Origin of the sequence: Yersinia enterocolitica (assembly GCA_002082245.2) — a bacterium.
Taxonomy (GTDB): domain Bacteria; phylum Pseudomonadota; class Gammaproteobacteria; order Enterobacterales; family Enterobacteriaceae; genus Yersinia; species Yersinia enterocolitica_E.
Genome location: NBTC02000002.1, coordinates 4094505 through 4152175, shown reverse-complemented (window position 1 = coordinate 4152175; position 57671 = coordinate 4094505). Strand labels below are relative to the sequence as shown.

The following is a 57671-nucleotide window of genomic DNA, read 5'->3' as shown; positions in this document are numbered from 1 at the left end:
ACAACACGCAATGTCTACCATGCACGCCATGTTTGTCTGGGGATCGGCAAACGTATCAAGTTGCCGGAATGTGTCGGCGAGCAAAACGATCGCTGTTTCCATGCCAGTGAAATGGCACTGCGCAATCCCGATCTGGCTGGTAAACGTGTCACCATCGTCGGTGGTGGTCAGAGTGGAGCTGACCTGTTCCTCAACATCTTCCGCGCAGAGTGGGGCCAACCGAAACAGTTAGATTGGATTTCACGCCGGAATAATTACAACGCACTGGATGAAGCCGCTTTTGCCAATGAGTACTTCACCCCGGAATACGTTGACGGTTTCTATACTCTGAACGACAACGCCAAGCAACATATGCTGGCTGAACAGAAGATGACGTCTGACGGCATTACCAGTGAGTCGCTACTGGCTATTTACCGTGCTATGTACCATCAGTTTGAGGTGTTACGTGAAAAGCCTTGGGCGCGCCTGCTCCCTAGCCGCTCACTGACAGCGATGCATCCGCAAGGTAACGGTTACCAATTAGTCACCCATCACCATCTCGATCAGGGCAAAGAAACCTTTGACAGCGACGTGACTATCTTCGCGACCGGTTATCAACAGGAACGTCCGGCATTCCTTAAACCACTGGCCAGCCGCCTGATGACCACTGCCGATTATCAATACCGCGTGGCTCCCGACTTCACCCTCGATTGGCGCGGCCCACACGATAACTGCTTATTTGCAGTCAACGCCGGTATGCATAGCCACGGCATTGCAGAACCGCAGCTCAGCCTGATGGCTTGGCGATCGGCGCGTATTCTCAACCGGGTTTTAGGTCGTGAACAGTTCGATTTAACATCCACCCCGGCGGTGATCCAATGGCGCAGCCAGCCGCCGGCCGTTATTCCCCGCACAGATCCCCTCGTCCTTGAAACCGCAGGGGGGTTAGCTGCACGTGCGCGCGCAAATCACTTACTTGAGTAAGCTCATCGGGATGTGTTTGCAGGCTGCCTACCTGCAACTCCAATGAGTTTGGGTTTAAAACAATCGTTAAACCAACTTTAATTTTTAACATAACCTCCAATATGGGAAAAAGAGAATAACAATGAAACGCAGACACCTCTGGGTATTAAATCCGTGCCTGTTAGCTATGCTCGCGCCCGCAGCATGGGCAGAAGATCAAATGGTGGTTTCTGCCAGCCGCTCACACCGCAGCGTGGCCGAAATGGCACAAACCACCTGGGTGATTGAAGGTCAGGAACTCGAACAACAAGTTCAAGCTGGCAAGGAAATCAAAGATATTTTGGCGCAATTGATTCCTGGCATGGATGTTAGCAGTCAGGGCCGGACCAACTACGGCATGAATATGCGTGGCCGCTCAATGATGGTGATGATCGATGGCGTGCGCCTGAACTCTTCACGCAGCGACAGCCGTCAGCTTGACTCCATAGATCCGTTTAATATTGGGCATATAGAAGTTATCTCCGGTGCCACTTCGCTTTACGGTGGGGGTAGCACTGGTGGCTTGATCAATATTGTGACCAAAAAAGGTCAGGCAGAAAAACAGGTCGAACTACAAGTTGGCGGCAAAACCGGTTTTAACAGCCATAACGATCACGATGAGAATATCGGGGCTGCGGTGAGCGGCGGGAATGAGCAAGCATTCGGTCGTTTTTCTGTTTCCTATCAACGTTATGGCGGCTGGTATGACGGTAAAGGCGATGAGGTGTTGATCGATAATACCCAGACCGGCCTGCAATATTCCGGTCGCCTTGATGTGATGGGCACAGGTACCTTCAACATTGATGACCATCAGCAATTGCAGTTAACCACCCAGTATTTCAACAGCGAATCCGATGGCAAACACGGATTATATCTGGGGGAAAACTTCTCGGCAGTGACGGGTACCGGCCAGGCATCTAACAGCGGCAATCTGAACTCAGATCGTATTCCGGGCACTGAGCGCCATCTCATCAACCTGCAATACTCCAATACCGACTTCTGGGGTCAGGATTTGGTGGCACAGGTGTTTTACCGTGATGAATCATTGACCTTTTATCCGTTCCCAACCCTGAACAAAACAGGTACTGCGGTAACCAGTATTGGTGCATCACAGCAGAAAACCGACTTTTACGGCGGTAAACTGACGCTAAACAGTAAACCCATCGACAGCCTCACGCTGACTTATGGTGTCGACGCGGAGCATGAAAGCTTCAACGCCAACCAGCAGTTCTTCAATCTGGCACTGGCACAGCAGTCTGGCGGGATGACCTTACAAAATGCCTACAATGTTGGCCGTTACCCAAGTTACACCACCACCAATCTCGCGCCGTTCCTGCAAACCAGCTATGACATCAACCCCATCTTTACCCTGAGTGGTGGCGTGCGTTATCAATACACCGAGAACAAGGTCGATGATTTCGTCGGCTATGCGCAACAACAAGCTATTGCTAACGGCAGCGCGACCTCCGCAGATGCAGTGCCAGGCGGGAAAACGGATTACAACAACGTCCTGTTCAATGCCGGTTTGCTGGCGCATCTGGCACAAAACCAGCAGACGTGGTTCAACTTCTCTCAAGGGTTTGAGATCCCCGATCTGGCGAAATATTACGGCTCCGGGACCTATCAGTTGGTCAACGGCCACTACCAACTGCAAAAAAGCGTCAACGTAAATGACTCCAAGCTGGAGGGTATTAAGGTTAATGCTTATGAATTGGGCTGGCGCTATACGGGTGATAACCTGCGCACTCAAATCGCCGGTTACTACTCACTGTCTGACCAAACTATTGCCATCAACAAAACAGACATGACCATCAGTGTGTTGCCGGACAAACGCCGGATCTACGGGGTTGAAGGCGCAGCGGATTATTTCTTCGAAGACAGCGAATGGAGTACCGGAGCAACATTTAACCTGATTAAATCTGAGACCAAAACTGACGGCAAGTGGCAGAAACTCACTGTTGATACCGCCAGTCCGTCAAAAGCCACCGCTTATGTTGGTTGGGCTCCGGGTGATTGGAACCTGCGGGTACAATCCCAGCAGACCTTCGATGTGTCAGACAGTAAAGGCCGTAAACTTGATGGTTATAACACGATTGATTTCCTGAGCAGCTACACCTTGCCAGTGGGTAAAATCAGCTTCAGCATCGAAAACCTGCTGGATAAAGAGTACACCACCGTTTGGGGCCAGCGCGCACCAATTCTGTATAGCCCCACCTACGGAGCACCTGATCTCTATACCTATAAAGGACGTGGCCGTACCTTTGGTGTGAACTACTCTGTGTTGTTCTAATCACGGGATAAAAACGGGCGTAAATATATAGTTACGCCCGTTTTTCACCTTAACGATAATAGACCGCGATATGCTGATCTTGTACTTTTTCGATACGGATTTTTATATCGAAAATCTCTTCAAGAATATCGGGCTGCATAATCTCTGCGGGTGCCCCTCGATAAATAACCTCACCATTCTTCATCGCAATAATGTGGTCAGAATACGCAGAAGCAAAATTGATATCGTGGATAACGAGAATAATGGTTTTGTGCAATTCATCTGCGGCACGCCGCAATTGTTTCATCATCGCAACGCAATGTTTCATATCTAAATTATTTAATGGCTCATCCAGCAGGATATATTTTGTATCCTGACAAAGCACCATTGCTACATAGGCGCGTTGCCGTTGCCCCCCCGAAAGCTCATCAAGATAGCGATCCTTCAGCGGCACCAGATTAAGAAACTCCATCGCAGCATCAATATACTGACGGTCATTTTCGTTGAGCCGCCCTTTTGAATAGGGATAGCGCCCGAAGCCAACCAAATCTGCTACAGTCAGGCGGCTGGTGAAGTGATTTTCCTGACGTAAGACTGACAAAATAGTCGCCAGTTTATCGCCAGAGGTTTTCGCCACATCCAAGCCATTAAACAGCACACTACCAATATCAGGCGCCAGCAATCGGCTCATAATCGACAATAACGTAGATTTGCCAGCACCGTTTGGTCCAATGATTGAAGTAACACCACCAGAAGGAATGCTCTCATTTATATTATTGAGAACCGCTGTATCCTGGTATTTTTTATTAATGTCATTAATTTCAATCATACCGGAGCCTTTTTTATTAAAAGATAAATAAACAGCGCACCACCGACAAACTCAATAACCACCGATAATGTCCCAGACATATTCAGTAAGCGCTCCAAAATCAATTGCCCACCAACCAATGTAATGGTTCCCAGCAGAAAAACACCGGGTAGCAAATATTGATGGCGGAATGAACCAACAATTGGATAAGCCAAATTAGCGATAAGCAAACCTAAAAATGTCAGCGGCCCCACCAGTGCTGTAGAGATGGCGACCAACAGCGAGACCAGCAGCAAAATAGTGGTTATCTTTTTCTGATAGGCAACGCCGAGATTAATTGCGGTATTTCGACCAAGGGCGATAATATCGAGACAATGGCGCATGCGCCAAACAATAAGGCCCACAATTACAACTATCCCCGTAGAAACGGCAATAATCTCTGCTGGCGCTCGGGTAAAGGTGGCAAACACCCTCCCCTGCAATATGGCAAACTCCCCCGGCGAAAGAAGACGTTGCATCAGGCTCGATAGACTGCGGAACAACGTGCCACAAACCAAGCCAACCAGCAGCACCTTATGCAGATTGATCCCCACACCGGTCAGTAACCAACGGTAAAGAAACACCGAGAACAATAACAGCAGTGCCGACTCACAGAGAAATTTCCCCGTAATACCTAGCACTCTGAAACCATTGGCATCAACAAAAAACACCAACATGGTCTGGATGAGAATAAACAGTGCTTCTAATCCCATCACTGATGGCGTCAAAATACGGTTATTGGTTACTGTTTGGAATAAGACAGTAGCAACTCCCGCAGCAAAGGCCACCAACAGCATGGTGGCTAGAATAAGACCGCGATGCACCAGAATATACTGGATGTTGCTTCCCAGATTAATTGTCATGAAGATGACAATCGCAGCGACTGCAATAATGCTCAACAGTAACAACCGCTTTGCCGGTATGCTTAATGCCCGATTTGCGCCCTGAAGCCAATTCCCTTTTGATGAATACTCATTAACCTGCATGGCGTTTTGTCCTAACAATTAATAATAGGAAAACCAGTGCACCAATCGCGCCCAGAATAACGCTGGCAGGGATTTCAAATGGGTAGCTAATTAATCGACCAATAATATCGCATAACACGACCAGACCACCGCCACAAAGACTCACCCAAGGTATGGTTCGGCGCAGGTTATCTCCCATCGCCATACTGACAATATTGGGTACAATCAAACCGAGAAAAGGAAGCACGCCAATCACGACCACAACCACGCCGCTGATGATGGCTATAATAGACATTCCCGTCAGCATAACGCGTTGATAATTTAGCCCAACATTGACCGAGAAATCCCGCCCCATGCCTGCCACGGTAAAACGATCAGCGATTAGGCAGGCAATCAGCGTTAAGGCTCCCACTATCCACAACAACTCATAGCGACCCTGCAAGACACCCGAGAAATCACCAGACTCCCAACTGCCCAACGATTGCAGGAGATCAAACTCCATCGCCACAAAGGTTGTTACTGCACTAAATACCGCCCCCAGCATAATGCCGGTCAGCGGCACCATCAGCGCTGATTTCATCCGCATTCGCGCCAACAACATCATAAAAAGTGCCGTCCCCCCCATCGCGAATACCGTAGCCACCAACATTTTCACCATCACCGGAGCTGATGGACTGAAAACCATGACCAACAATAAACCAAGGCTGGCGGACTGGGTCGTACCCGCAATAGAAGGTTCGACAAAACGGTTCTGCGTCAGCATCTGCATGATGAGGCCAGCAACACTCATGGCGCTGCCAGCAAGGACTAATGCCAACGTTCGTGGCACCCGGCTAAGTATAAAGATGTCGCGCATATCGGGATCCGACCAGACATCGGCAAAAGTGACATGGCCGGCACCGATAAACAGGCTACAGATCATCAGGCCCAGTAAAATAACCAGGCCAACTAGAAAGCTAAGATTCTTCATCAGTGAGAATTACTGCGCTGGCGCTGATTTATCCAACACAGCACTGACCTTATCCATCAGTTTTGTATAACTCTGTACGCCACCGGCAATATAGAGCGAGGAAGAGTCGAGATAGATAACCTGATCATTCTGCCATGCTTTGGTTTTATGGATCAGTGGGTTATCAAGAATCTGTTGTGCCGATTGGCCTTCAGTACGCCCAATGGCATTGTCTCTATCCAGTACAAACAACCACTCAGGATTAGCATTGAGAATGAATTCAGAGGTCACTACATTCCCATGACTACCCGTTTGTTCGAAAGTGGCCGCAGGGGTGAAACCTAACTCATCAAACACAAAACCGAAACGGGAACCCGGCGTGTAGGCCGACATTTTCCCGCCGCTGACCATCACTACCATGGCTGATCCGGCATTAGCTGATTTTTGCTTTATCTCGTTTATCTGAGATGAGAATTTGCCCAGCAGTGCCTTCGCTTCTTCTTCTTTACCAAAGATAGAGGCCAGTTGCTCAGTACGCTGAGTCAGACTCTGGGTAAAGTGCTTGGTATCGACATCAAGTGCGATAGTCGGTGCGATAGCGCTAAGTTTGTCATAAGCATCATGAGCACGGCCACCGGCAATGATCAGGTCAGGTTTAGCCTGACTTAACGCCTCGTAATCGGGTTCGAATAATGTGCCAGCATTCAGGTATTCAGTGCCGCTGTATTTGGATAAAAATGCGGGTAGATGAGTACTGGTTTGCGGGACACCTGCCACCTTAATGTTCAGGGCATCGGCAGTATCGAGCACGGATGGGTTCAGTATGATGACTTTTTGCGGGTTTAGTGGAACCTGAGTAGTTCCTTGCGCATGTTCAATACTGATTTTGGCTGATTCTTCTGGCGCGGCAGATGAATCATCACACCCTGTCATCGCAACAGTTGCGGCCAGTAATGACGAAAATAAAGCTAGACGTAATTGCATTTTCTCTCCTGAAAAGTGGGGATGTAAATATCCTTGAGTGCTAACGCTAATGATTTGCATTACTAATGTCGGAATGATACCCATCTATGCATACGATGAACAGGTTCCGTCATCAAGCTTCTGATAAATTGACAGGATTAATAGATCGCTTAGATACATTTGGCAGAATTAATACACAGAAGAAAAAATCGTAAGATATTGTATTTACTTAATATAGTTACCAAATTAAATATGTTTATCATGACCTGATTATATTATGGAGAAATTATGAATTTTCTACGCCAATGCCACCAGTTCTCTTGCCCAAGGTAGATAGAGCTGCTCATCCGCCTATTCTTATCAGCACTAAAAATGGGCGAATGTCAGGCTTATAGGTCTATATTCAACGCGCAACAGCCTCTATTATCGATACGTAACTGCCGGTATTTATGATGCAGTTTAGTTTCAGATCGGCTCCGGCGAGTATCACTTTCAGCTCAGCTTCGGGGCGTTCTCTCCCACCGTCAAAGCTCCCCATCAAGAGCAGATCCATATTTTTCCCGAAGTGAGGGATATTACCTTCAGGAATAATGGTATCCATAATGAGGACTTTTCCATTAGGAAGCATGGCCTTACGACAATTATGGAGTATTAGTGTTGTCTTTTCATCCGGCCAGTCATGAGTGATATATTTTAATAAGTAAAAATCTGCCGGAGGACATGATTCGAAGAAACTGCCAGGCTGGAGCCTCCATCTTGAGTCATCCCCCAGTTCACCAAGACGATGTCTTTCCAGCACCGGAGCTTGATCGAACAAAATACCGTGCAGTGTCGTATTAGCCTGTAATACTTTTAGCAGCAATCCGCCTAACCCTCCCGCAATATCAACAACGGTGGCATGGTCTGGGAAATGATAGCTACGTACCAGAGCCAGGTTTTCCACCGCCGACATCCCGGTGTGAAAATCATATTCAGGAGAGCGAGTCTGTGGTTGCGACCAGTATTCGAAAAACGACACACCATACAGTTGTTTAAAAGCAGAGTGGCCGCAAACGCTTTCAACGATATTCCCCTGCGGGCCCCAAAATGTCTCATCGGTTAACATCAGTACAGCAGAACGAAGCGAATGCGAGGTCGCTGCACACAAAAACTTAGCCGCTGCCCGCAGTGATGAGTTGAAAAAGATGGAAAAGCTGACAGAGGTAATCATTATAGATTAAAATTTTTTCTCTATTTATCGCGTAAAAACTAATGTTCACATGCGATTATCTGGCAGATTGAGTCATCTCACCCAATAATAATCTCTGTAGGAATATGATGGCAAAGATTGTTATGGTGATGTTTATAAATGGTTATCTTATGTTTCGCTTAGTATACTTATTGGCATGTTATTCATAATTCTGGTGTGAGCAATATGTCGACTTATGCTGTGCGTAGTGTCATTTGGGTTGGGATATACCTTTTTTTTATTCTGGCCCCTCTGTTGGCATTATTAACCGGTACATTACCCCCAGCTCGAGATTTCTGGACGGAGTTTTCGATTGCCCTTGGTTATGCCGGATTGGCAATAATGGGGCTACAATTTGGTCTGACTGCCCGTTTTCGTTATGTCACCGAACCTTGGGGTGAGGATATTATCTATCACTTCCACCGCCGAATCTCTTTGATTGCAGTCGGGCTGGTTATCGCACATCCCTTAATCCTGTTTGTTGTTCGTCCAGAGTTATTGGCACTACTAAACTCCTTCGACGCGCCGTGGCGAGCCCGTTTTGCCGCCCTATCAACCTATGCATTAATTGCTTTGGTTATTACCGCATTGTGGCGAGTTCAACTAAAAATACGCTATGAAATCTGGCATTTATCTCACATTATTCTGGCCGTAGTGGCGGTTGTTGCCGGGGTCATGCATATGGTCGGCTGGGGGTTTTACCTCGACGACCCATTAAAAAGAGCACTTTGGGTTGGCCTGATTCTATTTTGGTTTGGTTTGCTACTGTATGTGCGGATAGTCAAACCGCTGTTTATATTGCGACGCCCCTATCGCGTGGTAGCAGTACGGCAGGAACGGGGTGATACCGCCACCTTAGTAATGATGCCCGATGGCCATGACGGTTTTCGTTTCACTCCCGGACAGTTCGGTTGGTTAACCATTTGGGGTAGCCCGTTTAACATTACCGCCCATCCGTTCTCTTTTTCATCCAGCGCACAGGTGAGTGACGGGCGCGTGGAAATGTCGATCCGCAATCTGGGGGATTTTACCTCTAACATACCTAAAGTCCCCATCGGGCAACGGGTCTATTTGGATGGTCCCTATGGAGCATTCACATTAGGAAATCCGGCAGACATGCATGTTCTGGTCGCCGGTGGTGTGGGGATAACGCCAATGATGAGTATGTTGCGAACACTGGCTGATCGCGGTGACCAACGGCCAGCCCTGCTACTTTATGGCAGCAAAGATTGGGAATCGATCACCTTTCGTGAAGAGTTAGAAGCATTAAAATCACGGCTTAATTTGGTCGTGGTTCATGTGTTGTCGAACCCCGCGCCAGACTGGACAGGGGAAAAAGGATTCATTGATGCCGAGGTGTTCAAACGGCACTTGCCCCCTCCCTATGCCAGTCACGAGTATTTTATATGTGGCCCCAATGTCATGATGGATGCTATCGAGTCTGCACTGAATGAAATCGGTGTTCCTATGTCGAAGTATCATTCAGAACGCTACAGTTTTGCCTGAGGAGTTTACCGATGCGACGTCTATTTGCTGAACGTTTAGTGATTGCCACGGCTGTGGTTGTGATTATGGTGGCGCTGCTATTTGCCTGGCTGCGGGTGGCTGGGTAACAGCATAAAAGCGGTCAAGAGAGCGCACGCCACCAGATGGCAAACCGCACCTTGGCCGCACTGTATTGTTACCAAAACCCACAACTGACGTCATTGGCAGCAAAAATTGCTATAATGGGGCATGTTTAGTGTCGATATCGTCTTGCAAGTCCCCTTTATCTGGGGAATGACCTTACATCTACCCCTAACTCACCCGCGTGTAGATGTCGGTCGCCCTGCACCACAAGGTAACCCTGTTAAAACACTGCAACATCCATCAACGGGCCGTTTTATCGTCAAATGGCCGTAACCTCAAACTGTACAGACTTAAATAGGATCTAACTTACACAGAGCCAGGCCCACCCGCCTTTTCAGGTGTGTTCAACCGTCGTTGAGGCAGTTCAACGATATGGGTCTTGCCACAACTGAGATTAACTATGCTGACTCTGCTTCATCTGCTTTCTTCTGTCGCCCTGCTGGTGTGGGGAACACACATTGTTCGCACCGGTATCATGCGTGTTTATGGTGCCGATCTGCGCCGGGTTCTGAGCGCCAGTATTCAGAAAAAACCCACGGCTTTTATCGCCGGTATTGGTGTCACGGCGCTAGTACAGAGCAGTAATGCTACCGCGTTACTGGTTATCTCATTTGTATCGCAGGGGCTTATCTCCTTGTCGCCGGCCTTAGTAATTATGTTAGGGGCAGATGTCGGGACGGCGCTGATGGCGCGGGTGCTGACATTTGATCTCTCCTGGCTCTCACCGTTGCTAATCCTGGGTGGGGTTATTGTTTTCCTCGGTCAGCGCAAAAGTCGGATTGGTCAGATGGGGCGGGTAGGCATCGGTCTCGGGTTGATTATTCTGGCACTGCAACTGATTGTCACTGCCGCCGGGCCGATTACGCAAGCAACCGCCGTGCAAGCCATTTTTTCATCTCTGACCGGTGATACCATTCTGGCATTATTGATTGGCGCACTGTTCGCCATGATCAGTTATTCCAGTCTGGCCGCAGTATTGCTGACCGCCACACTGGCCGCTACCGGTTTAGTTCCACTAAATATCGCTCTCTGTATTGTGATTGGCTCTAATCTGGGCAGTGGTTTGCTGGCACTGATCAGCAGCCGTGGGCAGAATGCCATCTCCCGACAAGTGGTGCTGGGCAGCCTACTGTTTAAAGTGATCGGCTGTATTTTAGTCCTCCCTTGGGTCAATATGTTAGGGCAATGGCTCATTAGCCGTAATTTGCCCGCCGCCGAAGTCGTCATTTACTTCCACGTATTCTATAACCTGCTGCGCTGCTTGTTGATGCTGCCATTTGTTGGAGTGATGACTCGTATCTGTAGCCGATTAGTCAGCGATGACCAAACTACCCTACAACCCTCGGCCCCGCGCTACCTTGATATTACCGCCATCGATACTCCTTCGTTAGCCTTAGCAAACGCAGTGCGGGAAACCCTGCGAATGGGTGATGTGCTGGAGCAGATGCTCGTGCGGTTTAAAGAAGTACTGGAGGGGAATAAACAGCAAAAGCATGAAGTCAGTTTGTTGGAAGATGAAGTCGACATGCTGTATAGCGCCATTAAACTCTATTTAGCGCAAATCCAGCAGGATGAGTTGGGTGAGATTGATTCCCGTCGTTGGGCTGAAATTATTGATACGGCGGTTAATCTGCAACAAGCCGGCGATATTATTGGCCGCATGACTGCTGATGTGGCAGCCAAGTCACTCAATGCTCGTAAGCCATTTTCGGCCGAGGGGTTTGAAGAGTTAAATACCCTGCACACCCGTCTGGTAGCCAATCTGGATTTAGGAATGTCGGTGTTTTTATCCCGCGATATCAATAACGCCAAACGCCTACGTCGTGCCAAGCATCGTTTCCGTTTATTAAATCGCCGCTATTCTCACTCTCACGTTGAACGCCTGCATCAACAAAATGTGCAGAGTATTGAAACCAGCAGTCTGCACATGGGGCTATTAGGTGATATGAAACGTTTGAATTCACTGTTCTGCTCAACCGCATACCATGTGTTAGAAGTGCAGGAAGAGGCATTAGATTAAGGTAATAGCGGAGTTTACATTGAGGAAGGGGGCTATATACCCCCTCCCCTGATAAGCTATTTAGCGGCAAACAAGCAGATAGTTCGGGTTAACTCATACGATTTTACAAAGGAGCTAATTGGCAAAAATTCAAACGGTGAATGGAAGTTATGGGCTCCGGTGAAATAGTTTGGTGTCAATAACCCCTGAGTCGATAACGCTGCACCATCGGTGCCGCCACGCATTGGGATCACCTTAGGTTCAATATCCAACGCGGCCATGGCAGAGAAAATCAAATCAATCGCCTGGGTATCTTCACCTATCGAGTTGCTGATATTGCTGTAAACGTCGGTGACTGAATGGCTGATTTTCGCTCGTGGATACTTCGCTGCAATCTGTGTAACCACCTCACCAATTCGCTGTTTGCGTGCCTCGAATAACGCATTATCAAAATCGCGAATCGCAATCTTCAGTTTGGCGTGATTGGGGTTGGCAACCACATCAGTAAACCAGACATACCCTTCCCGCCCTTCAGTATGTTCCGGTGTTTCCTGTGGGTCGAACTGACTGATAATGTCATAAGCTACGCGGATAGGGTTGATCAGCACATTTTTGGCAGACATAGGATGAGCCGTTACCCCAACAATATCAATTTCGGCTGAGGCGGCGTTAAAGTTCTCAAATACCACCTCCCCCAGTTCGCAACAATCAATCGTGTAGGCGAAATCAACATCAAACCGTGCCAGATCCAACGCTTTGGCACCGCGCAAACCAATCTCCTCATCCGGCACAAATGCCACCACGATATCCCCATGGCAATCATCGGCACTCAGGTTCTCCAACAGCGTCATCACCACCGTGACCGCCGCTTTATTATCCGCCCCCAACACGCTGGTGCCATCACCAAAAATAATTTCTTCATCTTGGTAACGAAGGATTTCCGGGTGCTCTGATGTGCGCAGATAGATACCCTGTTCAGGATTCAGGCAGAGATCACTGCCGGTAAAGCGCAACCGCTGCGGGTGGATATCAGGCGATAAACCAACATCAACGGTATCAATGTGCGTAATGAAACCAATTCGTGGTGCGGCGGGTTGGTTGCCGGGTTTACGGGCAGTTACCGTCGCATAGGCATCAATGACGATATCTTCCAATCCTAACTGGCGCAGTTCTTCTGCTAACATTTGCGCCATCTTATGCTGCCCGACCGTGCTGGGTAGCGTCATTGACGCGCCATCACTCTGGCTGCTCACCGCCAGATAACGGAAGAAGCGTTGGGTCAGTTGTTCTGAGAGTGCCATTGTCATTTCTTATTCCTTATAGACTTAATTCATATCATCAGCATTGCAGGTAAACAGGGGATTAACTGCCAGCCGGATAGGTATACCCACTCTGGAATCCTAGCGGGATACCCAACCCCCAGAACAGATATAGCATCAGGGTTAATACAATGGTCAGCCCAAGAGTATAAGGCAACATCATGGCACAAAGCGTCCCAACCCCGGTTTTAGAGCAATACTGACGGCAATACATAATGATCAACGGATAGAAGGCAAACATCGGTGTCGAGATATTCACCGTTGAGCTAACACGGAAACTGGCCTGGGTCAGTTCAGGGGAGATACCAACTGCCATCAACATCGGGACTAATACCGGTGCCAGAATCGACCATTTGGATGAAGCCGATGTGATAATAATATCTAAGGCGCAAGACAGCAGAATCACCCCAAGAATAGTGAAACCGGCTGGCATTGCCAGGGTGCGCAGGAAATCCGCCCCAGAGATTGCCAACAACGTGCCGATATTGGAATGGCTGAATGAATAAAGAAACTGGGCGCAGAAGAAGCTGAACACTAAAAACGAAACCAATGAACGGGTAATATTTTCCATGCTGCTGGTAACGTCTTTGGTGCTTTTGAAGGTACCGGCACTAAAGCCATAAATCAGCCCGGGAATGGCAAACATAAAGAACAACAAGGGTACTATCGCCTGCATAATCGGTGCATCAGGGCGGGTCAGGCTGCCCTCGGGCGAGCGCAATAAGGAATTTTCCGGGTAAAGCGCAGCCGCCAGGCCAATCAGCATCAACAACATGGTCAACCCGGCTTTTTTAAACGCTTTACTCTCTTGAGCTGTCACTTTTTGCAGTTCATCACTGTTGTGGAGCACGCTGAGATCGTCATTTAATGGCATCGACTTAACCAGACGTGGCTCAACAATTTTCTCGGTAATAAACCAACACACCAAAATCACCGCAAAGGTACTGCCAAAGCTCAGGAAATAGTTACACAACACATTGACGTTATAACTCGGGTCAATTATATGTGCCGCACCTTGGGTGAAGCCCTGCATGATCGGATCGATAATCGATGGCGTGTAACTGGCAGAAAATCCGCCGGCCAAACCCGCGAAAGCGGCGGCGATGCCCGCCAACGGATGGCGACCACTGGCATAGAACATCATGGCAGACACTGGCATCAAAATAACATACGCCGAGTCAGATGCGACGTGACTCACCACCCCGATAAATATTACTGCGGGTGTCAAAATTCGTTGTGGCGTGACGTTAAGCATCTTTTTCAGCATCACCTGAATAAAGCCACTGCCCTCAGCAACCCCGATCCCTAACGTTGCCACAATAGTGATAGCCAGTGGTGGGAAGTTGATAAAATTTTTGACCATAGTGGTAATAAAGGTCACCAACTCAACGGGTGCCAACATATTAGTCACTTTAATCTGATCACCCGTCAGAGGGTGGTAATAGTCGAAATTGATAAATGACAATGCAAAGGAGAGCGCCCAGCACACACCCAATGCATAAATAAATAACATAGTGATATCTGGCATCGCATTACCGATACGCTCGATGGTATTCAGTATTCCGGTCTGCCGGTTTTCCTGCGGTTCTATAGCTGACATATCCTGTCCTTTCCCTGTAAAGCGGCCGAGGCCAAAACGGACAAGAAATACGCGTGACTTCCTGTCGCGAGAGAGTGATTGCGGGGTGTGGGAGAAAACAAAGCCAATATCTAACGGGGTGAAAAACTGATAAACCCTGTCAATACAAAACCAAGAGATCAAACTAACTTAATGAATAATATAATATTTTTATATTCAATTTTTTATAACAAAAATCTTAAATCGTCAATTTAATTTCATTACACATTTAATTTAATGCAATATTAAATACCATAATTTAAATAATGATATTGATTTAGCATCGTACAATACAGGAAACTCAGCTTAATAAGCTGCCAACAAAATAAATTCAAAATATAAAACCAAAAGAATCAACTACAGCCACCACTGTCATTAATATTTTTCAGTACAGCTTTAACCATAAAAAAACGGCACATACCTGATGATATGTGCCGTTAATGGCTTATAACGGCTGGTTTCAGTTAGAAATTATATTTAACCCCTAACGTGATACTGCTGTCGCTGTAGCCATTATTACCCACTTGCTGGCCGACATTACCCCACAGATTCAGCTTGTTATTGATCTGGCCTTCGACACCCAATTTCAACTCAGCAATATTGGCTGCACCCGCTTGCTTCACGGTTATACCATCGAGGGTGGTGCCAAAATCTTTGGTGTTATGGACCCAATTGGCCTCAACATATGGCTTAAATGCCGGAACGTTGGCTTTTTCAGCGGTAGGTATTGGGCTGATAAAGGCCTTCACACCCAAGCGGGTTTGAATGTTGTTATTCCCCTCGCCGGAGACTACTGTGCCATTAGTTTCTGTATGAGAATCGGCTTTCACTCCCATCCACACCACTTGAGCTTTTGGCTGAATAAAGTAATTTTGGTTAACGCTCTGGCCCACTTTGAAGGCATAGCCACTCTCGACCGCAGCAGTGAACCCTTTCGAGTCATATTTCTCGGTGGTGAGATCTTGTCCATCAACCTGATTATTAAACCAACTGTATTGCAGCCAGGTGTCAACATAAGCACCGGTATTATCCTGACTATCAGCAAACCATGTGCCATATACCCCCACACTGTAGCCATCTACCGAACCGTTGGACCGATAACCGGTTTCCTGTGCCACAGAAGAGCTGCTGCTATTGGCATAACCCGCCATAACCCCGACGCGCCACAGATCTTGTGTGTTGCGGCTCCATTGCGCCACATCACCCCCCAACTGCATCACATATCGGTTATCTTGCGTTTTCAATTCGCCACTGTCATCACGGGAACGGTTATGGCTGCCTTCATTGCGTAACCACAGGCTGGTCGTTTTCTCTTCACCCGTAAAGACATCGGTATACACTGTTTCACCGGAGCGATCAGCCAAACTGGTTACAAACATTGAGTTGGCCGCGGCCAGGTTCGCGGTATAACTTGCCGGTTCAGGGCGGCGCTCATCTGCTTGAGTGCGCAGATACCAGTCACCATCGGTCGGCGAGCTAACACCACCTTGATACAAGAAGTACTCATAGGCACCCGCCACAGCACGACCATTCAGGGTAAACTGCCCGGCAGAATCGCCACCGACATCAATGATTTTGATGCCCTCAGAGGTCCGCGCACCATTACCACCAATATTGTTCACGGTGACAAAACTTTGCCCTGCGGTATTGCCAGTAATCAACAGCCGATCGGTTACTGATGAATCACCGGCCAGAATAGTATTGAAGACCACAGTGCCGTTATCACCGGTATAATTGCCATCAATAATGAAGGTCCCGAAATCGCCGCCGGTTAAGGCATTTGGCATAATCAGGTTGCCACGGTTTTCCACATTCCCTGTCACCTGGCCGTATCCACCTAATGAGCCGGTGTTAGTAATCAACACGTCACTGACCAGATTGACGACATTGGATGCCAGTGTGGCCACCAATGTACGGGCCAATGGTGACTCATTCACCGTCAGGGTCGAGGTGGCTGTTGAACTGCCCAGTTGCAGCAAACCGTTTTCAATCGTCGTCAAACTGGCACTGACTGTACCACTATCAATTTTTACCGTGCCGCTGCCACGTTTAACCAATGTACCGCTACCGCTGATCGCGTTGGATAAATTCCAGACTGACGCCGTATCCAAGATTAGCTCACCGTTGTTTGCAACACTGCTGCTCCCCAGATTGCCTGCATTATTGGCGGTCAACACCGTCCCTGCGTCAGTGGTAAATAAGCCCGAATAGCCACTATTGTCTGCGGCCAGTTGGACATTGGCACTGTTGGAAAGTTGGACGTTGCCGCTACCCGCCAACGCGTTCAGCAGCTCCCCGCTGGTATTATCCAGATTAAGCAGGCCGTTATTGTTAATCGCTCCCGAGCCTAGCCCTTGGACCTGATACAGATGTGCTGTCGCGCCACTGGCAATGTCAGTGCTGCCAGTAAAACCACTATTAGCTTGAGTGATACTCAGTAAACCGCCGGCCAGATCCAGCTCACCAACGCCCGTCAATACGCCATCAACCTGCCCGCCATTAGTGACGGTTAACTTGCCGCTATTGAAGTCCAATGTACTGCCGGTTTCAGTGGCTAACTGACCCACCGTCTGCTGAGTCCCGTTGAGATCCACATTCGTCGCCGTGCTCATCGCCAGCAGAGAAGTTTGCCCCAGTGCTGAATCCGCAGCCAGACGGACATTGCCTGCACGCACCCATGTCGCGCCGGTATAGCTGTTGGTCGAATTCGATAACGATGCAATGCTGCCGTCATTAGCGGAAACAAAGGCCAGGTCGCCACTGCCCGTCACCTGAGCGGAGAGATCATTAGCCTGTGTACCATTGTTTGCCAAGGTTGCCGTTAATATCAGCGCGTCATTACCTGTGCTCTGCAACTCCAACGCCTTCAGCCCATAATTGACGTACAACCCATCAAAACCGGTCCCGGTGGTCATGCCGTAATTAAACGAACCCAGTGCCGCCGGTGAGAGTGCACCAGGGTTAGAAATAGACTGATAAACGGTCGCACTTAACGGGTCACCAAGTGCATCAGATAACGTCAGCTCATGCCCGGTTCCGGTCGCAGCGCCGGAGGCCAAGGTCACAATGATCTCCCCTTCATCCAGTTGCATCACCGACAAACCGCCAAGATCTGGTGTGACATTCGCTGGTAAATTAACCCGAACCTCACCGCCACCGGTGGTATCGATATTATTCGCCGTGAGGGTTCCTAAGGAGCTGATGATACCTGAGTTATCCACCAGATTATTAAACAGCAACGTACCGCCATTGAGCGCCAGCCCACCGATATTCTGTACACCGTCGGCCACGGAGGCCAGACTGCCGCTGGATAATTTCAGTGTGGAATTCGTCAACGCTGTTGTATTCAAACCATCGATATTGAAAATGGTATTTTGCAAATTCACAATGCCGCTGAATGCGCCGCCCACTGAAGAGCCGAAATCAAATGCCGTGCTGGCATCATTCTTCGCCACATTCAGTGTGCCGCTGCCGGTCAGTACATGGTCAAACAGCGCGATATCAGCCAGATTCAAGGTGGCATCCGTGATATCCACCGTGACCGCATTGTCCACACTGTTGGTGTTATTCAGGGTCACATCACTGCTGTCGGTGACCTGCAAGATACCGCTGCCGGTGACCGTATTACCAAAGATGCCGTTAAAGCCGCTCAGCGCCAGAATATCCTGTGCGCCCGCCAGGGCCACAGAGGAAGCAGCCCCCAAATTATTGGTTGAGGCCACCGTCAATTTACTGCTGTCCGCCAGCGCATACTGACCGAGGAAGCCACTGTTATTGCCGGTCAGCGACACATTCGCACCATTGTTGATATCAACAGTCGAATCCGCCACGCCGCTGAGAGCATTGGCAACCGCGCCGCTAAGACCGTTCAGCACCAGATTGGAGGTGGCGGTATCCAGATTCACAGTAGCGGTTGAAGCACCGAGATTACTGGCTTGACCGACGCTCAACGTACCGGCAGCACCGATATGGTGTGCGCCGCTAAAGCTGTTAGTGCCGGTCAGGGTCACCGCAGCGTTGGTATTGATGTCGCCCGTGCCGCTCAGCACATTGGCCAGTGCCGCATTGGCCCCGTTCAGGTTTAAATCACCCAGCACATTAATGGCACTGCTGCCCAGCGTACCGGCCCCGTTCAGGGTTGCCGACGCGCCCGACGCAATCAGGGTCTGGCCGCTTAAGCCGCTGTTAGCACCACTGACTGCCAAGTCACCGCCGTTGATGTTCAGAGTACCCGCACCAGTCAAACCGCCGGTCGCGGTTGATACTCCGCCCGCCGCCAGGTTCAGTGTCCCGCCCGCAATATTCAGGCTACTGCTGTTGGACAGCGCCCCTGTACTACTCAGTACGCCGCCCGTACCCAACGTTACCGTACCAGCATTGGTCAGTGCGCCCACGGTTTGAGTGTGACCGTTGATGTTGGCGCTGGCACCGCTGGCGATATCCAGTAATGACGTCTGACCAAAGGCACCGTTAGCCCCCAGGATCAGCTCACCGGCATTGACCGTGGTCGTGCCCTGATAGCTGTTACTGCCGTTGGCCAGCGTCAGCGCCCCATTGGTGGCATCCACCTGCAAACCACCCACCCCTGATACCAGTGCATTCAGCTCTTTATTCGAGGTCGCGCTGCTGTCTGTTGCCAGCAACAAGGCATCGGCACCGTCCGTTAACAGTTCCAGCGCGCTCAGGCTGTAATTGACATACAAACCATTACCACCGCTGCCGTTGCTGCTGGTCAGACCGTAATTATGGGTGGCATTCGCTACCGTTGTCCCGCCCTGCAAGATGGCAGAGACCACGCCTTGCGCGGTGTCGGTGACCGTCGTACCGTTGATCATCAGATTAAGACCGCTGGCCGCCCCACTCACCGTACCGGCATTAATCAGCGCCAGCATAATATCGCCCCGATCCTGATCGAGGATCGACAGATTCGGTGCCAGCACCGGATTCTGGTTAGTCCAACTGTCAGTGCCCGTCACGCTGATGGTGCCGCTGTTCAGCGCCAGATCAGTGACCGTCACCACACCGCTGGCCTGTGACTGCGGCGCTGCCCCGTCAAAAATCAGGGTGCCGCCACTCAGATCCAAGCCGTGCAACGTGCGATCATCCGTACCAACGGTGGTCACGTTATTGGCTGAGAGTTTCAGTGTGGCATTTGCCAGCGCGGCTGTGTTGCCCGCGTTTAACGCAAAGGTAGAGTTCGTCAGGTTCACAATGCCGCTGAACGCACCGCCCACTGAAGAGCCGAAATCAAATGCCGTGCTGGCATCATTCTTCGCCACATTCAGTGTGCCGCTGCCGGTCAGTACATGGTCAAACAGCGCGATATCAGCCAGATTCAAGGTGGCATCCGTGATATCCACCGTGACCGCATTGTCCACACTGTTGGTGTTATTCAGGGTCACATCACTGCTGTCGGTGACCTGCAAGATACCGCTGCCGGTGACCGTATTGCCAAAGATGCCGTTAAAGCCGCTCAGCGCCAGAATATCCTGTGCGCCCGCCAGGGCCACAGAGGAAGCAGCCCCCAAATTATTGGTTGAGGCCACCGTCAATTTACTGCTGTCCGCCAGCGCATACTGACCGAGGAAGCCACTGTTATTGCCGGTCAGCGACACATTCGCACCATTGTTGATATCAACAGTTGAATCCGCCACGCCGCTGAGGGCATTGGCAACCGCGCCGCTAAGGCCGTTCAGCACCAGATTGGAGGTGGCGGTATCCAGATTCACAGTAGCGGTTGAAGCACCGAGATTACCGGCCTGCGTTACCGTTAATGCCCCTGTGGCACCGATATGGTGTGCGCCGCTAAAGCTGTTAGTGCCGGTCAGGGTCACCGCAGCGTTGGTATTGATGTCGCCCGTGCCGCTCAGCACATTGGCCAGTGCCGCATTGGCCCCGTTCAGGTTTAAATCACCCAGCACATTAATGGCACTGCTGCCCAGCGTACCGGCCCCGTTCAGGGTTGCCGACGCGCCCGACGCAATCAGGGTCTGGCCGCTTAAGCCGCTGTTGGCACCACTGACCGCCAAGTCACCGCCGTTGATGTTCAGAGTACCCGCACCAGTCAAACCGCCGGTCGCGGTTGATACTCCGCCCGCCGCCAGATTCAGTGTCCCGCCAGTGATATCAAGGATACTGCTGTTGGACAGCACGCCGCTGTTCAGCACCCCACCCGTGCCCAACGTTACCGTACCAGCATTGGTCAGTGCGCCCACGGTTTGAGTGCGACCGTTGATGTTGGCGCTGGCACCGCTGGCGATATCCAGTAATGACGTCTGACCAAAGGCACCGTTAGCCCCCAGGATCAGCTCACCGGCATTGACCGTGGTCGTGCCCTGATAGCTGTTACTGCCGTTGGCCAGCGTCAGCGCCCCATTGGTGGCATCCACCTGCAAACCACCCACCCCTGATACCAGTGCATTCAGCTCTTTATTCGAGGTCGCGCTGCTGTCTGTTGCCAGCAACAAGGCATCGGCACCGTCCGTTAACAGTTCCAGCGCGCTCAGGCTGTAATTGACATACAAACCATTACTACCGCTGCCGTTGCTGCTGGTCAGACCGTAATTATGGGTGGCATTCGCTACCGTCGTCCCGCCCTGCAAGATGGCAGAGACCACGCCTTGCGCGGTGTCGGTGACCGTCGTGCCGTTGATCATCAGATTAAGACCGCTGGCCGCCCCACTCACCGTACCGGCATTAATCAGCGCCAGCATAATATCGCCCCGATCCTGATCGAGGATCGACAGATTCGGTGCCAGCACCGGATTCTGGTTAGTCCAACTGTCAGTGCCCGTCACGCTGATGGTGCCGCTGTTCAGCGCCAGATCAGTGACCGTCACCACACCGCTGGCCTGTGACTGCGGCGCTGCCCCGTCAAAAATCAGGGTGCCGCCACTCAGATCCAAGCCGTGCAACGTGCGATCATCCGTACCAACGGTGGTCACGTTATTGGCTGAGAGTTTCAGTGTGGCATTTGCCAGCGCGGCTGTGTTGCCCGCGTTTAACGCAAAGGTAGAGTTCGTCAGGTTCACAATGCCGCTGAACGCACCGCCCACTGAAGAGCCGAAATCAAATGCCGTGCTGGCATCATTCTTCGCCACATTCAGTGTGCCGCTGCCGGTCAGTACATGGTCAAACAGCGCGATATCAGCCAGATTCAAGGTGGCATCCGTGATATCCACCGTGACCGCATTGTCCACACTGTTGGTGTTATTCAGGGTCGCATCGCTGCTATCGGTGACCTGCAAGATACCGCTGCCGGTGACCGTATTACCAAAGATGCCGTTAAAGCCGCTCAGCGCCAGAATATCCTGTGCGCCCGCCAGGGCCACAGAGGAAACAGCCCCCAAATTATTGGTTGAGGCCACCGTCAATTTACTGCTGTCCGCCAGCGCATACTGACCGAGGAAGCCACTGTTATTGCCGGTCAGCGACACATTCGCACCATTGTTGATATCAACAGTCGAATCCGCCACGCCGCTGAGAGCATTGGCAACCGCGCCGCTAAGGCCGTTCAGCACCAGATGGGAAGTGGCGGTATCCAGATTCACAGTAGCGGTTGAAGCGCCGAGATTACTGGCTTGACCGACGCTCAACGTACCGGCAGCACCGATATGGTGTGCGCCGCTAAAGCTATTCGTGCCAGTCAGGGTGATGGCAGCGTTGGTATTGATGTCGCCCGTGCCGCTCAACACATTGGCCAGTGCCGCATTGGCCCCGTTCAGGTTTAAATCACCCAGCACATTAATGGCACTGCTGCCCAGCGTATCGGCCCCGTTCAGGGTTGCCGACGCGCCCGACGCAATCAGGGCCTGGCCGCTTAAGCCGCTGTTAGCACCACTGACCGCCAAGTCACCGCCGTTGATGTTCAGAGTACCCGCACCAGTCAAACCGCCGGTCGCCGTTGATACTCCGCCCGCCGCCAGATTCAGTGTCCCGCCAGTGATATCAAGGATACTGCTGTTGGACAGCACGCCGCTGTTCAGCACCCCACCCGTGCCCAACGTTACCGTACCAGCATTGGTCAGTGCGCCGACAGTCTGGCTGTGACCATTGATATTAGTATTAGTACCCGCCGCGGTTGTTAATCCAGAGGTCTGTCCCAGCGCATTATCGCTGCCCAGATTCAAGATACCGCCATTCACCAATGTGCTACCGGTGTAATCGTTCGTGGCATTGTTCAGCGTCATTTCGCTGTTATCCGCGCCAATAGCTAAATTACCCGTACCAGTCACTTTCGCCAGCAAGGTGTGATCAGCATTCACCGCGCCCTGTGACGTCAGCGTCAAACTTTGGCCGGAAAGTAACGTCAACTGAGTCAGACTTGACGTCACACTTAAGCCACCGCCATTGCCCGATAATCCGTAGTTATAAAGTGCCTCAGCAACTATATTGCTCCCCTGAGTAATATCTTCAGTTGTGCCATTACCCAGGCTATTACCCAAACTGTCTTGTAATGTCAGGAGCGCCAACTCAGGTGTAGAGAGCGTATTATTACTGCTGATTAATTGGGCTGAACTGCCAGTGTCCTGATCAAGTAAATTCCCGCCAGTGGTGAGAGCCGGATCAACTTGGATGGTACTGCTATTCGTCACCGCCAACGTGTCAGTGACGATTAAGCTGCCAGAGCCAAATACTGTCGTCGCACCATTTAGGGTAAAGTTACCCAGTATCTGATTGCCACTGCCTACGGTCATCAACGTACCGCCAGAGGCCACAAACAACGCATTGCCCAATGTGCTGGTATTATCGCCACTCAGGGCAAAAACAGTGTTTTCCATATCAATCGTACCGGCGAATGCCGTGCCAGTATTAACACCAAAATTGAAAATGTTATTGGCAGTATCAATGTTCAGCGTGCCAGTGCCGGTCAGTACATGGTCAAACAGCGCGATATCAGCCAGATTCAAGGTGGCATCCGTGATATCCACCGTGACCGCATTGTCCACACTGTTGGTGTTATTCAGGGTCACATCACTGCTGTCGGTGACCTGCAAGATACCGCTGCCGGTGACCGTATTGCCAAAGATGCCGTTAAAGCCGCTCAGCGCCAGAATATCCTGTGCGCCCGCCAGGGCCACAGAGGAAGCAGCCCCCAAATTATTGGTTGAGGCCACCGTCAATTTACTGCTGTCCGCCAGCGCATACTGACCGAGGAAGCCACTGTTATTGCCGGTCAGCGACACATTCGCACCATTGTTGATATCAACAGTTGAATCCGCCACGCCGCTGAGGGCATTGGCAACCGCGCCGCTAAGGCCGTTCAGCACCAGATTGGAGGTGGCGGTATCCAGATTCACAGTAGCGGTTGAAGCACCGAGATTACCGGCCTGCGTTACCGTTAATGCCCCTGTGGCACCGATATGGTGTGCGCCGCTAAAGCTGTTAGTGCCGGTCAGGGTCACCGCAGCGTTGGTATTGATGTCGCCCGTGCCGCTCAGCACATTGGCCAGTGCCGCATTGGCCCCGTTCAGGTTTAAATCACCCAGCACATTAATGGCACTGCTGCCCAGCGTACCGGCCCCGTTCAGGGTTGCCGACGCGCCCGACGCAATCAGGGTCTGGCCGCTTAAGCCGCTGTTGGCACCACTGACCGCCAAGTCACCGCCGTTGATGTTCAGAGTACCCGCACCAGTCAAACCGCCGGTCGCGGTTGATACTCCGCCCGCCGCCAGATTCAGTGTCCCGCCAGTGATATCAAGGATACTGCTGTTGGACAGCACGCCGCTGTTCAGCACCCCACCCGTGCCCAACGTTACCGTACCAGCATTGGTCAGTGCGCCGACAGTCTGGCTGTGACCATTGATATTAGTATTAGTACCCGCCGCGGTTGTTAATCCAGAGGTCTGTCCCAGCGCATTATCGCTGCCCAGATTCAAGATGCCGCCATTCACCAATGTGCTACCGGTGTAATCGTTCGTGGCATTGTTCAGCGTCATTTCGCTGTTATCAGCGCCAATAGCTAAATTACCGCTACCAGTCAGTTGAGCAGTCAGCAGTTTATTGGTATCCAATGCGCCCTGTGACGTCAGCGTTAATGTCTGCCCGGAGATTATTGCCAACCGAGTCAGCACAGAGGTTATGCTCAAGCCGCTACCGACGCCGGATAAGGTATAGTTATAAAGGGCTTGTGCTACCGTACTCGCCCCCTGAATAACACTCATTGAAGTATCAGGACCTAAACTCGCACCCGACAAATCCATGAGTGTCAGTCGCGCCAAATCTGTTGCTGATAGGGTATTGCTACTGTCAATTAATTTGACTGAGCTGCCAGTGTCTTGATCGAGTATGTTTCCGGCGGTACTCATGGCCGGATCGACTCTGATATTGCTGTCGTTTGTTACCGCCAACGTGTCGGCAGTAATTAAACTGCCATTAGAAAATGCAGAGGTACCGCCGTTGAGAATAAAATTACCTATCGCCTGATTGCTATTATCCACCGCAACCAGAGCCCCTGCAGACGCAATAAAGGAGGCATTGCTCAATGCGGCTGTATTATCACCACTCAGGGTGAAAACAGTGTTTTTCATATCAATCGTACCGGCGAATCCCGTGCCTGTATTAGCACCAAAATTGAAGGTGTTATTCGCGGTATCAATATTTAATAAACCGGTTCCCAACAGGGAGTTGTTATACGTAGCCACACCATTCAAATTCAGTGTGCCATCCAGTGAAAGGTTACTCGTCCCCAACTGATTGCTGTTGCTGACTGTTAGAGTACCGCTCTGATTCACTTGCCAATCGCCAGCAAAAGTACTGGCCTGGCTCAACGAAACATTAGCACCGTTATCAACAATGGCTAAACCATCCCCGCCGGCAACATGGCCTAATGAGGCGTTCAGTGTGCTATTGAATGTGCTGCCAAAAAGTAACTCGCTACTCGCGCTGATATTAATTGCCCCGCTACCGACGTTATCGTCAGAATTCAGGGTAATTTGGCTATCGATAAGATTGATATTAGTAAAGCCCTGTAACGACGTACCACTCGCCAGAGAATCAAATGAGTTATTGAAGTTCAGGGTATTTGAGCCACTACCGGCATTTAGAGCACCTAAATAAGTGCTCCCCAGCGTCATATTATTAAGAGTAAAAGTATCGTCGCCTGTGCCTGTTGTAATGGAGGATACCTGTGCGCCATTCTCGATAGTGACATTGTTATTCCCGTCACCCAGATTAATCGCACCATTACTTTGCGATGTGCTACCAAGAGCTAATGTATCGCTGCCGGAACCTGTGGTTAATGATCCATTCAATATCGAGTTATTATTGATTATATTTGCCGCTGTTCCGGCAAATGTCACCGCACCATTAATCGTCCCGTTATTATTCAATGTCTTTGCTGTGGTGCCTGCGAAATTAATCGCCGTTGCACCCGTTGCATTGATCAGGGTATTCGCACCAATAGTGGTCGCCGTTACTGCACCATCGGCTACTTGCAGCCCGGTGCCAGCACTGTCGGTCACATTAATGTCCAAATACGCATTACTGAGATCGACCCCACCAACAGAATTTATCCCGGTCCCCGCACCTGTCACATTAATAATATTATTGCCATTAACACTGTTGGCAAATGTCAGACCGGCCAGGCTATTTAGCGCAGTGCCCGTCACCGTGTTGAAGATGATATGGTTTAATGCCAGATTAACACCCGCCGCCTTTGAGAAAGCGGCACCGGTACCATTCAGATTAAGAATCAAGTCAGTCAAAACATGGCTATTGCTAGTGCCAGCAAAAGTTAAAGCATTCGCCGCACCCGTCGTGGTAATCGCCCCACCGACCATATTTAGCAACGCATTGGTTAGAACATTAATACCTGTTCCAGCACTGGCACTCACTGTGCCACCAGTATTATCAATATTGATTGTTTGTGCCGTGGCAGCTGAAACTGCAATCCCCGCCGTGGTGCTAGTAATCGAACCACTGTTGGTCAAACTAGCCGTGCCACTGCCATTATGGGTAAGGACTATCCCGGCAGTAGTACTGTTGATCGTGCCCGCGTTAGTGACATTAACCGTCCCACTACCGGTATCAGTGACACTGATACCGGTTGCTTTTCTGATAGTACCCTCAGCCTCATTACGAACGACCACATTGCCCGATGAGGCAGCACTGATATTAATCCCAGTACCCGCGGTGGTATTTTGCGTGCCATCAGAGATGGTCGCCGCTGAACGGATATAAATATTCCCCGTCCCTGCAAGGGTTTTGCTGGCAATAATCCCATCATTGGCCGCTCCGGCAGCAACAACAAGATTTGAACCCGCGGCCAGATTGTAGATAACATCATTAGGCGAGGCCGGACCATTGTAAATATATGAAGTTGTTGTCGTACTGGGGGCATTACTGATGACATCACCCGCCAAGTTATTCATGTTAATCACTGCACCGGAACCAAATAATCCGGTAACCGGATTATAAGAACCTATCTGTACACCATAGTTAGCCACCCCTAACGGGTTTTGGCTATCGATAGTCAGGGTTAATTTGGCACCATCATCAATCATATAGTTATACGAGGCCACGCCAACACCAACAACACCGGGTCCATTAGTGAGCCGCGTGCCCGTAATATTAACATCGGCACCATTGGCAAAATGAAGCACGCTATTCGCTGCTGTATCATTACTCCAGAATACCGCCGGATAATCAGGGCTTGTTATCCCTGTTAAGTTGAAATGTCCCGTAAATGTAATATTACTGCCTAAAACTGATTGTCTATAAGTGCCAAAATTTAAGGTAATAGGCTGGGTAATATTGCCGAATATCACTCTACCGATCTTATTGGGTGCGACCGCAGCGCTATCAACACCCATCGCAACCAGTTTTCCATTGGGTACTGACTTGATGTTATCCAAAGTGACGTCTAACCGAGTCGTGTCGTCTTGTACATACACCAGTCGGGAAACTATGCCGCTTGTGATCGCAAGCGTTGACGTAATGTCGCCAAAGTTGACGAGTTGGAACGTTGCATTTTGCGAACTCCAGGCGGCATTGTTTGTGGTTCCTGCCGCCATGAGGAAAGCATAGTTCGCGTAGTTTAAGTTATAGCCACCACCATCAATCACCAGATTTTGCCGGGCATTTGCGGCTTGGTTTACTGTGATCCCCCCAGCATATGCAGTTGCAAGATTGATATCTGCTGTCAATAGGATCGTGGTGGCAGTACTTCCCGCCCCCGCACTACTTAATGCAGCGACTAAACCTGCCGCGGTTGATACCGTCACGCAGTTTGTGCCCATAGCAGCACAATCGCCGACACTGATAGCAAAAGCAGGTTGAATACCAAACACCCCCATCACGGCGGCGGCTACAATAGCTATTTTAGGAGAAAGATGTTTACCTGATTTCTCAAGTAAAGGTGTGGCTGTGGAGCCTCGCTGGGTAGTTTTTGATTTTTGTTTTCCCTTGGCAAACTCACCGACCGCAACCCATATACTCAAGGATATATTCCAAATAACTTTAAAAATTGCGTTCATATATATCCTTAAAAGATTAAAATCTTATTGAAAGTGTATTGATGGCATCGCACCTTACAAATCAGACGAAAGAGGAAAACGTCATAAACTAATGATTCAATAAGTAAGCGATTTTCGTTTAGAGGAGAGAGAGTCCCAGGCTATCAGTCGGCGAACACACCCAAGGTGCTTCGTTTTAAATCCAGCCATCTAAAGACTAAAATAAAGTTAACATCCAACATACCTTATCTATATGTCTTTATTTATACGTATATTTAAAAAATAGAACAAGATTTGTCCCATAAGAAAATATATTGAAATGGTTATTTTTATCGGAATAAAAAACCACAAATAAAGAAAAAGTCAGCATTTAAATCCAACTTAAGAAAAATATCAAAATCAATCACCAACTAGACTTCAATTTACAGATGTATATTTTTTATTGATTATCATCAAAAAAAGATTTATCATACAAAGAAAGAGAATAATCCTACAAGGAATTAGGAATTACATTACTTTAATTACAATGCATAGTCCCATAAATCTTATATAAAATACGCCATTCGTGTTCTATGAACACAAGATTAATTCTTGATATTTCTCTATTTTAAAGATAAAAAAACATGGATGGGTGATAAGAGAAAAGAATAATATCAGCGAACCTTACCAAATCATCAGTACCGTAGACGTAATCTGGATGGTGTTTACTTATTCCTACTCATCATTTTTATCTAGTGTATCGCATCAGACTATGGGCACACATCACCTAATAAAATAGTGCTAAGCGAGTATGCCCAGAGGAATTTAATCCAGCCAGTCAGCGAGAATCTGCTGCGTCGTTTTTACTGTGATACGGTTCCCCGGAATGGACAGCTCAGACCAAACCTCATTATGTTGCGCGATAAGCTGCTGAGCCGTGGCATATTTCCGGTCCGCAGTGGTATGGGCATCAGAAGCGATGGTCAGAGCATACCCTTTACTGGCGGCAATTTTGATGGTGGTATCAACACAGTAATCCGTGGCACAACCACAAATAGTCAGATGAGTAGCCCCTAGCTGGGCAATAATAGTGTCGAGCGAGGTAAGATAAAACGAATCACACGCTGTTTTGGTAACAGAAATAGCATTCTGCGGGTAATGTAATTCCGGTAGCAGTTGCCACAATTCACTCCCTTGTGTCATTTCATCTTCTGCATGCTGTATGAAAATGACTTGGTCAGCATGGTCGATCAACTGATTAATACGAACGACGCGACCTTCACGATCAAAACGTGGATTAGCAAAAACCCCATTTTGCATATCAATGACAATAACAACATGTTCTCTGGTCACCGCCAACCTCTACAATGTATGTGGACCCGCTGTTAAGCTACAAAGGCCTTAGGGGAAAAGCCTATGCTAAGTTAAAGATCCTGACTTACACAATGGCCTAATCATACAAAACCTAATGAAAAACAACTTGATCTCGACCACCATTCTTCGCTCGGTAGAGTGCTTTGTCGGCTGACTTAATCGCATCATCAAATGAGGTGTCTTTAACATATAAAGCTGCACCGATAGATATCGTAATGTTGAGAGAGTGGTTGTCCGGTGTAATAAACAGCGTATCGCGGATATGTGTAGTTATCCGCACCAAGATCTCACTGGCAATTCTGTTATCTGCGGTATGTATTAACAGCAAAAATTCTTCACCGCCATACCGCGCCAGAAAATCATTTCCTCTAATCACTGACGTTAGTTCCTGGGCGATATCATATAAAATTTTATCACCGGCAGAATGTCCATGATTATCATTAACCCTTTTAAAAAAATCTATATCAATCAAAGCAATAAAGCAGTCCTTATGCGTTTCTCTAAAATTATCCAAATGGTGATTAATACTGAATCTATTAGGTAATTTAGTCAGTTGATCCGTCGAGGATTGGAATTGCAAAATAGAGAATTTACTAAACGTTTTTTGAAAGCGGCTAAAAATAAAATAGAGTATCGAGAGTAAAATAATGCTCATCGCGGATTTAAATATTGAACGGGGAAGGTATCCTAAAGAGATTAGCCGTTCAAAATTCAAAGCAATATTTATACATTGTGGAATGAAAACCGAAAGGAAAAAAGTAGCATATCTTTTATTATCCCAAATTTTTAGCGCTATAGATAAAAACATGAAAGACATAATGAAAATATCATAAAATGGCGATAATCCAAATACAAATACCGCATGGATAGCATAGCTTATCAATAAGGGGATTGGGCCAAAAATTAATGCTGTCAGGACAATAGGACTAATGATTAACCCATAGAGTGTCGCACTGGTTTGGTTATGAAAATCAGCAAGATAGGTTGCAGTAAAACCGGCAATCACGCCCATTAGAATTTTATAATGTAACTGATTAGGTTTTTGTCTGGTAATAATATAAAGATAAGGTAATGATATGCAAAGATAGATAATACAGACCGCATTAAAGGAACTTGTCAAAACACTCTGCATCAATTGAAACATAATATAATCTTCTACACTTAATGAACTCGGCTATAGAGACAGGTAACCAAGTAAACAGAAAAAGGAAAGTTATAACGTATGCGGATAGGTTTCCTTTAATTTTGCGTATTTTCACCATAAAGGAGCGAACTATATCGTAAAAATAATAATTTATAAATAATTATATTTCTCTTAGTCATTTCATTTAGCATAACGTAAACTTAATATCACTTACGCCAGATATTATCCCTCGTCATAAGGAGTATAAACAGGATTTAATAATTTAAAAAATACTCGAGAGTGGCAAGAAAAACATCTATTATTACAGCCACGAGGAAATAAAAAACCAGCCGCTAAGCTGGTTATTATTATTCTATCGATTGTTAAGATTTGCCGTTAAGTCGTTTATTTTTTTAGTTGCAATGTTGTCATGCAGGTTTGGCTTTCAGCTTGGGTCGCAAAAGGTGATACAGCTTTGAGGCCTTGATAACTCACTTCGATAGTCCCTTCAGTATTGCGTGGCAACCACACACCAATAAAACCATTCTGATAGCTGGTCAGTGTATCTTGCAGGATAACTTTCCCGGCTTTATCGGTAATTTTCACATCAAATGCGGTATTCGCCAATTCACCACGACAGCCAGACAAACTGTGATTGAAGCATGGGTGAGTTTGGTTTACATAGGGGGCGAATGAGAGATAGAACTTATCACCCAAGGGAAAAGAATACCGCTGTTGTTCATCGGATAAGGTGAGTTCCGCACTCGTTACCGAAGCTGAATATGCCAAAGGGCGTTCTTGTTTGGATTGATCGATGGTCTCAATCATTTGCTCAGTAGTTTTTCCCGCTAAGCCATGTTGAGTCAAAAATTCCGTTTGTGTCGTCGCCGCGGCGAAATGGCTAAAAGTGACTGCAGCTAAAGCAACAATAGCCAGTCGGGCTGTTGTTGCAAATGTCTTTTTCACTGTCATGGTATCCTTCCAGTAAGAGGAAATGTTCTAGATAAGTTGGAATAATGACTGATAATCTAAACCCTCCCCTTGGGGGAGGGTCAAAGACAGATTTGAATAGAAAGGTAAACCATTGTATAGAAATGAATTTTATTGATATAAATCAAATTAACACTCTGACGTACCCCTCAAAACTGATTAATTAATATCAGGATGTTGAGCGATAAGATTCTTTCTCTTTTTCTCAAGTTCGGCTATTTCTTGATCAATATCATCAATGTTGTGTTCGATATGATCATGGTGTTCCTGCAATATCTCTCTGGCCTCCGCCCGATCAGACGCGGCTGGCGTCGCCCCTTTCAGTGGCATATTGGCAGTCTCTTTCATAAATATTCCAGTAACCAAACCAATAACCGCCACCACCATTAAGTAATAAGCGGGCATAAACAGATTTTGCGTTGTTTCAACCAACCACGCTGCGGCCGTTGGTGTCAGCCCTGCAACCAACACCGACACATTAAATGCGATAGCTAATGCGCTGTAGCGGATATGGGTTGGGAACATTGCGGGTAATATTGAGGCCATCACCCCCGTAAAACAGTTAAGCAAAATAGCCAGGATCAACAAACCACAAAATATCAAACCGATGATGCCGCTATTAATCAAAATAAAGCTGGGAATAGCGAGAATAAACAGCCCAATACTGCCACAAATAACAAAAGGTCTACGGCCGAATTTATCGCTCATTAATCCCATCACAGGCTGAACGAATAACATACCCAGCATGATTGCAATGATAATCAATACACCATGATCTTCAGAATAATGCAGACTATGGGATAGGTAGCTTGGCATGTAGGTCAGTAGCATGTAATAAGTGACGTTGGTGGCAATAACCATCCCGACACAGATAATCAGGCTTTTCCATTGTTTGGTTAAAATCTCACGGAAAGAAACCTTAGGTGGCTCGGCAATATTGTGGCGTGAATCATTATCAATTTTATCGACGTGCTGTTGAAAGGTCGGTGTCTCTTCAAGTGCATGACGCAAATAGATACCGATTAATCCTAATGGCGCAGCAACGAAGAACGGAATACGCCATCCCCACTCAAGGAAACTGGCTTCACCCACAATGCTGGAAATAAGCAGAACGACTCCAGCGCCTAATACGAAACCTGCAATGGAACCAAAATCCAACCAACTACCAAGAAAACCACGTTTTCTATCGGGTGAATATTCAGCCACAAAAATAGCGGCTCCGGTATATTCGCCACCAACCGAAAAACCCTGTGCCAGTTTTGCCAATAACAATAATATCGGTGCCCAAATACCTATCGAGGCATAAGAGGGAATCAGACCAATACAGAAGGTACTGACCGACATAATAATGATGGTGACGGACAGGACTTTTTGCCGCCCATATTTATCACCTAACGCACCAAAGAATAAGCCACCAAGGGGCCGAACCAAGAAAGGAACGGAAAAAGTCGCCAGCGCAGCAATCATCTGAATACCGGGATCAGCACCGGGGAAAAATACCTGACCAAGTGCAAAAGCGACAAAACCATACACCCCGAAATCGAACCACTCCATGGCGTTGCCCAACGCCGCTGCGGTGATTGCCTTCTTCAGTTTGGCATCATCAATGATTGTAATATCATTGAGTTGCATAGGTTTAACACTCTTTCTTCGTAGTCCCATTGTTTCTTCCTTATGTTCCCAATAGCTCCACTGCATAAAGCATGAAAATGATGACGCGGAGTAATACCTGTTAAAAATTCAAATTTAGTGAGATATTTATAAGAATAGTTGTAAAGCGAGGCGATGTGTAGGATAGAGCGGCCTGCAACATTTAGATAGAATAACTTAACATTATCCAAAATACATGTTAAAAGGCGAATTAAAAGCACAAAAAATAGCAATTTCCGCCATTAAATCGTAAACATCCAGACACATATACTACTCATGTTATCAGTGGGTAAATTGGCCTTACCCGCCCGTGCAAGGCCGAGTTATCGCTTTCATCCTTAAGCTGCACCCCCGATAAATGCCGTTGGAAAGATTGCTCCAACAACCAGGCTAACTTAAAAGCCGCCTGAGGATAATCCAAACCCTCTGGCCGGATATTAGAAATACAATTGCGCTCGGACTCCAACCGCCGCGTGTTCGGCCCCCAAGTCATATAAACCCCCAAACTATCCGGGGAAGAAAGCCCCGGCCTTTCACCAATCAACATGACAACCGCTTTGGCTTGTAAACACTCCCCTGCATCATCCCCTAATGCTACCCGTGATTGATGAGCCAACACTATCGGGGCCAGTGATAAGCCGAGCGTTTGCAAATAAGGTCGTAAGGCCATCACCAAAGGAATTGCCTGCCGGTGTACCGCTTTCGATGACAGACCGTCACCAATAACTAACAGAATATCGGCTTGCTTATCAGGCCATGCACACAACTGTTCACGGCTTTGCGACGATAGCTTTCGGCCAAGATCCGGGCGGCGCAGATAAGTTGCACGATCCGGCGCGGCACTGTTGACGGTAAGTGTCTGTAATCCTGAATCTGCCAGTTGATTAGCAAGATCCTCGCTGATAAAAGGCTGGTGCACGGCATCCCGTGCCTGCGCATGTGCCAAACCAAATTTCAACAGCTCTTCAGTAGGTAAGCTTGCTCCTGTACGGCCAAGAGCAATACGCGCCGCCGTGAACTGGCGCAAAACCGCCCACGAATTGCGATGTAACACCCCGTTTATTATCTCATTTCCGCTCATCAGAATGCCCCCATAGGTGGCAACTGTGCTAATAACGGATGATTGGCCGCGGTATCACGCAAGCGCCCCTGAGCATCCATAATATTCATTTTCTCTAGCCACAGACCAAACTCTGGTGCATGTTTCAGACCGAGCAATTGCCGGATATACAACGCATCATGAAACGACGTACTTTGATAATTAAGCATGATGTCATCAGCTCCCGGCACCCCCATCATAAAGGTCAGTCCAGCGGTCCCCAGTAAGGTCAGCAAGGTATCCATATCATCCTGATCCGCCTCAGCATGGTTGGTATAGCAGACATCACAACCGAGTGGGACACCCAGTAACTTGCCACAGAAATGGTCTTCCAAACCGGCACGGATAATCTGCTTACCATCATAAAGATATTCTGGCCCGATAAACCCGACGACAGTATTAGTCAGTAACGGTGAGAAGCGGCGAGCAATCGCATAAGCACGCGCTTCGCAGGTTTGTTGATCAACCCCGAAATGAGCATTACCGGAGAGACAACTGCCCTGCCCAGTTTCAAAATACATCACATTGTCACCGACAGTGCCTCGCTTGAGGCTCAATGCCGCACAGTGTGCTTCTTCCAACAAAGCCAGATTGATGCCAAAACCGGCATTTGCAGCTTCACTGCCCGCGATAGACTGGAACACTAAATCAACCGGTGCTCCGCGTTCAATCAACTTAATCGTGTTAGTAACATGCGTTAATACGCAGGATTGAGTGGGGATCTCAAAGCGACTTATCACGTCATCCAGCATATAATTAAGTTTTTCTAACAATGGCAAGCTGTCACTGGCGGGATTGATGCCAATCACAGCATCACCGCTGCCATACAGCAGGCCGTCAAGCATGCTGGCGGCGATACCCGGCAAACTGTCCGTGGGGTGATTGGGCTGTAGCCGCACACTTAAGTGGCCGGCAAGGCCAATAGTGTTACGGAATCGGGTAATAACACGGCATTTTTTCGCCACCAGAATCAAATCCTGATTACGCATTATTTTACTTACCGCGGCGGCCATTTCTGGGGTGATACCAGCACTGACTTGCGCTAGCGTCACACTGTCGGCCTGCTCGCTGAGTAACCAGTCACGAAAATCGCCGACGGTCAGATGCGCTATTGGCGCAAAAGCCTGCGGGTCGTGGCTATCAATAATCAGCCGTGTGACTTCATCCTGCTCATAAGGAATCAGCATTTGCTGTAAAAACGTTTTTAGCGGCAGATCTGCCAGCGTCATACGGGCAGCCATGCGTTCTTCAGCACTTTCTGCCGCAACGCCCGCCAGATAATCGCCCGAACGTGCCGGTGAAGCTTTAGCCATCAAATCGCGTAAATCGCCAAAGTGGTAACTACGATGGCTCAGTGTTGTCTGGTACATACTGCGTCCCTTAGTTGTTCAGGCTGCATAAACAGCCTGAACAATGATGACATTAATAGCAAGAATGGATCACTCGGCAGCACTGAGCTGTGGATCAAATGCGGCAGTAGCGCGTGAACGGTGGGTAAGACGAAAATAAATATAACCGACCAACATCATTCCAGCGAATATCAGAGCCAGCAGCGGGTTGTAATAGATCATCGCAATCAGACAGACAACCGCCAAAACTAACGCCAATGCTGGCGCAAACGGATAGAACGGCGCGGAGAATGGGCGAGTCAGGCGTGGCTCTGTTTGTCGCAGTTTGAATAATGACAACATTGAGATGATATACATCACGATGGCACCAAACACCGACATAGTGACAATATTTGCCGTCAGTGGCATGCCGCCAATAATAATCAACGAGTCAGAAAAAATAGCACCAATCCCGACAACACCACCAGCCAAAATAGCCAGGTGTGGGGTACGGAAACGGCGGTTTACTTTGGCCAGCGGCTTAGGTAAATAACCGGCGCGGGCCAAGGCAAAAATCTGGCGGGAATAGCCCATAATGATGCCATGGAACGAGGCTATCAGACCAAACAGCCCAAGCCATACCAGCATGTGTAACCAACCGCTGTCGCTGCCAACGATAATTTTCATTGCTTGTGGCAGTGGGTCGTTGATATTAGATAGCTTAGTCCAGTCGCCCACCCCACCGGCAAATACCATCACACCTAATGCCAGTAGCACTAAGGTCAAAATACCGCCAATAAAGGCGCGCGGAATGGTACGTTGTGGCTCTTTTGCTTCCTCTGCAGCCATCGAAGCCCCTTCAATCGCCAAAAAGAACCAGATAGCAAAGGGAATAGCGGCAAAAATCCCCGATAATGACCCGATACTGAATGTATCCGCGCCAGCCCAACCGCCTCTGACAAAGTTACTGATTTCAAAGCCTGGTGCGACCACGCCCATAAATACCAGCAACTCAAAAATGGCCAATATCGTCACCAACAGTTCGAAGGTTGCAGCAATACTGACACCCAGAATATTCAATGACATAAATATCAGATAGGCCCCAACCGCCACCCACTTTGGGTCAACTGCTGGGAATTGAACATTAATATAGGCACCAATTGCCATGGCAATGGCGGGAGGAGCAAATACAAACTCAATCAACGTCGCAAGACCAGCAATAAAGCCACCCGTTGGGCCAAAAGCGCGGTGAGCGTAAGCAAACGGCCCTCCGGCATGAGGAATAGCGGTGGTTAATTCGGTAAAACTAAAAATAAATGCCGTGTACATCGCGGCCACACCCAGAGCAGTAAACAGGAACCCTAAGGTCCCCGCTTGCGCCCATCCGTAGCTCCAACCAAAATATTCGCCGGAAATCACCAACCCGACGGCAATACCCCATAATTGAAAACTGCCCAACGTACGTTTTAATTCCGGTGCTTGTTTCGCCTGTGACATACCTTATCCCTATCAAAGAAATTTAATGGTAATAGTGCGGTCTATGGCTAAAGCAATGTTTGTACCAAATGCTAGATAACCGCTGAACAACGGAAATACCCGCACTTTAAGTAATGGGAAAAGGAGATGTAACGGGAGATAGCACTGTATGTGCGCTTTTCCCGCACTTTTTAGAGGCAAATGCACGAAGATGCAGCACCGCGAGGAAGGTACGCCTCATCCAGTCAAAAAAAACATCGTTTTGCTGCTGGGAGTACAGCACTCACTTTAATTTTCATAAATAATGCATTACGCAATGCCATAAACAAGACATAAATCACAAAATAAATAATTTATTAAAATTAAATATTCGTGATGCACTGCAAATTTAGGCTATTGCATTTTTATACAAATACTAATTTATATAAAATAATTGTGATCACAGTTACTGTTTTTCAGTGTTTGCATTTCATTAGTATCACAGATCACATTTTTTCATCGATTTGATTAAGCGCGTCGTCAAGAATAAGCTCAATTTCAGTTAATGCCCACGAGAATGAATTAATGGGTCGCCAAGATAAAATAATAATATAAGGACTCCCTATGCAGGCGCTTATCGATTTCTTTCCTGAAAATAGTATTGCGATATATCCTTCCGCCGAGCATTGGGAACACGCTATTGATTTATCAATGGCAAGCCTAATCGATAATCATGCGGTTAAACCTGAATATAGTCAGGCGATCAAAGATGCCACCCGTGAGATAGGGCCTTATTATATTTTGGCACCAGAAATAGCTATGCCGCATGCCCGCCCTGAAAATGGCGTGAACCACACCGCACTCAGCCTGACATTGCTGCGTAAAGGCGTGATTTTCGACGCTGACAGTGAACCGGTAAAATTACTAATAGGCCTGGCAGCAAAAGATGCGGACTCCCATATTTATGCTATTCAGGCATTAAGTGAAATGTTCTGTGACGATGAATCTATTACATCATTACTGAATGCTGCCAACACCGAAAATATAAAAGATATCCTTAAGCGTTATTAACCTATTCCGATAATACAATAACAAGGAATTAATATGGCTAATAAATCAATACGCGCCAAAGTACAATCCTTTGGCGGTTTTCTAACAGCAATGGTAATACCTAATATTGGGGCTTTTATTGCATGGGGGTTTATCACTGCATTATTTATCCCGACTGGATGGACGCCGAACGAACACTTCGGCAAGTTGGTCGGCCCGATGATTACCTACCTGCTACCGTTAATGATTGGTTCTACCGGTGGGCATTTGATTGGGGGTAAACGCGGGGCCGTGATGGGCGGTATTGGCACTATGGGGGTTATTGTTGGTGCTGATATTCCGATGTTTATCGGCGCGATGGTGATGGGGCCACTAGGGGGTTATTTAATTAAACATATCGATAAGCGATTGGAGAAACACATTCCAGCCGGTTTCGAGATGGTAATTAATAATTTCTCCCTCGGTATCAGCGGCATGTTGCTCTGCCTACTGGCCTATGAAGTGATCGGCCCGGCGGTGATGGAGGCGAATAATCTGGTCAAACAAGGCATCGAAGCACTGGTGTCTACTGGCTTCTTACCCCTACTGGCGGTGATTAATGAACCTGCCAAAGTGCTGTTCCTGAATAATGCCATCGACCAGGGAATCTATTACCCACTGGGAATGCAGGAAACTGCTATCCACGGCAAATCAATTTACTTTATGGTCGCCTCAAATCCAGGGCCAGGGTTAGGTATTCTGCTGGCTTTCTCACTATTTGGCAAAGGTATGAGTAAGAAGTCAGCACCCGGCGCGATGATTATTCATTTCCTCGGCGGTATCCACGAGCTCTATTTCCCTTATGTTCTTATGAAACCACTGATGATCATTGCCATGATCGCTGGTGCCATGAGTGGCATATATGTCTTTGAATTATTAGGTGCTGGCCTGGTTGCAGGTCCGAGTCCTGGTTCTATCTTCGCGTATCTGGCATTAACCCCTCGCGGTGGTTTCCTAGCTACCTGTGCGGGTGTCTTTACCGGTACTGCAGTTTCGTTCTTGGTGGGTTCCATCATCTTGAAAATGGACAAAGCCACCAGCGAAGAGAGCTTTGAAGAGTCGCAAACCGCCATGAAGAATCTAAAAGCCGAGGGCATATTGGCCAATCACCTCAACAATGATCATCCGGTACGGTTGATAGCCTTTGTCTGCGATGCCGGGATGGGGTCCAGCGCCATGGGAGCAACCACGTTTAGAAAAAAACTGGAGAAAGCCGGTTACCCGATTGCGGTAAAACATTACGCCATCGAAAACATTCCAACCGATGCTGACATCATTGTTACCCACGCCAGCCTTGAAGGCAGAGCACAGGGCGTGACGGACAAGCCATTGATTCTAATTAAAAATTATCTTGGCGACCAGGCTCTGGATATTTTATTCGAGCAATTGACTACAAGTGATAAGCCAAAGGAATCAGTATGAAAACGAAAGTGGCTGCAATATACGGTAAGCAAGATGTCCGCCTACGTGAGTTTGAATTACCCCCGATCAGCGATGACGAATTACTGGTTAGCGTCATTTCCGACAGCGTCTGCCTGTCGACTTACAAAGCAGCTTTGCTGGGTAGTGAGCACAAACGAGTACCGGGTGATGTGGCGCAACACCCTGCCATTACTGGCCATGAATGTGCGGGGGTCATTGTTGAAGTCGGTAAGAATTTAGCCACCCGCTATCGTGCTGGTGAACGTTTTGTGTTGCAACCTGCGATGGGGCTACCCAGTGGCTATTCAGCAGGTTACAGCTACGAATATTTTGGCGGTAACGCCACCTACATGATTATTCCCAAGCTGGCTATTGATCTCGGCTGTGTACTGCCTTATCACGGCAACTATTTTGCCGCCGCATCGCTGGCTGAACCGATGTGTTGCATTATTGGAGCCTATCACGCCAGTTATCACACCACACAATATGTTTATGAACACCGCATGGGCATTAAGCCCGGCGGTAATCTGGCCCTATTGGCTTGTGCCGGGCCAATGGGAATGGGGGCTATCGATTATGCCATCAACGGTGATATCAAACCGGCCCGCGTGGTGGTGGTAGATATAGATGAAGTCCGTCTGGCTCGTGCTGAGCAACTACTACCAAGAAAACAGGCAGCAGATAAAGGTATCGAACTGATTTACATCAACAGCAGCAAGCTAGATAACCCCATCGATACATTACGTCAACTCACGGGGAATCAGGGTTTTGATGATGTATTTGTCTACGCAGCTGTGCCAGCAGTCATTGAATTGGGTGATGATTTGCTGGCAGAAGATGGTTGCCTGAACTTCTTTGCCGGCCCGACAGATAAGCACTTTAAAGTGCTGTTTAACTTCTATCACGTCCACTACTCCAGTACGCATATTGTCGGTACTTCTGGTGGCTCTACCGGTGACATGGAAGAGGCACTTACGCTTTCTGCCCAGCGACGCATACAACCCTCTTTTATGATTACTCATATTGGCGGTCTGGATGCTGTACCTGAAACGGTGCTCAACCTCCCCCATATACCGGGTGGCAAGAAACTGATTTATAACGGCATTACCATGCCCCTCACCGCCATTGACGATTTTGCCGAACGAGGTAAAACGGATCCATTATTTGCGCAATTAGCCGAACTGGTCGCCGAAACTCATGGGGTCTGGAATGAAAAAGCAGAACACTATCTGTTAGCGCACTTTAACGTGGATATCGGAGTCGAGAGTGAAAACACTGGCATATGATATTTTCCGCACCACCGAACAAGCAGCAATGGCGGCCTGGCCACTGCTCGGCTGCGGTAACAAAAACCTTATTGATGGCGTTGCCGTCAGCGCCATGCGCGAGGCCTTAAATCAGATGACGATGCAAGGAAGCATTGTTATCGGAGAAGGCGAAATTGACCATGCGCCGATGCTGTATATTGGCGAACAACTCGGTGCCGGTGGACCACCTGTTGATATTGCTGTTGATCCTATTGAAGGTACCCGCATGGTCGCGATGGGGCAAGCCAATGCGCTGGCTGTGATTGCTTTTGCCCCACGAGGGATGTTGTTACATGCGCCTGATATGTATATGCGAAAATTAGTGGTAGGTGCACAAGCCAAAGGTTCCATTGACTTGCGCCGTTCACTGGCAGAAAACCTGCGCTGTGTGGCGGCTAAGTTAAACAAACCTTTAAATACGTTACGCATGATTACCCTCGACAAACCGCGCCATCAGCAGGCTATCGAACAGGCCAATGCACTCGGTGTTAAAGTTTATGCTATTGCGGACGGCGATGTGGCCGCCAGCCTGATGACCTGCTTATCCAACGGGCAGGTCGATGTGATGTATTGCATCGGCGGCGCACCTGAAGGCGTTATCTCGGCCTGTGCCATTCGTGCTTTGGGCGGCGATATGCAAGCTGAATTGATCGACTTTTGTCAGGCCAAAGGGGAAAGCGTGACGAATCGGGATATTGCCCTCACGGAGCACCAACGCTGCCAGCAAATGGGGGTTAACCTTAATCAGGTCTATTCTCTGACCGAATTGGTGCGCTCCGGGCAGATTATTTTTTCCGCAACCGGCATCACTCAGGGTGATATCGTCACCGGTATTAAGGAAAAAAATGGGGGCCAACTTCAAACCCAAACACTTTTGATTAACGGGCTGGATAACACCTGTAATATCATCAACTCCCTCCACTATCGATAATGGTGTTAAGGGTAGGATGACTGCATTAACTGAAGATGACGTACTCGAAAGGCTCGCCAGCCCTGAAAATCTCAATGATTTTCTGCTGAATGCCAATGAGATCTTATTTCAGGGTATTAAAAGCCTTCTGCCCTATTTATTTATCAATAATGATGAAGATATTCAGGAATACGCCGTCAAGCCTTTATTAGCCAAGTCAGGCCCACTGGACAGTCTGGATGTTTCTTTGCGCTTAATTTATGCGTTGGGGCAAATAACAAAAGCGGTTTATGCCGATATTTTGTTATTTTCTCAGCTCAGTGAGCATTTGCAGAAAACCGGAGATATTACTGAGTTTCATGACGATATCGTTTATGAATTTATGGGTAATCTCAATGCCGTGACCCAGAATAAAACCTTATTTCAAATGATTGAAAAGATGAAGTTTTCTGACTTCACCATTTTTAATCAGACCCGCTACGGGAATATGGTGAAAACCGGGCTGACGTTGGCAGTGACGTCATTATTACAGGAACTGACTTATGAGAGTGGAACTTAACATTAATGGGCTACAGAACAGCGCGCATTTTCCCGACCGCGATATTACTCATCTGCATCTGCCACTATTAGCCTCACTGTCTCAGCAACAACAGCAGCTTCAGCGCCGCATGGTGGTTTTTTTATGCGCGCCACCCGGTACCGGTAAATCCACCCTCGCCACATTTTGGCAATGGCTTTCCCAACGTGACACCACTCTAACACCGGTACAATGTCTGCCTATGGACGGCTTTCACCACTACAATCACTACCTTGATGCCCACCAGTTACGCAGTAAAAAGGGAGCACCAGAAACCTTTGATTTGCCTAAGCTACGTCAGGCTATCCACAGCTTGCAGCAACCTGGAGCGACCTGGCCTGCCTATGACCGCCGGTTACATGACCCGGTTGAAGATGCCATTATTGTCGACGCACCGATTATCGTGCTGGAGGGCAATTGGTTATTACTGCAACAACCCGGTTGGCAGCAGTTGAAAGCACTGGCTGATTACACTATTTATATTAATGCCGCCCCAGAATTACTGCGGGATCGCCTGATTGAGCGCAAGATCCGTGGCGGTTTATCGCCACAACAGGCCGAGGATTTTTACCTCGCCACTGACGGCCCTAATGTGTTCAAGGTATTGCAGTTCAGCCAGCCCGCCGACTGTCATTTAGTGATGGATAGCGATATGAGTTACCACAAAGCCTGAGCCACAATAAGGAAAAACCCGCCAGCGGCGGGTTTTCACTTTTACACATCGGCTCAAGGTTGCGGGTCGCTGCCAGAATCCTCTTTGCGGGTTTTCACCCATTCTCGCAGTCGCTGAATATGCAGATACAGTGCGGGAATAAACAGTATCCCCACCGCAGTGGCCATCAACATGCCACCAAACACGGTGATACCGATAATTTGACGGCTCATCGCCCCGGCTCCACTGGCAAAAACCAGTGGCATCACCCCGAGGATAAACGAAATAGCAGTCATCATAACCGCACGAAAACGCTGCTTAGCACCTTCCTGTGCCGCATCACGGATACTCGCGCCCTCTTCTCTGCGGGCTTTAGAGAATTCGACGATCAAAATCGCATTCTTAGCTGCCAGCCCTATCAGCAACACTAAGCCGATTTGCGCGTACACATCGTTGGCAAACCCCATTGCCGCCAGCCCTGCTACCGCCCCGCCTACGGCAAACACCACCGAGAGGATAACCACCAGCGGAATACTCCAACTCTCATATTGGGCGACTAAAAACAGATAGGCAAAGACCAATGCAGCAAGATAGATAAACACCACTTGCCCGCCGGTTTGCTGCTCCTGCCACGACATTCCGCTCCAGCTATAGCTGTAACCTGACGGTAAATTCTGTGCCAATAACGACTCCATCGCCGCCATTGCCTGACCAGAGCTGGCACCATCAGCCGCAGAACCGCTGATGGCTACCGAAGGGAACTGGTTGAAATTACTGATAAAGGGCGCACCCACCGAGGGGGTTAACGTCACCAGATTTGCCAGACTGACCAATGCACCATTGTCACTGCGCACATTCAGACTATTTATCTGAGCGGTGCGCTGGCGGAAATCCATATCATTTTGTAATTGCACCCGAAACATACGGTTATTCAGGGTGAAATCTCCCGCATTCATTCCCCCAAGTGACGTTTGCAAGGTTTGGAAGATTCGGCTGACCGGTACCTGTAGCAGCGCGGCGCGGTCACGATCGATACTCAGATTAGTTTCAGGCACCGAAGCGCTGAAGGTGGTAAATACCCGGCTGAGTTTCGGGTCCTGATTAGCGGCAAAAATAATTCCCTGGCTCACCTGCGCCAACTCTTGCGGTGACTGGCCTAACAGCGCCTGAATACGTAAATCAAATCCAGAAGCACTGCCCAACCCGGCAATAGCCGGTGGGTTTACTGCCATGATCATCGCCGAAGGGATAGCGGCCAAATTGGTCTGAATACTGGCCAGCACGCGATCAATATGAGGCCGTTGCCCCCAAGGTTTTAGCATCACAATGGCAAATCCGGCATTGGGCGAGTTGTTGCCGCTAAGCAAACTGAAGCCGGTGATTTTTATCACATCCTCGACGGCATCATTATCAGTAACCACTTGATACATCTGGTCCATCACCGTCTGAGTCCGATTAAGCGAAGCCCCATCTGGTAGTTGTAAACTGACAAAGAAGTACCCCTGATCTTCCTCCGGCAGGAACGAGGTGGGTAAACGCGTGTAACCCCACCAGGTTGCCAGCCCCACCAGCAGTAGCGCGGCGATACTGAATACCGCTCGGCTACTGATACGGCTGGTCAATGAAACATAACCGTCGCGGGCGCGATCAAGCCCACGATTAATACCGCCGAACAGACCGGTATCTGCCAATGTGCGCCGTTTCAGCAATACCGCACACAGCGCCGGACTTAAGGTTAATGCATTGATACTGGATAAAATCACCGCCGCCGACAGTGTTACCGCAAACTGCCGGTATAGCTCACCGATAATCCCTGGCAAAATGGCAATCGGCACGAATACCGCCATCAGTACCAGGGTGGTTGCGATAATCGGCCCGGCAATTTGAGTCATTGCCTGTCTGGTTGCTTGCGCCGGTGACAGATCAGGGTCATTCGATAATAAGCGCTCGACGTTTTCCACCACCACAATAGCGTCATCAACCACAATGGTTAGCGCCAGAATAATGGCAAACAGGCTCAGGGTATTGGCCGAATAACCAAAGATATACAGTACAGCGAAGGTGCCGAGCAGGGAGACCGGAATGGTAAGCGCGACGATAAAAGTCGCCCGCATACTTTGCAAAAACAGATACACCACCGCCAATACCACAATTAAGGTTAACGTCAGTGACACTGCGATTTCATGCAATGTTGCGGTAACCGGCAGGGTGGAGTCGTAATTGATTTCATACGTCAGGTCTGGCGGGAAAGAGGCTGATAGCCGAGCCATTTCATCCCGTACCCCATTAGCCACATTTAACGCGTTGGCACCCGGTACCGGATAAACTACTAAAAATGCCGATTCAGTCTGGTTTTGCGCCGCACTGACCTGATAGTTCTGCGCCCCCAGCGCCACGCGAGCAACATCACCTAACCGAATCATGCCGCCCTGAGGATTGCTACGAATAATCACATTAGCAAACTGTTGTGGGTCCGTTAGCCGCCCTTGTCCACTGATGGTCAGGGTTTGCTGCTGACCGGGCACCGACGGTGATGAGCCAATCTGCCCGGCAGCCGCCTGTACGTTCTGCTGTTGTAATGCTGCGACAATATCCTGCACGCTGACATTCAGTGATTCCATCCGTTGCGGATTGAGCCAAACCCGCATGCTGTAATCACGCGCGCCAAATACCTGCACATCGCCGACACCATTGATACGCGCAATGGCATCACGCAACTGAATACTGGTGTAATTGCTGACAAACAGCGCATCATGGGTTTGTTTCGGTGAAAAAACACTGACTCCCAGCAACAAGTTAGAGGCCCGTTTGCGCACGGAAATACCGTTTTCATTCACCTCCGCCGGCAGCTGAGCACTCACCTGAGAAATGCGGTTTTGCACCTCAACCGCCGCCATATCGGGGTCGGTACCACTGGCAAAGGTAATACTTAACTGATAACTGCCGTTATTAGCACTGGTCGATTCCATATACAGCATATTGCTGACACCGTTGACCTGCGCTTCCAGTGGTGAGGCCACGGCTTGTGCAACATCGCGGGCACTGGCTCCGGGGTAGACGGCACTCACGGAAACCACCGGTGGCGTAATATCAGGATATTGTTCCACCGGAATCACATACAACGACACCCAGCCAACAATGGTTATCACCAGTGCAATAACAATGGCAAACTTGGGCCGACGGATAAAGAAATGCAGCATCTGGCCTTCCCCTTAATTTACTGTCAGTGGTGTAGCAACGCTGGCGCTAACCGTCATCCCTGGCCGGACATGTTGTAGCCCTGCCACAATCACTCGTTCGCCCACTTTCAGCCCGTCAGTCACTTCATATTGTTGTTCAAACTGCTCACCCAACGTCACTTGCCGCACATCGACCTGATCTTTATCGTTCACCACCAAAACAAAGTGTCCCTGCTTATTCTGCTGCAATGCGGCAATCGGTATGACAGTAACCGGTTTTGCCATTTCTGCTGCCAGCGACACATTCACCACCCCACCGGGCAGTAATAAATGCCGTGGATTGGCAAAACGGGTACGCAGGGTAACGGTACCGGTCTGTTTATCAATTTGATTATCAACGGACTCAAAAACGCCGCGTTCCGGGTACTGCTTACCATTCGCCAGTTGAATACGAGGAGTAAAGTTGCCAAACGGCAATGTACTGTTGTCCGCAGAGGGACCTGCAACCGACAACTGATAGGTTGCTGTAATGTAATCTCGTTCATTCACTGCGATAGCTACCCGAATCGGATCAAGTTGGACAATATTGACCAACGTGCCGCTGGCAGGATTAATTAGGCTACCGACATTAAAACGGCTGTGACCAATCTGACCGGTTATCGGCGCGTAAATACGGGTAAAACTGAGCTGTAATTGCTGGATTTGCAGGTTCGCCTGCGCCTGAGCTACCGCCGCGCGGCTGATATCGCGCTGCGCTTGTGCTTCGTCAACTTCCGCCTGGCTGACCGAGCGATTACTTCCCAAACGCTGTAAGCGGGTGAGGTTCACCTGAGCATGATTAGCACTGGCAGTCGCACTGTCTAACTGCGCCTGGGCCTGCGTTACTGCGGCCTGATGCAACGCGGGATCAATTTCATACAATAGAGAACCCTGCTTGACCATCTGCCCTTCGGTAAACAACCGCGCAGCAATAAACCCTTCGGTGCGGGTCGTCACATCCACCGCCTGAATCGCCTCCACGCGCCCCAAATACTGTAACGCAGTATCCGGTGTGATTGAGGTTACGACCGAAACAGTAACCGCAGGCAACGGTGCTGCTGCAAAAACCTGATGTGTCACAAGACTCAACAGCAAGAGCAAATTCAGCCGAGTCCGTAGGATTCGTGGCACGTAATTGATTAGCGTGGACCAAACCAAATTCAGTGTAACCATGGTCATTCCTTACTCTCGGCAAAAAGTGATAATTTCATAAAGAGCGCGCAACCTTTTGCGGGCCAAAGAGAAGGTAACGTATTACACCTATAATGATAAGAGACTAAGATTATATTCATGTTAGTTTATATTTCTTCTGAGTCTTCACTTCCTGCTGATTAAATGGATGTTTTATCCTATTTAGGATCAGCCTAAATTTTGTAAGTGCCAAGGGAACTCACTATGACGGACTCCAGCCAGCCAGAATCACCATCACGGGCAAAAGGAGATAATGTTTTCTTTGCAAAACAAACTTTACAGGCCATGGCCTTGCTGGTTGGGGCAACCATCATTATTGCAGCGGTAGGCATTATCTATATCGCCTCGCAATTAAATGAACGAGCGACATCTCAAAGTCGTTTTCTGGTAGAAAAAGCCTGGAAAATGCGGCAAGACTCAATAAAAACCCGAATAAAAGACAATGCTTTCTGGGGTGATGCTTATGAACATTTGCATGTAAAAGTCGATCCTGACTGGGCTTTTGTCAGCCAAAATCTGGGGCCTTCACTGTATAGCGACTTTAATTATGAGGGAGTGTTTGTTGTTGATGGGCTAGGAAAAACCCGTTATTCGGTCATCAATGGGCAACTGAAAGATATTAGCCTGCCCGATTGGCTCAACAAAGATATAACCCCGTTGATTGACGCCGCCCGAGCGCGGGCAGACAAACAATATATTGCAACTGAAACCATCGACGTGGCTGGGCAACCGGCCATTGTTGCGGCTGCGGCCTTAACTACTGGTAGTGATCCACGCGTTAAAACAGTGGCTGGAGCACCCTCTGTTCTGGTGTTTATCGATTTACTGACACAGCCCGAGCTAAATACCTTGGGCGAAGATTATGGTATTCATCAACTGCGTACCCCTGAGGATGAAAAAGACGCGGCATCCAGCCCGTCAGTTCTATTATCTGCCAGTGATAACAGCGCATTGACGCTGCATTGGAATCAGGATATGCCCGGCGCGCAACTGCTCAACATATTACTCCCACTACTGACGCTGGTTGCATTGATTCTTGGGCTGACCGGCTGGTTAGTTCTGCGGCGGGCGATGTCAGAAGCACGGGTAGCGGATGAAAACAAATCTGCTTTAATCGCCAGCGAAGAACGCTTTCGTCATGTCGCCGAAGCTGCTACCGACTGGTTATGGGAAACCGATGCCGATTTACGCATCACCTACCTGTCGCAACGGTTTTTGACCATTACCGGATTAAGTGTGGAGCGCTGGCTGGGGCGTAATCTTGATTCACTGTTAAATTGCGATATTATCCCGCTGCGCTCTTGGTTACAGCACACCCATCTGACTGAATCTCGCAATGAGTTGCAATGCACTTATTTCTCCGCCAAAGGCGATAAACGCATTTGCCGTATTTATGCCAAACCTATCATCCAAAACAACGAAACCATTGGGTTCCGTGGCACCGCATCGGATATCACCCGTGAAATAGAAGCACAGGAACGGATTCAGCACCTCTCTCTACATGATGCATTGACCGGTTTACCCAACCGTCTGCGAATGAAAGAATTCCTGGAAAATAAGTTACGCCATTTAGCTGCGGCCCCCCACCCGCTGGTTATCCTCAATGTTGACTTGGATAAGTTTAAACCTGTTAACGACACTTTTGGTCATGTTACCGGTGATCTGGTACTGCATCAGGTATCTGAACGCCTAAGAAGTTGTTTGCGTGATCAAGATTTAGTCGCGCGTCAGGGGGGAGATGAATTTGTTCTAATTATCACAGGTCTTGCGTCACGCAAAGAAATTGAACAGCTTTGTACGCGCGTTATCACCCGAATCGAAAGTCCTTACGTGATAAATGATCAGGATATTTATATCGGGGCCAGCATTGGTATTGCACTGGCACCTCAAGACTCAATGCAAGCCGAAGAGCTATTACGATTTGCAGATATTGCCATGTATGAAGCTAAAAACAGTGGCCGTAACCGTTGGAGCTTCTACTCCAGTGAAATGAATGAGCGCCTGATGCAACGCAGTGAGCTAGAGCGTTTTTTACGTCAGGCCGTTAAGCACAACGAATTTAACCTTTATTACCAGCCACGCTACCGTATTGAGGGAACACAACTGACGGGTGCTGAAGCCTTGGTGCGCTGGAACCACCCGATTTTGGGGCTGCTGATGCCGGATCAATTTATTGCGCTGGCCGAAGAGACGGGGCTTATCACCTCAATTAGCGACTGGACCATGCTACAGGCATGTCAGGATGCATCGACATGGCCCTCGTCACTGATTGTTTCCGTTAATATTTCTGCGGTTGAATTCAGGAACCAGCGCCTGATAGAACGAGTGCGCCAAGTCCTGCTGCTCACTGGGCTACCTAGCCATCGATTGGAGCTGGAAATCACCGAGCGGATAATGATTGAAGATGCCGATGGTGCCTTTAAAACCATGACAGCATTGAAAACCCTGGGTGTGCGCTTATCGATGGATGACTTTGGTACTGGATATTCCTCACTGAATTATCTGCGCCGCTTCCCGTTCGATGGATTGAAAATTGATAAGAGCTTTACCGATGAACTGGCCGAGTCACATGAAGGCCAATCAATTGTCGAAGGAATCATTAACCTCGGCCATGCGCTGTCCATGACGGTGACCGCCGAAGGGGTAGAAACCGCCGAGCAGCTCGGGCAGTTACAGACTCTGATGTGTGATGAAGTTCAGGGTTATTTCTTGGGTAAGCCAATGAAACTGGATGATTTATTAGTTCTTATCCGTAATACACATTATGATTGAGGGCCGTTCAGCCGCTGGCGCTCAAGGCGATAGGGCTGAGCGGTAACGCTATTTTTAAGAGGTTAACCGGGGAGAGGCTATACCAGATCGCTTATTTTCAGTTGATAAAGGCCATCTAGAAAAGCTGGAATAAAGCTACCAGGGCCTGCCACCTGCTGAGATACCTGCCCGCCGACTTGTGACATCACCCGGCAAGCCGTTGCCACATGATGTAAACGGTCGCCTTCCAGTGCGCAAAATGCCGCTACCACGGCAGAAAGTGCGCACCCCGTCCCCACTACCCGGGTCATCAGTTTATCGCCACCGGTCACGGCAAAATCACGCAGGCCGTCGGTGATATAATCCACCTCACCGGTAACCGCAACCACAGTCTGCACCTGTAGTGCCAATTGGCGAGCAGCAGGCAGTGCACTCACCGAAGAATCGACACTATCCACCCCACGCCCCATAGTCGCCATACCGCTTAATGCCATGATTTCCGAGGCGTTACCCCGTATTGCCGCCGGTTTTAGCGCTAATAATTGATGGGCAAAATCAGTACGATAGACAAGCCCGCCGACCGCAACGGGGTCCAGCACCCAAGGGGTAGAGGATTGATTTGCCGCCTGGATTGCCGCCAGCATGGATTCGGCCTGAGCGCGGTGTAACGTGCCGATATTGATAAGTAAACTGTTCGCCATTGTACTAAATTGTGCGGCCTCTTCAGCTTCAACCACCATGGCAGGAAAAGCCCCTAATGCCAGTAACACATTGGCAGTGAAGGACTGTACTACCTCATTAGTCAGGCAATGGACTAATGGCGGTGTAGTTTGGAATTGTTGCAAACAGGCCGCCGCCAGTGCATCAGGGTACGGGAGAGGAGCGATTGAAAAGTCAGAGCGAATAGTATTCATGATATCCCCCACCGGCGAAGAAGAAGGGGGACCGTTGTTTATGGACTCAACAACGATACCGCGACTTCCCTCCGCTGGTATAATCCAGATCAGGTAATACGGGTAAAATCTCAGCCATTACGCATTTAGCGGCAGGCACCCCGAGTCAACGAGCTTTATTATTAACACAATTAGCGGTAATCAAACACCATTAGCCATAATCATCACTTATGGCATTTTGACGCAGCGGCAATCAGTGCTTGCCCTAGAGACAGCCCACCATCACCGGCAGGCAGACGCTGGGGCAGCAACAGTTGGAAATCATGCAGTTGTGCGCTAAGTAACTCACGCAGTAACCGGTTATGTAGCACCCCACCTGAAAAGACAATAGTATCAATACGATAATACTGGGCCGCCTGCCGCGCCAAAGTAGCAAATCCCTGGGCCAGAGCAAAATGGAACGCATAGGCCCGCTCAGCCGGAGTGGCATTATAAGCCAACCATTGGTGCCAGAAAGTGGCTAAGTCCAGTTGGTTATCGCACAGCGGCATCGTCACTGGCGGTACTGAAACCGCACTTTGTCGCGCCAGTGCTTCCAACTGGCAGGCGGCTTCGCCCTCCCAACTTATCGATAGCGGGGCAAGATTGAGTGCAGCCGCTACTGCATCAAATAAGCGCCCAGTTGAAGAGGCCAACGGCGCATTAATCCCCCGCTCAATCGCCCGCGCCAATACCCTACCCTCCGGCTGAGGAATCACCGCACTCTCAGGCAAATGTTGCCAATTGGGGACATAGCGCTGTAACTGGGCCAGCAGGTTACGCCACGGTTGACGCGAGGCCAGATCGCCACCGGGTAGTGCCACTGCGGGCAAGCCACCAATATATTCACAGCTCGTATAATCTACTCGTAGGCATTCACCGCCCCACAATTGACCATCAGCGCCATAACCCAGCCCATCCAATGCCACACCAATCACCGCCCCACCCTCGCGAGGCCAGCCATGCTCTGCCAGACAAGCCACCAGATGGGCATGATGATGTAGCACGTCAACACAAGGGATATTCCACTGTGCTGCCAGGGTTTTCCCTAATTGGTGGCTGACGTATCCGGGGTGAGCATCCACCGCTATCACCTGTGGTGTGAAATGGTAAATATCACAAAACAGCGCCACTAACTGCTGCTGTTGCTGTGCGATATCGCGGTCTTCCAGATCCCCCAGATGTTGACTCAACACTGCATTACCATCACGCAGCAGGCAAAACGTGTTTTTCATATCCGCACCCAGCGCCAGAACTGCTGGCTGCTGGCTAAATCCCGGAGGTAACTCGAAAGCATCTGGCACATACCCTCTGGCTCGGCGTAGCATTTCAGCACTGCTGCCGGTGAGTCGCACTAATGAGTCATCGGCCCGCTGCACAATTTGCCTATCGTGCAATAACCAGTGGTCAGCAATATCTCTCAGGGCACCTAGCGCCTGCTCATTACTCAATGCCGGGGGTTTACCACGGCCATTACCGGAGGTTATCACCAGAGGCCGTCCGACCTGTTGCAGCAGCAAATGTTGTAACGGATTGGCGGGTAGCATCACGCCAATTTCAGGTAAGCCCGGTGCCAGCGCCGTACACAGCGGGCTATCAGCCCGCGACGAAACCAACACAATCGGAGCCGCAGGGCTACGTAACACGCGTAATAACGCGGCGCTATCGTTACTTTGCACGCAGCGTGATAACCAGTCGGCGTGCGGTAACATCACCGCCAGCGGCTTGGAAGGCCGTTGCTTGCGCTGCCGTAAACGGGCCACCGCAGCAGCATTGGTGGCATCTACCGCCAGATGGAATCCTCCCAGCCCTTTGACGGCAACAATATCTCCTGCCAACAGGGCGGCTGCGGCTTGCTCTAGCGCCGCAAAGTTGTGCGCAATCGATTGTCCCTCTCGCCCCGTTAGCCACAATTGCGGGCCACAATCGGCACAGGCATTGGGTTGGGCGTGAAAACGGCGATCGGCCGGATGGTCATATTCTGCCTGACAGGCGGCACATAGTGGGAATTCGCGCATGGCGGTATAAGGCCGGTCATAGGGCATGCGGTGAATAATAGTAAAACGTGGGCCACAATGGGTGCAGTTGATAAACGGGTAGCGGTAGCGACGATTGGCAGGATGGTTCATTTCAGCCAAACAGGCGTCGCAGGTTGCAGCATCCGGTACAATTTGCGTATCCATCTGCCCGGCACCGCTGTGATGAATCACAAAATCCAGTGGCGGCTGCGCCCAATGGTAGGGCGAGGTGGTGACACTATCAATTTGTGCCAATGGCGGGCAATGACGCGGCAGTGCCTGTAAGAAATCCGCCAGCGCCGGTGATTGCCACAAGTGAATCGTCACGCCCGCACTGTCGTTACTGACATCGCCCCTTAGCGCAAAGCGGTGGGCAAGCTGCCAGATATAAGGGCGGAACCCCACGCCTTGCACCTTACCTTTTACCCGCAGGCAGAGGCCATTTTTATCCACAGAAACTCCTTCACAAGGCTGCCAGCAACCTGTTTTATAGCTCGGAGATTGCGGGGCGACTGCACCGATGGGCGCTTCGACGGCTCACGCCGTTACGACCCATTCGGCACATTTCCCCACTTATCAAATAGTTAATCGCCTGTCACTTCAAGTGCGAATGGGTTCCCAAAAGTCATTGGAGTTACAGGTAGGCAGCAAGTAAGCAAATCCCGATGAGCTGACATCAGTCAGTGATTCGGGTGAGCGAACGCAGCTAACACCCCTGCGGCTTCAAGGACGAATGGGTTCCCAAAAGTCATTGGAGTTGCAGGTAGGCAGCAAGTAAGCAAATCCCGATGAGCTGACATCAGTCAGTGATTCGGGTGAGCGAACGCAGCTAACACCCCTGCGGCTTCAAGGACGAATGGGATCAGCAAATACGGGGCAATGGCTCATCCAGAGGCAAATCCAATCTACGCGAAACACCATACGCACCGCATAAGCGCACTTGTTTATTCTCAGTCACCTGCCCGATAACGGCGGCATCCTGGCCGAGTGGATGGTTATGGAGCGCTGTTAATACCACTTCTTGTGCCTCTGGTGACACCACCAGCACCAGCTTACCTTCGTTGGCAAAGTTGAGTGCATCCAGCCCCAGCAATTCGCAAATACCCCGCACCGCCGGTTTCAGGGGGAGATCTGATTCGTTGATCTCCATGCCGCAACCGCTGGCGGCCGCAAATTCATGTAGGATCGCCGTCACGCCGCCACGGGTAGCATCACGTAACGCCCGCACTCCGGGAATAGATCGCAGCGGAGCGATCAACGGTGCCAATAGTGCACAATCGCTCACCAGCTCTGCTTCCAGCCCCAGCCCTTCACGCAGGTTCAGAATGGTCGCGCCATGATCACCTAAAGTGCCACTGACAACGATCCGATCACCAGCACGGATCATCGCGGTTCCCCAGTGAATATCTGCGGGGATCACGCCTATGCCGGTGGTATTGATAAAGATCTTATCCGCCGCGCCACGCTGCACGACTTTGGTATCACCTGTAACTATCTGAATCCCCGCCTGCCGCGCGGTAGCCGCCATTGATTGCACAATGCGCGTGAGAACATCCATCGGCAAACCTTCTTCCAGAATAAAACCGCAGGAGAGATAGCGTGGTGTTGCGCCACTGACTGCCACATCATTTGCTGTGCCGCACACGGCCAACTTGCCGATATCGCCGCCGGGGAAAAAGATCGGATCAATAACATAGCTGTCGGTGGATACCGCCAGCCGATCGCCCTGTACAGTTAGATCCGCCAGCGCGATACGCGCCTGATCTTCCCGTTCATTCAGCGCCGGATTGGAAAATTCCGCCAGAAACAGTGATTCGATCAAGCTCTGCATTGCCCGACCACCGCTGCCGTGGGCCAGAGTAATCTCTTTCTTATTCATTTAGTTGTGACCTTATTAATAACCCAAAGTCATTGAAGTTGCAGGTAGGTGCGGCAAGCGAACGCAGCTCCCCCCAGCAGCTTCAAGTACCAAGGGTTATCGATACTGATAATAAGCGGCGCAGGCCCCTTCGGATGACACCATCAGCGCGCCAAAGGCATTGTCTGGCGTACACTCACCGCCGAACAGTGAGCATTGATCAGGCTTGCAACGCCCAGTCAGCACATCACCACAGCGAGATCGTGGAGAGTCTGCCACCTGCTGCTGCTGTGGTTTGAAACGTAATTCGGCATCAAATTCGGTATAGTCAGGGCTGAGTTGTACGCCGGAATCCGCGATTTCGCCCAAACCACGCCATTCGCTGCTGGCTTTAGCAACAAAAACCTCTGTCATTGCCTGTTGTGCCAGTAAGTTGCCGCTGTCCGGCACGATACGCCGATACTGGTTCTCTACCACACAACGCCCGCTGACCATCTGTTCAAGCAGCATTACTAGCCCCTGCAAGATATCCAGCGGCTCAAAACCGGTAACCACCAATGGCTTGTGGAATTGGTCACAAATAAAGCCATAGGGCGTGGTGCCAATCACCATACTGACATGACCGGGAGCCAGAAAAGCGTCGATACGCACATCCGGTTGTTGCAGCAAGCTACGCAAGGTAGGAATGATGGTGATGTGCTGGCAGAACACAGTGAAATTGGTCAACCCGAGCCGTTTGGCTTGTTGCAGGGTTAAGGCACTGGCAGGCATGGTGGTTTCAAAGCCGAGGCCAAAAAACACCACTTGGCGATCAGGATTATGCTGTGCCAGCGTCAGTGCATCCAACGGCGAATAGACCACGCGAATATCCGCGCCGCGCCGTTTGGCATCCAGCATCGAACCATTGCGCCCTGGCACACGCATCGCATCACCGTAAGTGCAAAAAATCACCTCAGGATGCGTGGCGATTTCCAAACAGCTATCAATGCGGCCCATCGGCAACACACACACCGGGCAGCCCGGTCCATGGACAAACTCCAACCCCTCAGGCAGCAGTTGATCAAGGCCGAATTTGAAGATCGCATGAGTGTGCCCACCGCAGACTTCCATAATTTGTAGTGGCAAGCGCTGTTGATCCGCGATCTGCGGCAATAACTGTTCGATCCGTTGCAATAATGCGCTCACTAATGCGGGATCACGAAACTCATCAACGTAACGCATCGCGTGCCTCGCTTGCAGCGCTGGCATCCCAATCCAGCCCAACTGCCTGCATATGTTCCAGCGCGGCCAGTGTCTGTTGTGCCTCTTCTTCGTCAAGCAGGCTCATGGCAAACCCAACATGCACCAACACCCACTGACCTAGCAATGCCGCCGGGGTATCGTCGCATACCAGTGCGATATTGATTTCACGCTTCACTCCGCTCACTTCCACCCATGCCAGTTGGTGAATGTCTTCACCCACCGCCACAATTTTGCCGGGAACGCCTATGCACATCGCTGTGTCTCCAGCCATTCCAGCCACAAATCCATCCCCTCTCCGCTACTGGCAGACAGCGCAATCACCTGAATATCAGGATTCACCTGACGGGCATAGGCAATGCACTGTTCAATATCAAAATCCAGATAGGGCAGCAGATCGATTTTATTGATAATCATCAGGGTGGAAGCTGCAAACATATGGGGGTATTTCAGCGGCTTATCTTCGCCTTCAGTAACTGACAATACCGCCACTTTATGGCGTTCGCCCAGATCAAAGCTAGCCGGACACACCAAGTTGCCGACGTTTTCAATAAACAGCAGGCTATCATCAGCCAGAGCTAAACGGTGTGCCGCATCGTGCACCATCTGCGCATCCAGATGGCAGCCTTTACCGGTATTGACCTGAATCGCGGGTACGCCTGTGGCGCGAATACGTTCGGCATCATGGGTGGTTTGCTGATCACCTTCAATTACCGCGCAAGGCACTTGCCCGGCCAGCAGTTGCAAGGTCGAGGTCAGTAGCGTGGTTTTGCCAGAACCGGGGCTGGAAACCAAATTCAGCGCCAGAATATGTTGTTCGACAAAATGCTCACGATTATGGTGAGCTAACTGGTTATTTTTGCTCAGCACGTCTTGCTCGATTTGCAGCAAGCGGCGCTGACCCATGCCCGGTGCGTGGCTGCCAGCCTCGCCCTGTCCGTAATGCAGCCCTTGTTGATCGGCATGCACTTGTGGCGCAAAGGTTTCAGCTTCCGGCTGAGCTGATTCCGGTATCGCTACCGGTTCAGGCATTTTACCGTGGTAGTGATGATGAACATCGCCCTGATGGTAATAATAGTGATGATGGACAATGACCGGCTGCGTGCCTTTGGCAACATATTTATGTTTATGCTGAGTTTTTTGCGGCTGGGCATCGTTGGGGTGGTCATGATGGTGATCATCATGGTGGTGGCCATCGTGATGATGGTGGCCGTGACCATCATCATGATGGTCGTGGTCATGATGGTGACTGTCGTCGCCTTCGATCTTTGTTTCGCCGCTGGCGCAA

At 49.4% G+C, this 57671-nt stretch carries 33 protein-coding genes, 2 pseudogenes and 1 riboswitch (2 of these 36 cut by a window edge); of the genes and pseudogenes, 11 read left to right on the top strand and 24 right to left on the bottom strand.

All coding sequences use genetic code 11. From position 1 onward, the window contains the following. Positions 1-963 carry the 3' portion of a lysine 6-monooxygenase gene (locus A6J66_020385; protein PNM26311.1) on the top strand. 402 nt of this gene lie to the left of the window's left edge, so only the last 963 of its 1365 coding nucleotides appear in the window; its start codon lies beyond the left edge, outside the window; its stop codon occupies positions 961-963. Positions 964-1084: 121 nt separating this feature from the next. Continuing rightward, positions 1085-3271 (top strand): TonB-dependent siderophore receptor, encoded by a 2187-nt coding sequence (locus A6J66_020380; protein PNM26310.1) that lies wholly within the window; start codon positions 1085-1087, stop codon positions 3269-3271. Positions 3272-3320: 49 nt separating this feature from the next. On the opposite strand, the gene A6J66_020375 is transcribed toward A6J66_020380, so the two are convergent. From A6J66_020375 to A6J66_020355, 5 genes and pseudogenes are all read right to left on the bottom strand, one after another. Beyond that, positions 3321-4079 carry an iron ABC transporter ATP-binding protein gene (locus A6J66_020375; GenBank protein ID PNM26309.1) on the bottom strand — a complete coding sequence of 253 codons (759 nt, stop codon included), beginning with the start codon at positions 4077-4079 and terminating at the stop codon, positions 3321-3323. Next, positions 4076-5083 carry an enterobactin ABC transporter permease gene (locus A6J66_020370; GenBank protein ID PNM26308.1) on the bottom strand — a complete coding sequence of 336 codons (1008 nt, stop codon included), beginning with the start codon at positions 5081-5083 and terminating at the stop codon, positions 4076-4078. Before A6J66_020370 ends, A6J66_020375 begins: the two co-directional genes overlap by 4 nt. Then, the gene (locus A6J66_020365; GenBank protein ID PNM26307.1) at positions 5073-6032 is read right to left on the bottom strand and encodes an iron ABC transporter permease; all 960 of its coding nucleotides are present in this window, start codon (positions 6030-6032) and stop codon (positions 5073-5075) included. Before A6J66_020365 ends, A6J66_020370 begins: the two co-directional genes overlap by 11 nt. 9 nt (positions 6033-6041) lie before the next feature. After that, positions 6042-6995, bottom strand: coding sequence for an iron ABC transporter substrate-binding protein (locus A6J66_020360; protein PNM26306.1), 954 nt, complete (start codon positions 6993-6995; stop codon positions 6042-6044). 382 nt (positions 6996-7377) lie between these two features. Beyond that, positions 7378-8235, bottom strand: a pseudogene (locus A6J66_020355) (methyltransferase). Between the two features lie 153 nt (positions 8236-8388). Between A6J66_020355 and A6J66_020350 the strand changes: the two are divergent. Further along, entirely contained in the window at positions 8389-9708 is a 1320-nt protein-coding gene (locus tag A6J66_020350) for an oxidoreductase (protein PNM26305.1), read from the top strand. Between the two features lie 523 nt (positions 9709-10231). Beyond that, positions 10232-11851, top strand: coding sequence for a Na/Pi cotransporter family protein (locus A6J66_020345; GenBank protein PNM26304.1), 1620 nt, complete (start codon positions 10232-10234; stop codon positions 11849-11851). A gap of 56 nt (positions 11852-11907) precedes the next feature. Here A6J66_020345 and pepT read toward each other — a convergent pair whose 3' ends face one another. The 11 genes and pseudogenes from pepT to eat form a co-directional block, all read right to left on the bottom strand. Further along, the gene (pepT, locus tag A6J66_020340; protein PNM26303.1) at positions 11908-13137 is read right to left on the bottom strand and encodes a peptidase T; all 1230 of its coding nucleotides are present in this window, start codon (positions 13135-13137) and stop codon (positions 11908-11910) included. A 55-nt stretch (positions 13138-13192) separates the two neighbouring features. After that, positions 13193-14749: an aminobenzoyl-glutamate transporter gene (locus tag A6J66_020335; protein ID PNM26302.1), complete on the bottom strand. Its 1557-nt coding sequence runs from the start codon at positions 14747-14749 to the stop codon at positions 13193-13195. Positions 14750-15231: 482 nt separating this feature from the next. Continuing rightward, a complete protein-coding gene (locus tag A6J66_020330; GenBank protein PNM26301.1) occupies positions 15232-28242 on the bottom strand; it encodes an autotransporter outer membrane beta-barrel domain-containing protein in 13011 nt (4336 codons plus the stop codon). Between the two features lie 783 nt (positions 28243-29025). Further along, on the bottom strand, positions 29026-29553 hold the full coding sequence (locus A6J66_020325; GenBank protein ID PNM26300.1) for an Isochorismatase: 528 nt from the start codon (positions 29551-29553) through the stop codon (positions 29026-29028). Positions 29554-29665: 112 nt separating this feature from the next. Next, on the bottom strand, positions 29666-30229 hold the full coding sequence (locus A6J66_020320) for a GGDEF domain-containing protein (GenBank protein PNM27096.1): 564 nt from the start codon (positions 30227-30229) through the stop codon (positions 29666-29668). 108 nt (positions 30230-30337) lie between these two features. Continuing rightward, positions 30338-30718: pseudogene (locus A6J66_020315) on the bottom strand (hypothetical protein). Positions 30719-31102: 384 nt separating this feature from the next. Beyond that, the gene (locus tag A6J66_020310; protein PNM26299.1) at positions 31103-31669 is read right to left on the bottom strand and encodes a hypothetical protein; all 567 of its coding nucleotides are present in this window, start codon (positions 31667-31669) and stop codon (positions 31103-31105) included. A 177-nt stretch (positions 31670-31846) separates the two neighbouring features. Then, positions 31847-33349, bottom strand: a complete 1503-nt coding sequence (locus A6J66_020305) for a proline/glycine betaine transporter ProP (protein PNM26298.1) — start codon at positions 33347-33349, stop codon at positions 31847-31849. Positions 33350-33611: 262 nt separating this feature from the next. Continuing rightward, the gene (locus A6J66_020300; protein ID PNM26297.1) at positions 33612-34418 is read right to left on the bottom strand and encodes an ethanolamine ammonia-lyase subunit EutC; all 807 of its coding nucleotides are present in this window, start codon (positions 34416-34418) and stop codon (positions 33612-33614) included. Next, positions 34418-35806, bottom strand: a complete 1389-nt coding sequence (locus A6J66_020295; GenBank protein PNM26296.1) for an ethanolamine ammonia-lyase subunit EutB — start codon at positions 35804-35806, stop codon at positions 34418-34420. Before A6J66_020295 ends, A6J66_020300 begins: the two co-directional genes overlap by 1 nt. A gap of 69 nt (positions 35807-35875) precedes the next feature. Then, positions 35876-37261 (bottom strand): ethanolamine permease, encoded by a 1386-nt coding sequence (eat, locus tag A6J66_020290; protein PNM26295.1) that lies wholly within the window; start codon positions 37259-37261, stop codon positions 35876-35878. A gap of 582 nt (positions 37262-37843) precedes the next feature. Here eat and cmtB point away from each other — a divergent pair. From cmtB to A6J66_020260, 6 genes are read left to right on the top strand one after another with little or no spacing between them, the layout of a single operon-like run. After that, positions 37844-38290 carry a PTS mannitol transporter subunit IIA gene (gene cmtB / locus A6J66_020285; protein PNM26294.1) on the top strand — a complete coding sequence of 149 codons (447 nt, stop codon included), beginning with the start codon at positions 37844-37846 and terminating at the stop codon, positions 38288-38290. 33 nt (positions 38291-38323) lie between these two features. Continuing rightward, positions 38324-39730, top strand: coding sequence for a PTS mannitol transporter subunit IIBC (locus tag A6J66_020280; protein ID PNM26293.1), 1407 nt, complete (start codon positions 38324-38326; stop codon positions 39728-39730). Continuing rightward, the gene (locus A6J66_020275) at positions 39727-41016 is read left to right on the top strand and encodes an L-sorbose 1-phosphate reductase (protein ID PNM26292.1); all 1290 of its coding nucleotides are present in this window, start codon (positions 39727-39729) and stop codon (positions 41014-41016) included. Before A6J66_020280 ends, A6J66_020275 begins: the two co-directional genes overlap by 4 nt. Beyond that, entirely contained in the window at positions 40997-41968 is a 972-nt protein-coding gene (glpX, locus tag A6J66_020270) for a fructose-bisphosphatase class II (GenBank protein ID PNM26291.1), read from the top strand. The genes A6J66_020275 and glpX overlap by 20 nt, the downstream gene beginning before the upstream one ends. Positions 41969-41984: 16 nt before the next feature. After that, entirely contained in the window at positions 41985-42506 is a 522-nt protein-coding gene (locus tag A6J66_020265) for a transcriptional regulator (GenBank protein ID PNM26290.1), read from the top strand. Then, on the top strand, positions 42490-43197 hold the full coding sequence (locus tag A6J66_020260; protein PNM26289.1) for a nucleoside/nucleotide kinase family protein: 708 nt from the start codon (positions 42490-42492) through the stop codon (positions 43195-43197). Before A6J66_020265 ends, A6J66_020260 begins: the two co-directional genes overlap by 17 nt. Positions 43198-43250: 53 nt before the next feature. On the opposite strand, the gene A6J66_020255 is transcribed toward A6J66_020260, so the two are convergent. Together A6J66_020255 and A6J66_020250 are read right to left on the bottom strand one after the other, a co-directional pair. Further along, positions 43251-46376: an AcrB/AcrD/AcrF family protein gene (locus A6J66_020255; GenBank protein ID PNM26288.1), complete on the bottom strand. Its 3126-nt coding sequence runs from the start codon at positions 46374-46376 to the stop codon at positions 43251-43253. A 12-nt stretch (positions 46377-46388) separates the two neighbouring features. Next, positions 46389-47567: an efflux RND transporter periplasmic adaptor subunit gene (locus A6J66_020250; GenBank protein PNM26287.1), complete on the bottom strand. Its 1179-nt coding sequence runs from the start codon at positions 47565-47567 to the stop codon at positions 46389-46391. 303 nt (positions 47568-47870) lie between these two features. Between A6J66_020250 and A6J66_020245 the strand changes: the two genes are divergently transcribed. Further along, the gene (locus tag A6J66_020245; protein PNM26286.1) at positions 47871-50357 is read left to right on the top strand and encodes a PAS domain S-box protein; all 2487 of its coding nucleotides are present in this window, start codon (positions 47871-47873) and stop codon (positions 50355-50357) included. Between the two features lie 77 nt (positions 50358-50434). Here the strand turns inward: A6J66_020245 and A6J66_020240 are convergent, their stop codons facing one another. The 6 genes from A6J66_020240 to hypB form a co-directional block, all read right to left on the bottom strand. Then, positions 50435-51250: a hydroxyethylthiazole kinase gene (locus A6J66_020240; GenBank protein ID PNM26285.1), complete on the bottom strand. Its 816-nt coding sequence runs from the start codon at positions 51248-51250 to the stop codon at positions 50435-50437. Positions 51251-51299: 49 nt separating this feature from the next. Then, positions 51300-51403: riboswitch (TPP riboswitch) on the bottom strand. 50 nt (positions 51404-51453) lie between these two features. Beyond that, on the bottom strand, positions 51454-53739 hold the full coding sequence (gene hypF / locus A6J66_020235; GenBank protein PNM26284.1) for a carbamoyltransferase HypF: 2286 nt from the start codon (positions 53737-53739) through the stop codon (positions 51454-51456). 409 nt (positions 53740-54148) lie between these two features. Further along, positions 54149-55165, bottom strand: coding sequence for a hydrogenase expression/formation protein HypE (hypE, locus tag A6J66_020230; protein PNM26283.1), 1017 nt, complete (start codon positions 55163-55165; stop codon positions 54149-54151). Between the two features lie 96 nt (positions 55166-55261). After that, positions 55262-56365, bottom strand: coding sequence for a hydrogenase formation protein HypD (locus A6J66_020225; GenBank protein PNM26282.1), 1104 nt, complete (start codon positions 56363-56365; stop codon positions 55262-55264). Beyond that, positions 56352-56639, bottom strand: coding sequence for a HypC/HybG/HupF family hydrogenase formation chaperone (gene hypC / locus A6J66_020220; protein PNM26281.1), 288 nt, complete (start codon positions 56637-56639; stop codon positions 56352-56354). Before hypC ends, A6J66_020225 begins: the two co-directional genes overlap by 14 nt. Continuing rightward, on the bottom strand, positions 56630-57671 hold the 3' portion of the coding sequence (hypB, locus tag A6J66_020215; protein PNM26280.1) for a hydrogenase accessory protein HypB. It continues 17 nt past the right edge of the window; the window shows 1042 of its 1059 coding nt (coding positions 18-1059); its start codon lies beyond the right edge, outside the window; its stop codon occupies positions 56630-56632. Before hypB ends, hypC begins: the two co-directional genes overlap by 10 nt.

Excerpts from the sequence above, each read along its gene's own strand:
- A6J66_020380 (PNM26310.1), top strand. The coding sequence starts at position 1,085 with ATGAAACGCAGACACCTCTGGGTATTAAATCCGTGCCTGTTAGCTATG.
- A6J66_020375 (PNM26309.1), bottom strand. The coding sequence starts at position 4,079 with ATGATTGAAATTAATGACATTAATAAAAAATACCAGGATACAGCGGTT.
- A6J66_020370 (PNM26308.1), bottom strand. The coding sequence starts at position 5,083 with ATGCAGGTTAATGAGTATTCATCAAAAGGGAATTGGCTTCAGGGCGCA.
- A6J66_020365 (PNM26307.1), bottom strand. The coding sequence starts at position 6,032 with ATGAAGAATCTTAGCTTTCTAGTTGGCCTGGTTATTTTACTGGGCCTG.
- A6J66_020360 (PNM26306.1), bottom strand. The coding sequence starts at position 6,995 with ATGCAATTACGTCTAGCTTTATTTTCGTCATTACTGGCCGCAACTGTT.
- A6J66_020350 (PNM26305.1), top strand. The coding sequence starts at position 8,389 with ATGTCGACTTATGCTGTGCGTAGTGTCATTTGGGTTGGGATATACCTT.
- A6J66_020345 (PNM26304.1), top strand. The coding sequence starts at position 10,232 with ATGCTGACTCTGCTTCATCTGCTTTCTTCTGTCGCCCTGCTGGTGTGG.
- pepT (PNM26303.1), bottom strand. The coding sequence starts at position 13,137 with ATGACAATGGCACTCTCAGAACAACTGACCCAACGCTTCTTCCGTTAT.
- A6J66_020335 (PNM26302.1), bottom strand. The coding sequence starts at position 14,749 with ATGTCAGCTATAGAACCGCAGGAAAACCGGCAGACCGGAATACTGAAT.
- A6J66_020330 (PNM26301.1), bottom strand. The coding sequence starts at position 28,242 with ATGAACGCAATTTTTAAAGTTATTTGGAATATATCCTTGAGTATATGG.
- A6J66_020320 (PNM27096.1), bottom strand. The coding sequence starts at position 30,229 with ATGAGCATTATTTTACTCTCGATACTCTATTTTATTTTTAGCCGCTTT.
- A6J66_020310 (PNM26299.1), bottom strand. The coding sequence starts at position 31,669 with ATGACAGTGAAAAAGACATTTGCAACAACAGCCCGACTGGCTATTGTT.
- A6J66_020305 (PNM26298.1), bottom strand. The coding sequence starts at position 33,349 with ATGGGACTACGAAGAAAGAGTGTTAAACCTATGCAACTCAATGATATT.
- A6J66_020300 (PNM26297.1), bottom strand. The coding sequence starts at position 34,418 with ATGAGCGGAAATGAGATAATAAACGGGGTGTTACATCGCAATTCGTGG.
- A6J66_020295 (PNM26296.1), bottom strand. The coding sequence starts at position 35,806 with ATGTACCAGACAACACTGAGCCATCGTAGTTACCACTTTGGCGATTTA.
- eat (PNM26295.1), bottom strand. The coding sequence starts at position 37,261 with ATGTCACAGGCGAAACAAGCACCGGAATTAAAACGTACGTTGGGCAGT.
- cmtB (PNM26294.1), top strand. The coding sequence starts at position 37,844 with ATGCAGGCGCTTATCGATTTCTTTCCTGAAAATAGTATTGCGATATAT.
- A6J66_020280 (PNM26293.1), top strand. The coding sequence starts at position 38,324 with ATGGCTAATAAATCAATACGCGCCAAAGTACAATCCTTTGGCGGTTTT.
- A6J66_020275 (PNM26292.1), top strand. The coding sequence starts at position 39,727 with ATGAAAACGAAAGTGGCTGCAATATACGGTAAGCAAGATGTCCGCCTA.
- A6J66_020265 (PNM26290.1), top strand. The coding sequence starts at position 41,985 with ATGACTGCATTAACTGAAGATGACGTACTCGAAAGGCTCGCCAGCCCT.
- A6J66_020260 (PNM26289.1), top strand. The coding sequence starts at position 42,490 with ATGAGAGTGGAACTTAACATTAATGGGCTACAGAACAGCGCGCATTTT.
- A6J66_020255 (PNM26288.1), bottom strand. The coding sequence starts at position 46,376 with ATGCTGCATTTCTTTATCCGTCGGCCCAAGTTTGCCATTGTTATTGCA.
- A6J66_020250 (PNM26287.1), bottom strand. The coding sequence starts at position 47,567 with ATGGTTACACTGAATTTGGTTTGGTCCACGCTAATCAATTACGTGCCA.
- A6J66_020245 (PNM26286.1), top strand. The coding sequence starts at position 47,871 with ATGGCCTTGCTGGTTGGGGCAACCATCATTATTGCAGCGGTAGGCATT.
- A6J66_020240 (PNM26285.1), bottom strand. The coding sequence starts at position 51,250 with ATGAATACTATTCGCTCTGACTTTTCAATCGCTCCTCTCCCGTACCCT.
- hypE (PNM26283.1), bottom strand. The coding sequence starts at position 55,165 with ATGAATAAGAAAGAGATTACTCTGGCCCACGGCAGCGGTGGTCGGGCA.
- A6J66_020225 (PNM26282.1), bottom strand. The coding sequence starts at position 56,365 with ATGCGTTACGTTGATGAGTTTCGTGATCCCGCATTAGTGAGCGCATTA.
- hypC (PNM26281.1), bottom strand. The coding sequence starts at position 56,639 with ATGTGCATAGGCGTTCCCGGCAAAATTGTGGCGGTGGGTGAAGACATT.